The 52,999-nt window shown below is 61.8% G+C and carries 66 protein-coding genes and 2 pseudogenes (2 of these 68 cut by a window edge); 34 read left to right on the forward strand and 34 right to left on the reverse strand.

Translation table 11 applies throughout. The features are described 5' to 3' along the window. On the forward strand, positions 1–290 hold the 3' portion of the coding sequence (locus tag ACTJKE_RS25240; protein ID WP_058323203.1) for a hypothetical protein. The gene continues 58 nt to the left of window position 1, outside the view; only the last 290 of its 348 coding nucleotides appear in the window; its start codon lies off the left edge, out of view; its stop codon occupies positions 288–290. Between the two features lie 334 nt (positions 291–624). Here ACTJKE_RS25240 and ACTJKE_RS25245 read toward each other — a convergent pair whose 3' ends face one another. The 6 genes from ACTJKE_RS25245 to ACTJKE_RS25270 form a co-directional block, all read right to left on the reverse strand. Continuing rightward, positions 625–2,661 (reverse strand): vWA domain-containing protein, encoded by a 2,037-nt coding sequence (locus tag ACTJKE_RS25245; RefSeq protein ID WP_440692770.1) that lies wholly within the window; start codon positions 2,659–2,661, stop codon positions 625–627. Between the two features lie 2 nt (positions 2,662–2,663). Then, on the reverse strand, positions 2,664–3,191 hold the full coding sequence (locus tag ACTJKE_RS25250; RefSeq protein ID WP_057254155.1) for an RNA polymerase sigma factor: 528 nt from the start codon (positions 3,189–3,191) through the stop codon (positions 2,664–2,666). A 137-nt stretch (positions 3,192–3,328) separates the two neighbouring features. Beyond that, positions 3,329–4,078: a phosphodiester glycosidase family protein gene (locus ACTJKE_RS25255; protein ID WP_440692773.1), complete on the reverse strand. Its 750-nt coding sequence runs from the start codon at positions 4,076–4,078 to the stop codon at positions 3,329–3,331. Positions 4,079–4,162: 84 nt separating this feature from the next. Next, entirely contained in the window at positions 4,163–4,690 is a 528-nt protein-coding gene (locus ACTJKE_RS25260; RefSeq protein WP_440692775.1) for a hypothetical protein, read from the reverse strand. Positions 4,691–4,952: 262 nt separating this feature from the next. Continuing rightward, complete coding sequence (locus ACTJKE_RS25265) at positions 4,953–5,657, reverse strand: ferredoxin (protein WP_440692777.1); 705 nt, start codon at positions 5,655–5,657, stop codon at positions 4,953–4,955. Positions 5,658–5,764: 107 nt separating this feature from the next. Further along, positions 5,765–7,339 carry a trimethylamine methyltransferase family protein gene (locus ACTJKE_RS25270; protein ID WP_058323207.1) on the reverse strand — a complete coding sequence of 525 codons (1,575 nt, stop codon included), beginning with the start codon at positions 7,337–7,339 and terminating at the stop codon, positions 5,765–5,767. A gap of 334 nt (positions 7,340–7,673) precedes the next feature. On the opposite strand from ACTJKE_RS25270, the gene ACTJKE_RS25275 reads away from it, so the two are divergent. Then, a complete protein-coding gene (locus ACTJKE_RS25275) occupies positions 7,674–8,372 on the forward strand; it encodes a corrinoid protein (protein ID WP_057254147.1) in 699 nt (232 codons plus the stop codon). A gap of 120 nt (positions 8,373–8,492) precedes the next feature. Here ACTJKE_RS25275 and ACTJKE_RS25280 read toward each other — a convergent pair whose 3' ends face one another. Continuing rightward, positions 8,493–8,651 carry a hypothetical protein gene (locus ACTJKE_RS25280; RefSeq protein WP_057254143.1) on the reverse strand — a complete coding sequence of 53 codons (159 nt, stop codon included), beginning with the start codon at positions 8,649–8,651 and terminating at the stop codon, positions 8,493–8,495. Between the two features lie 39 nt (positions 8,652–8,690). Here ACTJKE_RS25280 and ACTJKE_RS25285 point away from each other — a divergent pair, with 39 nt between their 5' ends. Next, positions 8,691–9,311 (forward strand): DUF1638 domain-containing protein, encoded by a 621-nt coding sequence (locus tag ACTJKE_RS25285; RefSeq protein ID WP_112995564.1) that lies wholly within the window; start codon positions 8,691–8,693, stop codon positions 9,309–9,311. A gap of 31 nt (positions 9,312–9,342) precedes the next feature. Here the strand turns inward: ACTJKE_RS25285 and ACTJKE_RS25290 are convergent, their stop codons facing one another. Then, the gene (locus tag ACTJKE_RS25290) at positions 9,343–9,957 is read right to left on the reverse strand and encodes a LysE family translocator (RefSeq protein WP_113737630.1); all 615 of its coding nucleotides are present in this window, start codon (positions 9,955–9,957) and stop codon (positions 9,343–9,345) included. A gap of 357 nt (positions 9,958–10,314) precedes the next feature. On the opposite strand from ACTJKE_RS25290, the gene ACTJKE_RS25295 reads away from it, so the two are divergent. The 8 genes and pseudogenes from ACTJKE_RS25295 (at position 10,315) to ACTJKE_RS25330 (ending at position 14,652) form a co-directional block, all read left to right on the forward strand. Further along, positions 10,315–10,533: a hypothetical protein gene (locus tag ACTJKE_RS25295; RefSeq protein WP_112995562.1), complete on the forward strand. Its 219-nt coding sequence runs from the start codon at positions 10,315–10,317 to the stop codon at positions 10,531–10,533. Positions 10,534–10,651: 118 nt separating this feature from the next. After that, a complete protein-coding gene (locus tag ACTJKE_RS25300) occupies positions 10,652–10,969 on the forward strand; it encodes a hypothetical protein (protein ID WP_057254138.1) in 318 nt (105 codons plus the stop codon). Positions 10,970–11,033: 64 nt separating this feature from the next. Further along, positions 11,034–11,327 (forward strand): hypothetical protein, encoded by a 294-nt coding sequence (locus ACTJKE_RS25305; protein WP_112995560.1) that lies wholly within the window; start codon positions 11,034–11,036, stop codon positions 11,325–11,327. A 173-nt stretch (positions 11,328–11,500) separates the two neighbouring features. Beyond that, positions 11,501–12,004 (forward strand): YciE/YciF ferroxidase family protein, encoded by a 504-nt coding sequence (locus ACTJKE_RS25310; protein WP_057254133.1) that lies wholly within the window; start codon positions 11,501–11,503, stop codon positions 12,002–12,004. Between the two features lie 46 nt (positions 12,005–12,050). Continuing rightward, positions 12,051–12,427: pseudogene (locus ACTJKE_RS25315) on the forward strand (DUF1638 domain-containing protein); the annotation flags it as partial. A gap of 197 nt (positions 12,428–12,624) precedes the next feature. Further along, complete coding sequence (locus ACTJKE_RS25320) at positions 12,625–13,218, forward strand: hypothetical protein (RefSeq protein WP_440692781.1); 594 nt, start codon at positions 12,625–12,627, stop codon at positions 13,216–13,218. 141 nt (positions 13,219–13,359) lie between these two features. Beyond that, positions 13,360–14,349 (forward strand): CDF family Co(II)/Ni(II) efflux transporter DmeF, encoded by a 990-nt coding sequence (gene dmeF / locus ACTJKE_RS25325; RefSeq protein WP_440692783.1) that lies wholly within the window; start codon positions 13,360–13,362, stop codon positions 14,347–14,349. Positions 14,350–14,376: 27 nt separating this feature from the next. Further along, on the forward strand, positions 14,377–14,652 hold the full coding sequence (locus tag ACTJKE_RS25330; RefSeq protein ID WP_043619696.1) for a metal/formaldehyde-sensitive transcriptional repressor: 276 nt from the start codon (positions 14,377–14,379) through the stop codon (positions 14,650–14,652). Between the two features lie 258 nt (positions 14,653–14,910). Here ACTJKE_RS25330 and ACTJKE_RS25335 read toward each other — a convergent pair whose 3' ends face one another. Together ACTJKE_RS25335 and ACTJKE_RS25340 are read right to left on the reverse strand one after the other, a co-directional pair. After that, the gene (locus ACTJKE_RS25335; RefSeq protein ID WP_440692785.1) at positions 14,911–16,023 is read right to left on the reverse strand and encodes an AI-2E family transporter; all 1,113 of its coding nucleotides are present in this window, start codon (positions 16,021–16,023) and stop codon (positions 14,911–14,913) included. 357 nt (positions 16,024–16,380) lie between these two features. Further along, positions 16,381–16,752, reverse strand: a complete 372-nt coding sequence (locus ACTJKE_RS25340) for a COG4315 family predicted lipoprotein (RefSeq protein ID WP_057254125.1) — start codon at positions 16,750–16,752, stop codon at positions 16,381–16,383. Between the two features lie 137 nt (positions 16,753–16,889). Between ACTJKE_RS25340 and ACTJKE_RS25345 the strand changes: the two genes are divergently transcribed. Then, on the forward strand, positions 16,890–17,144 hold the full coding sequence (locus ACTJKE_RS25345) for a hypothetical protein (RefSeq protein ID WP_143032969.1): 255 nt from the start codon (positions 16,890–16,892) through the stop codon (positions 17,142–17,144). 12 nt (positions 17,145–17,156) lie between these two features. Here the strand turns inward: ACTJKE_RS25345 and ACTJKE_RS25350 are convergent, their stop codons facing one another. After that, positions 17,157–17,315 (reverse strand): hypothetical protein, encoded by a 159-nt coding sequence (locus ACTJKE_RS25350; RefSeq protein ID WP_440692788.1) that lies wholly within the window; start codon positions 17,313–17,315, stop codon positions 17,157–17,159. A gap of 550 nt (positions 17,316–17,865) precedes the next feature. Here ACTJKE_RS25350 and ACTJKE_RS25355 point away from each other — a divergent pair. The 4 genes from ACTJKE_RS25355 (at position 17,866) to ACTJKE_RS25370 (ending at position 19,885) form a co-directional block, all read left to right on the forward strand. Continuing rightward, a complete protein-coding gene (locus tag ACTJKE_RS25355) occupies positions 17,866–18,171 on the forward strand; it encodes a hypothetical protein (protein WP_440692790.1) in 306 nt (101 codons plus the stop codon). A gap of 45 nt (positions 18,172–18,216) precedes the next feature. After that, positions 18,217–18,339, forward strand: coding sequence for a hypothetical protein (locus ACTJKE_RS25360; RefSeq protein ID WP_093234627.1), 123 nt, complete (start codon positions 18,217–18,219; stop codon positions 18,337–18,339). 92 nt (positions 18,340–18,431) lie between these two features. Continuing rightward, complete coding sequence (locus ACTJKE_RS25365) at positions 18,432–18,695, forward strand: DUF1488 domain-containing protein (protein WP_057254121.1); 264 nt, start codon at positions 18,432–18,434, stop codon at positions 18,693–18,695. Between the two features lie 416 nt (positions 18,696–19,111). Continuing rightward, complete coding sequence (locus ACTJKE_RS25370) at positions 19,112–19,885, forward strand: pyrroline-5-carboxylate reductase (RefSeq protein ID WP_058323486.1); 774 nt, start codon at positions 19,112–19,114, stop codon at positions 19,883–19,885. Positions 19,886–19,901: 16 nt separating this feature from the next. Here ACTJKE_RS25370 and ACTJKE_RS25375 read toward each other — a convergent pair whose 3' ends face one another. Then, positions 19,902–20,327: a pyridoxamine 5'-phosphate oxidase family protein gene (locus tag ACTJKE_RS25375; protein ID WP_440692792.1), complete on the reverse strand. Its 426-nt coding sequence runs from the start codon at positions 20,325–20,327 to the stop codon at positions 19,902–19,904. A 203-nt stretch (positions 20,328–20,530) separates the two neighbouring features. On the opposite strand from ACTJKE_RS25375, the gene ACTJKE_RS25380 reads away from it, so the two are divergent. From ACTJKE_RS25380 to ACTJKE_RS25415, 8 genes are all read left to right on the forward strand, one after another. Next, positions 20,531–20,710 carry a hypothetical protein gene (locus ACTJKE_RS25380; RefSeq protein ID WP_058327025.1) on the forward strand — a complete coding sequence of 60 codons (180 nt, stop codon included), beginning with the start codon at positions 20,531–20,533 and terminating at the stop codon, positions 20,708–20,710. Between the two features lie 45 nt (positions 20,711–20,755). Further along, positions 20,756–21,559 carry a formyl transferase gene (locus ACTJKE_RS25385; protein ID WP_440692794.1) on the forward strand — a complete coding sequence of 268 codons (804 nt, stop codon included), beginning with the start codon at positions 20,756–20,758 and terminating at the stop codon, positions 21,557–21,559. Positions 21,560–21,898: 339 nt separating this feature from the next. Then, positions 21,899–22,201, forward strand: coding sequence for a virulence factor (locus tag ACTJKE_RS25390; protein ID WP_065376561.1), 303 nt, complete (start codon positions 21,899–21,901; stop codon positions 22,199–22,201). Then, the gene (locus ACTJKE_RS25395; protein ID WP_093234630.1) at positions 22,194–22,796 is read left to right on the forward strand and encodes a methylenetetrahydrofolate reductase C-terminal domain-containing protein; all 603 of its coding nucleotides are present in this window, start codon (positions 22,194–22,196) and stop codon (positions 22,794–22,796) included. The genes ACTJKE_RS25390 and ACTJKE_RS25395 overlap by 8 nt, the downstream gene beginning before the upstream one ends. Beyond that, on the forward strand, positions 22,793–23,884 hold the full coding sequence (locus ACTJKE_RS25400; protein WP_057254108.1) for a methylenetetrahydrofolate reductase: 1,092 nt from the start codon (positions 22,793–22,795) through the stop codon (positions 23,882–23,884). Before ACTJKE_RS25395 ends, ACTJKE_RS25400 begins: the two co-directional genes overlap by 4 nt. Before the next feature lie 98 nt (positions 23,885–23,982). Next, entirely contained in the window at positions 23,983–24,945 is a 963-nt protein-coding gene (locus ACTJKE_RS25405; protein WP_057254106.1) for a methyltetrahydrofolate cobalamin methyltransferase, read from the forward strand. Positions 24,946–25,086: 141 nt separating this feature from the next. Further along, a complete protein-coding gene (locus ACTJKE_RS25410) occupies positions 25,087–25,419 on the forward strand; it encodes a hypothetical protein (protein WP_057254103.1) in 333 nt (110 codons plus the stop codon). A gap of 154 nt (positions 25,420–25,573) precedes the next feature. Continuing rightward, positions 25,574–27,646, forward strand: coding sequence for an ASKHA domain-containing protein (locus tag ACTJKE_RS25415; RefSeq protein WP_440692797.1), 2,073 nt, complete (start codon positions 25,574–25,576; stop codon positions 27,644–27,646). Between the two features lie 32 nt (positions 27,647–27,678). Here the strand turns inward: ACTJKE_RS25415 and ACTJKE_RS25420 are convergent, their stop codons facing one another. Further along, positions 27,679–28,134 (reverse strand): hypothetical protein, encoded by a 456-nt coding sequence (locus ACTJKE_RS25420; RefSeq protein ID WP_245299211.1) that lies wholly within the window; start codon positions 28,132–28,134, stop codon positions 27,679–27,681. 148 nt (positions 28,135–28,282) lie between these two features. Here ACTJKE_RS25420 and ACTJKE_RS25425 point away from each other — a divergent pair, with 148 nt between their 5' ends. Together ACTJKE_RS25425 and ACTJKE_RS25430 are read left to right on the forward strand one after the other, a co-directional pair. Then, entirely contained in the window at positions 28,283–28,594 is a 312-nt protein-coding gene (locus tag ACTJKE_RS25425) for a hypothetical protein (protein ID WP_057254099.1), read from the forward strand. Between the two features lie 408 nt (positions 28,595–29,002). Continuing rightward, the gene (locus ACTJKE_RS25430) at positions 29,003–29,530 is read left to right on the forward strand and encodes a DUF6959 family protein (protein ID WP_440692799.1); all 528 of its coding nucleotides are present in this window, start codon (positions 29,003–29,005) and stop codon (positions 29,528–29,530) included. A 14-nt stretch (positions 29,531–29,544) separates the two neighbouring features. Here the strand turns inward: ACTJKE_RS25430 and ACTJKE_RS25435 are convergent. The 9 genes and pseudogenes from ACTJKE_RS25435 to ACTJKE_RS25475 form a co-directional block, all read right to left on the reverse strand. After that, positions 29,545–29,877, reverse strand: a pseudogene (locus ACTJKE_RS25435) (SRPBCC domain-containing protein); the annotation flags it as partial. An 83-nt stretch (positions 29,878–29,960) separates the two neighbouring features. Next, complete coding sequence (locus ACTJKE_RS25440) at positions 29,961–30,446, reverse strand: BA14K family protein (protein ID WP_082616076.1); 486 nt, start codon at positions 30,444–30,446, stop codon at positions 29,961–29,963. 375 nt (positions 30,447–30,821) lie between these two features. Continuing rightward, a complete protein-coding gene (locus ACTJKE_RS25445; protein ID WP_113737621.1) occupies positions 30,822–31,289 on the reverse strand; it encodes an SRPBCC family protein in 468 nt (155 codons plus the stop codon). 64 nt (positions 31,290–31,353) lie between these two features. Next, the gene (locus tag ACTJKE_RS25450; RefSeq protein WP_440692802.1) at positions 31,354–31,692 is read right to left on the reverse strand and encodes an ArsR/SmtB family transcription factor; all 339 of its coding nucleotides are present in this window, start codon (positions 31,690–31,692) and stop codon (positions 31,354–31,356) included. A gap of 112 nt (positions 31,693–31,804) precedes the next feature. Next, positions 31,805–32,662 (reverse strand): transporter substrate-binding domain-containing protein, encoded by an 858-nt coding sequence (locus ACTJKE_RS25455; protein WP_440692804.1) that lies wholly within the window; start codon positions 32,660–32,662, stop codon positions 31,805–31,807. Between the two features lie 72 nt (positions 32,663–32,734). Beyond that, on the reverse strand, positions 32,735–33,511 hold the full coding sequence (locus tag ACTJKE_RS25460) for an ABC transporter ATP-binding protein (protein ID WP_440692864.1): 777 nt from the start codon (positions 33,509–33,511) through the stop codon (positions 32,735–32,737). Between the two features lie 2 nt (positions 33,512–33,513). After that, positions 33,514–34,236, reverse strand: a complete 723-nt coding sequence (locus tag ACTJKE_RS25465) for an ABC transporter permease (RefSeq protein ID WP_440692806.1) — start codon at positions 34,234–34,236, stop codon at positions 33,514–33,516. Continuing rightward, positions 34,236–34,955: an ABC transporter permease gene (locus ACTJKE_RS25470; RefSeq protein ID WP_440692808.1), complete on the reverse strand. Its 720-nt coding sequence runs from the start codon at positions 34,953–34,955 to the stop codon at positions 34,236–34,238. Before ACTJKE_RS25470 ends, ACTJKE_RS25465 begins: the two co-directional genes overlap by 1 nt. Positions 34,956–34,988: 33 nt before the next feature. Then, positions 34,989–36,413, reverse strand: a complete 1,425-nt coding sequence (locus ACTJKE_RS25475) for a M20 family metallopeptidase (RefSeq protein ID WP_440692810.1) — start codon at positions 36,411–36,413, stop codon at positions 34,989–34,991. A 272-nt stretch (positions 36,414–36,685) separates the two neighbouring features. On the opposite strand from ACTJKE_RS25475, the gene ACTJKE_RS25480 reads away from it, so the two are divergent. Then, complete coding sequence (locus tag ACTJKE_RS25480) at positions 36,686–37,342, forward strand: GntR family transcriptional regulator (RefSeq protein WP_440692812.1); 657 nt, start codon at positions 36,686–36,688, stop codon at positions 37,340–37,342. A gap of 188 nt (positions 37,343–37,530) precedes the next feature. Next, positions 37,531–37,986 (forward strand): hypothetical protein, encoded by a 456-nt coding sequence (locus ACTJKE_RS25485; protein ID WP_440692814.1) that lies wholly within the window; start codon positions 37,531–37,533, stop codon positions 37,984–37,986. A 422-nt stretch (positions 37,987–38,408) separates the two neighbouring features. Here the strand turns inward: ACTJKE_RS25485 and ACTJKE_RS25490 are convergent, their stop codons facing one another. The 4 genes from ACTJKE_RS25490 to ACTJKE_RS25505 all read right to left on the reverse strand — a co-directional run bounded on the left by ACTJKE_RS25490 (position 38,409) and on the right by ACTJKE_RS25505 (position 41,168). Then, positions 38,409–38,645 (reverse strand): hypothetical protein, encoded by a 237-nt coding sequence (locus ACTJKE_RS25490; protein WP_082616074.1) that lies wholly within the window; start codon positions 38,643–38,645, stop codon positions 38,409–38,411. A 314-nt stretch (positions 38,646–38,959) separates the two neighbouring features. Continuing rightward, positions 38,960–39,391 carry a VOC family protein gene (locus ACTJKE_RS25495; RefSeq protein WP_058323471.1) on the reverse strand — a complete coding sequence of 144 codons (432 nt, stop codon included), beginning with the start codon at positions 39,389–39,391 and terminating at the stop codon, positions 38,960–38,962. 164 nt (positions 39,392–39,555) lie between these two features. Then, positions 39,556–40,203: a VIT1/CCC1 transporter family protein gene (locus ACTJKE_RS25500; RefSeq protein ID WP_058323470.1), complete on the reverse strand. Its 648-nt coding sequence runs from the start codon at positions 40,201–40,203 to the stop codon at positions 39,556–39,558. A 74-nt stretch (positions 40,204–40,277) separates the two neighbouring features. Further along, positions 40,278–41,168, reverse strand: coding sequence for a LysR substrate-binding domain-containing protein (locus ACTJKE_RS25505; RefSeq protein ID WP_057254074.1), 891 nt, complete (start codon positions 41,166–41,168; stop codon positions 40,278–40,280). Positions 41,169–41,280: 112 nt separating this feature from the next. Between ACTJKE_RS25505 and ACTJKE_RS25510 the strand changes: the two genes are divergently transcribed. Further along, on the forward strand, positions 41,281–41,559 hold the full coding sequence (locus tag ACTJKE_RS25510) for a hypothetical protein (RefSeq protein ID WP_440692817.1): 279 nt from the start codon (positions 41,281–41,283) through the stop codon (positions 41,557–41,559). A 99-nt stretch (positions 41,560–41,658) separates the two neighbouring features. Then, a complete protein-coding gene (locus tag ACTJKE_RS25515; RefSeq protein WP_057254070.1) occupies positions 41,659–41,862 on the forward strand; it encodes a hypothetical protein in 204 nt (67 codons plus the stop codon). 190 nt (positions 41,863–42,052) lie between these two features. Here ACTJKE_RS25515 and ACTJKE_RS25520 read toward each other — a convergent pair whose 3' ends face one another. Next, on the reverse strand, positions 42,053–42,265 hold the full coding sequence (locus ACTJKE_RS25520; protein WP_440692819.1) for a hypothetical protein: 213 nt from the start codon (positions 42,263–42,265) through the stop codon (positions 42,053–42,055). Between the two features lie 460 nt (positions 42,266–42,725). On the opposite strand from ACTJKE_RS25520, the gene ACTJKE_RS25525 reads away from it, so the two are divergent. Then, positions 42,726–43,730: a GlxA family transcriptional regulator gene (locus ACTJKE_RS25525; protein ID WP_057254457.1), complete on the forward strand. Its 1,005-nt coding sequence runs from the start codon at positions 42,726–42,728 to the stop codon at positions 43,728–43,730. A 150-nt stretch (positions 43,731–43,880) separates the two neighbouring features. Beyond that, a complete protein-coding gene (locus ACTJKE_RS25530; RefSeq protein ID WP_440692821.1) occupies positions 43,881–44,480 on the forward strand; it encodes a YdeI/OmpD-associated family protein in 600 nt (199 codons plus the stop codon). A gap of 30 nt (positions 44,481–44,510) precedes the next feature. Here ACTJKE_RS25530 and ACTJKE_RS25535 read toward each other — a convergent pair whose 3' ends face one another. The 6 genes from ACTJKE_RS25535 to ACTJKE_RS25560 form a co-directional block, all read right to left on the reverse strand. Continuing rightward, a complete protein-coding gene (locus ACTJKE_RS25535; RefSeq protein ID WP_440692823.1) occupies positions 44,511–44,924 on the reverse strand; it encodes a DUF805 domain-containing protein in 414 nt (137 codons plus the stop codon). A gap of 227 nt (positions 44,925–45,151) precedes the next feature. Beyond that, positions 45,152–45,628 carry a VOC family protein gene (locus ACTJKE_RS25540; RefSeq protein ID WP_113737613.1) on the reverse strand — a complete coding sequence of 159 codons (477 nt, stop codon included), beginning with the start codon at positions 45,626–45,628 and terminating at the stop codon, positions 45,152–45,154. Positions 45,629–45,751: 123 nt separating this feature from the next. Continuing rightward, on the reverse strand, positions 45,752–47,020 hold the full coding sequence (locus ACTJKE_RS25545) for a diguanylate cyclase (protein WP_440692825.1): 1,269 nt from the start codon (positions 47,018–47,020) through the stop codon (positions 45,752–45,754). Between the two features lie 306 nt (positions 47,021–47,326). Further along, complete coding sequence (locus ACTJKE_RS25550) at positions 47,327–48,172, reverse strand: response regulator (RefSeq protein WP_057254056.1); 846 nt, start codon at positions 48,170–48,172, stop codon at positions 47,327–47,329. Between the two features lie 184 nt (positions 48,173–48,356). Beyond that, positions 48,357–49,430 carry a cyclic nucleotide-gated ion channel gene (locus tag ACTJKE_RS25555; protein ID WP_057254054.1) on the reverse strand — a complete coding sequence of 358 codons (1,074 nt, stop codon included), beginning with the start codon at positions 49,428–49,430 and terminating at the stop codon, positions 48,357–48,359. Positions 49,431–49,571: 141 nt separating this feature from the next. After that, positions 49,572–49,982: a GFA family protein gene (locus ACTJKE_RS25560; RefSeq protein WP_440692827.1), complete on the reverse strand. Its 411-nt coding sequence runs from the start codon at positions 49,980–49,982 to the stop codon at positions 49,572–49,574. A 186-nt stretch (positions 49,983–50,168) separates the two neighbouring features. Here ACTJKE_RS25560 and ACTJKE_RS25565 point away from each other — a divergent pair, with 186 nt between their 5' ends. Further along, positions 50,169–50,585, forward strand: a complete 417-nt coding sequence (locus tag ACTJKE_RS25565; protein ID WP_440692829.1) for a nuclear transport factor 2 family protein — start codon at positions 50,169–50,171, stop codon at positions 50,583–50,585. Between the two features lie 157 nt (positions 50,586–50,742). Continuing rightward, positions 50,743–52,152, forward strand: a complete 1,410-nt coding sequence (locus tag ACTJKE_RS25570) for an adenylate/guanylate cyclase domain-containing protein (protein WP_058323463.1) — start codon at positions 50,743–50,745, stop codon at positions 52,150–52,152. 233 nt (positions 52,153–52,385) lie between these two features. Here ACTJKE_RS25570 and ACTJKE_RS25575 read toward each other — a convergent pair whose 3' ends face one another. Next, on the reverse strand, positions 52,386–52,999 hold the 3' portion of the coding sequence (locus ACTJKE_RS25575) for an MBL fold metallo-hydrolase (protein ID WP_440692831.1). The gene runs 148 nt beyond the window's last position; 614 of the gene's 762 nt are visible here — the last part of the coding sequence; its start codon lies beyond the right edge, outside the window; it ends in the stop codon at positions 52,386–52,388.

Consider the following 52,999-nt stretch of genomic DNA (forward strand, 5'->3'; position numbering starts at 1 on the left):
CTTTCGCCGAAGCGGACCAGTCCTTCCTGCGCCTGCTGATGGAAAACCCCGAGCAGGACGAGCGTCTGATGGATGGCCTTTATCGCCACCTCGACCTCGCCTCGGAGGCCAAGTTCCTGAACTCCCTGAAACTGGAAAAGCTCGGGCAATGGTTCGGCAACACGGCCCCAGCGCGCCTGCAGATGCGCCTGATGGAAGCCGGCCGCTCCAGCCAGCACGCCGCCTACCAGGCGTTCAAGGCCGGGCTTTCGAAGGCCGGCGGTCTGGACCGCGCTTTTCCGAAGGCGTGAAACGACAGCCCCTCCTCGATGTGAGCCCGACCGTCGTGGGGGGCGATAGTGCAAGCTCCAAACCTCTACGCCCTCATTCCTGTGCTTGTCACAGGAATGAGGGCGGATGAGGCCGCCAATCGCCCCTCACCCTAACCCCGCAGGCGGGGAGAGCGACGGCTACGTCTCCACTTGTCCTCGATCTCCAGGGCAAGGCGCGAATGGGCCGCTGTGGGTATGAGCGGGTGCCATGCGTTTCCTTCTCCCCGCAGGCGGGGAGAAGGTGGCGGCAGCCGGATGAGGGGCTTCCCTCACCGTGTGGATGAGGGGCGAGCCCACTCAAACCGAGCCACCTTCAATTGCGCGAACCACCGAGCCCCTTCGCCAGCCGCACCAGGTTGACGAACTCGCCGCGATAGCCGAACGGGTCGGCGCCCTTGGCAGCGGTGGCAAGGTCGATGACCGCGTCATAGGAATAGTCAGCGAGGGCCGTTACGCCCGCGAGCTTCTGCCCGAAGGCCGCAACCGCGACGGAGAAGCGAACGTCGTTGGGCGCCTCAGCGAGCGCCGGCACTGCATTGGCCTCGGTCACCGGCGTGGTGATCAGTTCGCTTTTGTCGCCGTCAGGCTTCTTGTAGCGGATCTTCAGGAAGGCGAGCTCGCCGCCATGCGGGCTTGCTTCCGGCGCCGGCTTCTGTGCCTCCGCATAGCGCAGGTCGTCGTTCAGCACCGCGGGGCTGCCCGTCGGCGTCACCTCGTAGATCGCCGTCACGCTATGGCCGGTGCCGATGTCACCGGCGTCCACCTTGTCGTTGTTGAAGTCTTCACGCTTCAAGGCGCGCGTCTCGTAGCCGATCAGCCGGTATTCGGCGATCGCCGCCGGGTTGAACTCCACCTGCAGCTTGACGTCCTTGGCGATCGGGAAGAGCGACGAGCCTGCCTCCTCCACTAGCGTCTTCTGCGCTTCGGCGAGCGTGTCGATATAGGCGGCCGTGCCGTTGCCGTTCTGGGCGATCGTCTGCATCAGCGCGTCGTTGTAGTTGCCGCGGCCGAAGCCGAGCACCGAGAGGAAGATGCCGCTCTTGCGCTTGTCTTCGATCAGCCGCTTCAGATCCTCGTCGCTCGACGGGCCGACGTTGAAATCGCCATCGGTCGCCAGCATGACGCGGTTGACCCCGCCCTTGACGAAGGCCTTTTCGGCGAGCGCATAGGCCGCATCGATACCTTCGGCGCCGGCGGTCGAACCACCCGGCTGCAATGTATCGATCGCGGCAAGGATCTTCGCCTTGTCCTTCACCGCGGTCGGCTCCAGCACCGTCCCGGCATTGCCGGCATAGGTGACGATCGACACCGTATCCTCGGGCTTCAATCTCTCGACCAGCAGCCGGAAGGCGCCTTTCAGGAGCGGCAGCTTGTCCGGCTCGTCCATGGAGCCGGAGACGTCGATCAGGAAAACGAGGTTTGCCTTCGGCGCTTGCGCTGGCACGACGTCGTAGCCCTTGATCGCCACATGCATCAGCCGTGTGCCGCCGTTCCACGGCGTCGGGGTCACCGTCACCGTCGCCTTGAACGGCTCGGCGGCGGTTTCCGGGCGCGGCCAATCATAGGGGAAGTAATTGAGCATCTCCTCGACGCGCACGGCCTCACGCTCCGGCATCTGCCCTTCCATCAGCGAGCGGCGCACGAAGGCGTAGGCTGCCGTGTCGACATCGACCGAGAAGGTCGAGACCGGGTCAGTCACAACACTTTTCACCGGATTGCTGTCGGCCTTGCCGAAGCGCTCGCGGTTTTCCGGCGGTGCGATCAGGCTCTCCTCCTGGGCGATCGGCGCAGGCTGATAAGTCATCTGCGGCTGCATGCCACCGACGGCCGACAGCGGGGCGGCGCTGTCGCGCGCAACGCCGTTGGCCATTGCATCCGCAGCGGGCGCTGCGGCCTCGCTCTCCACCGCTGCGCTGGCGGGCGCCTCCAGGGTTTTTGCCTCCCGCTGGCGCGCGAGTTCATCTGTGGCCGCCTTTTTGGCCGCCATCTGCGGCTCGGGCCTTTGCCTTTGCACTTCCTTCTTCGCCTCGTCCTTCAGCGCGATCTCCTGCGCGCTCTCGCCGAAAGGCGAACCGTTGCGCGTCAGTTCGAGCGTCAGAAAGGCTGCGGCGGGCACGACGAGCAGGGTGGCGAGTGCCGATCCGGCAAGCAGTTTCCGGTTCATGATAGGGCTCCATATCCGGTTGAAGATGGAGCTTTGACGAACCGGCTGGACCGATCCTTGGGTGGCAGTCGAATTTTCTTGCCGCTCGTCGAAGGCCTGCATGGCGGCAGTGAGCGCGCGGGCGCGCGCTTCCGCGGAAGCCTTCGGCGGGGTGAGCCCGGAGAGCTTTTCGAAATCGTCGCTCATCGTCACACGGCCTCCTTGCCGAGCAATGTCTTCAGTCGCTTGCGCGCCTCGTGCACATGCCAGGATATGGTTGCTTCCGAGCATCCGAGCACGTCGGCGGCAGCCGCATGGCTCAGCCCCTCGGCGTAAACGAGCAGCACCGCATCGCACTGCTTTTCCGGCAGGTCCCGCACCGCCGCCCACAGCGCCTCGCGCTGCTCCTCATCGGGATCCTCGGGCGGAGCGATCGTCGCCTGTTCGCTGGCATAGGCCTGCATGCGCCGGTCATCGCGCGCCTGCCGTCTCTTGTGATCGCGGGCGGCATTCAAAGTCAGCGTATAGAGCCAGGTGCGAAACCGGCTGGTGCCGCGAAAACCACGGATCGCGCCCCCTAAGCGCAGGCAGACATCCTGGGCGATATCCTCGGCATCCGACACATTGCCGGACCAGCGCCAGGCGACCGCATGGACAAAATCATAGTGTCGCTCGACCAGCTGGCCAAAAGCCTGCCGGTCTCCACTTACCGCCTTTTCGACGAGTTCAGCGTCCAAATCCGTGCCCGCCCTCACCTCATTTGAACCTTAGACGTTGCAGGCTGCCCGATCCTTGGGTGGAAGACATATTTTTTTCGAGCGGGATGAGGAAAAGTGCGTGCGGTTTTCCGCCCGCATCCCGCGTCCAGAGAAAATCAGCGGGGAAACTTCCCGACGACGGCGATCATCGGCCCCATCGGAAACAGCCGGTCGTGACGATTGATCTCGGGCGCGTAGACGCTGGAAATCGTGCCGTCGAGGAAAAGCGCATTGGGGCAATCAAGCGTGTCACGAAAGAGCGTCGCGAAATCGTGGAAACGCACCGGGCGTTTCGAGATGACGAAGACCACCTCGCCCTTGTCCGTCACGCCGACGCCGTTGCGGGTCTTGAAACTGGTGCTATCGGGCAGCAAGCGCGGATGCAGCTTTCCGTCGATCACCAGCATCGGCCCGGATTGCGTGGCGAAGCGCGGTGTGATCCCGGCATCACGATAGGCTTCCGCCGCCATCACCCCCGCCTTGCCGTCGTCGATGGAGAACACCCCATTCGGCAGCAGATGGAAATTGCCCCAGCCGGTATTGGTGTTGAGCGGCGCCTGCTCGCGCCCCTCCTCGATGTGCAGCCCGACCGGCGACAGGTCGTCGTGATACATGCCGCCGTTCATGGCGAAGGCCATGTATTCCTCGCGGTGGCGCAGTTCGAGCGACAGCGCCCGGAACGAGCGGAAGGGCACGCCCGCCTGGTCCTTGTTGTAGAGCCGGATGTCGCTTGTCGCCGGATTGAACGAACAGGCGAGATAGTCCTGTCCGAGATGGCTGACGTCGCGGCAGGCGCCAGCAGCAGGCCCGGCAAGGCCAGCCGACAGAACGGCACCGACGAGAAAAGGCTTTGGGGAAAGCGGCATGGCAAAAGGTCCAATCGAATCAGACGTCAAGCATGACGGAGATTGCGGCGGTTCTGGCGCAACGCCAACGACAAGCATCCGCCCTCAGCCGGCGGCGATCAGCCCCATGGCAATCACAAGTCCATAACTCCCGGCCGCAGCCGCCAGCCCGAAGATCACGCAAAGGCAGGCAAAGCCGCCGACACCTGCGAGCGCATAGGATTTGGGATCGCGGTTCAGCACATCCTGCGACAGCGAAAGCAGCAGGCGCTTTTCCCTGAGCGTCGTCGCGAGCTTCACCGCATGGCGCTTCGCTTCCTTCCGCACCTCGCCAAAATTGTTGCCGATGGCGAGGAAGGTCAGCAACAGGCCAAGGGCGCTGATGGTCAGTGCGAATTTCCGGAGTAGGTCGATGGCATCGGGAAGGAAACCGCCCGAAAACACCGAACGGTCCACCAGCGCATCGAAGCCGGTGATGCAGGCGGCAATGACGGCGGCATGGCCGGCGCCGATCGCCAGCAGGCGCTTGAAGGCTTCATCGAGGACCTGGCTGTTTGCGGCGTGGATGCTGTTAAGGCGAGAGATCTGCGCTTCCACCTCCTCACGCGAAAGGTGCGGAGGATAGTTACTCACGGATACGACTGGGCTACCTCTCATACGATGGACTCCAACGCCACGCCGTCCAGATCGGTGTAAATTCGATAATATTATCTTTCCAAGACATCTCCAATTTTAGTCATTTTGGAGATTTGCACCATCTTTGCAGACAAGGAGGTCAGCCGGGCGGCCGAGACCACAGCGATTTTGGGGCGCCGACCCCAGTCATAAAGGTGATCGATTCTCGTAAGTTAGAGCGTGATGCAGAGGAAAACTGCGGACCCACCGGGATCAAGCTTTAGAGGCTAAGCGCTGCCATATGGAAGCGAAGCTGTTCCTGACGATAGCGATAGTCACTCCCGACAGGACAGGCATCGCGCGAAAGACAGCCTGCCGACAGGCAACCCGCCCTGGCCGCTTCGCTGCGCAGATGCCCGCGGCAGAGGCTGACATCGAAGCGCTCTTCGACAAGCGCATTTGCTGGACAGGCTGACATGCAGGGCTTTGCGGCACAACGATCGCAAGGGTGCTGCGCCGCCCGCTCGCCGGTTTCGGGAAGCGGCCTGTCGAAAGCAAGGGCGCCACGATAACCGTGCCAGAGCCCGTAACGCGGATGGATGAGGATGCCGAGCGGCGAAGGTTGCAGGCCCTCTGCCCGCATCGCCCATTGCTGGAAGGGCTGCCACGGCGGATCGGATGGGAAATAGGCGGTCGCCCCGCAGGCTGCGGCAACCGGCCCTATCACCACCTTCGACCAGGTGTCGAGCGGATCGGCACCGCCACGATCCGGCAGGCCCTCCCGCCAGGCATTGAAGGCCTGCCACAGCGAGCTGCCGATATTGCCGATCAGCAGCACGCTTGCCGCCGGTCGCCCATCGGCCAGCAGCGGTGCTGCCTCTGCGGAAGAGAAGTTCAGCGTTCCGCGCAAAAAAAGTCCGTGCGGCGCCAGCGCCGCACGGACTATCTCGACAATCTTGTCCGCTGTCGCGGAAGGCGCCGTCATTTCGGTTTCGGCCCCTGGTGTTCGTAATGCGGGCGCCAGACCTCCTTCTGGATCATGTCGGCCACCTGCGCCGCGCCGCCTTGCTCCCTGGCTCGCTCGGGACCCTTTCAGGTGAAAGCGTCCGGCATCGAATTCTTGCGCTGGTCGATAAAGGCCTTGAGCTTTTCGTCGATCGCGGGATCGAGGTAAGGCGCTTCGTAGTGTTCCAGCCAGCTGCGGGCGAGCGCATTGGCGCGCTGCTCGATGCGCTTTTCGCCTTCCACTTCCCACTGCTCGAAGGAATTGTTGTCGGCGAGCGGCGAGCGATAGAACGCGGTCTGGAAGTTGGCCTGGGTATGGGCGCAGCCGAGATAATGGCTGCCGGGGCCTACTTCGCGGATTGCGTCGAGCGCCTGGGCTTCTTCGGAGAGATCGATGCCCTCGGCCATCTTCTGCATCATGCCGAGCTGGTCCTGGTCGATCATGAACTTCTCGTAGGACGAGACGAGACCGCCTTCGAGCCAGCCGGCCGCATGCAGCACGAAGTTGGTGCCGGCAAGCAGCGTCATGTTGAGCGTGCTGGCCGATTCGTGCGCTGCCTGTGCGTCCGGAACCTTGGAGCCGCAGAGCGAGCCGCCGGTACGGAACGGCAGCTTCAGGCGACGCGCGAGCTGGGCAGCACCGTAGGAAACCAGCGACGGCTCCGGCGTGCCGAAGGTCGGTGCGCCCGACTGCATCGAGATCGAGGCCGCGAACGTACCGAACAGAACCGGCGCGCCCTTGCGGATCAGCTGGGTGAAGGAGGCGCCGGCGAGAACTTCGGCAAGGATCTGCGTCAGCGTGCCGGCAACCGTCACCGGGCTCATGGCGCCCGACAGGATGAACGGCGAAAGGACGCAGGCCTGGTTGTGGCGGGCATAGACCTTCAGCGCGCCGACCATGGTCTCGTCGAAGACCATCGGCGAGTTGGCGTTGATCAGGTTCAGCGTGACGCAATTGTTTTCGACGAACTCATCGCCGAAGACGATCTTCGCCATGGCGATCGTGTCTTCCGCGCGCTCCGGCGCCGTGACCGAGCCCATGAAGGGTTTGTCGGAATATTTGATATGGCTGTAGACCATATCGAGATGGCGCTTGTTGACCGGGATATCGACCGGCTCGCAGACCGTGCCGCCCGACGAATGTATCGACGGCGCCATATAGGCGAGCTTCACGAAATTGCGGAAATCCTCGATCGTCGCATAGCGGCGGTTGCCCTCGAGATCGCGCACGAAGGGCGGGCCGTAAACCGGCGCGAAGATCGTCGCCTTGCCGCCGACCTGGGCGCTACGCTCCGGATTGCGGGCATGCCAGGTGAATTCTGAAGGCGCCGTCTTCAGGAGTTCGCGGCAGAGCCCCTTGGGAAAATGCACGCGCTGGCCGCGCACATCGGCACCGGCCTCTTTCCACAGTTCGAGCGCTTCCGCGTCGTCGCGGAACTCGATGCCGATTTCCTCCAGGATCGTGTCGGCATTGCGCTCGATGAGCTGCAGGCCTTCCTCGTCGAGGACCTCATATTCGCGAATCTTGCGTTGGATATAGGGCAGAGACGGTCCCGGACCGCCGCCGGTGCGCGACGCACGCCGTGCTGCCGCTCCCCGTCCCTCGCCACGCGAGCGGCGACCGCCGCCTTCACCCGCGCCCTGATCTGTCACGTCGCTCATTCGCTTTTCCTCTCCCGCGCATCACTTTTTGCGCCTTCAAGCATCAATTGGTCCTAATGCTACCAAGCATAGGGGGCCTTGCGGGTCTCAATGCGCCAAGGAGTGGCGCAACTCGAACACTCCGAGAAGCGACCACAGGACGCCAAAAACCGCGTGGCGCGAATATATTGTTTTTGTTAAGAATATGCAGGCGTCAAAAGAAGCTGCCCTCCCGTCGCTTTTTGTCATATGCGACGTCGCTTTCGAAAACAGATTTTTAGAAATCGAACGCTATGGATTGATGGACGCGCCCGGAATATTTGCGCGGCCGTGCCAGGAACCGAGGAACCCCAATATGGCAGACGATGAAATCATTCTCGAGGACCTTTCCGACGAAGAACTTGTGCAGCAGATGCACGACGACCTCTATGACGGTCTGAAGGAAGAAATCGAGGACGGGACCCACATCCTGCTCAAGCGCGGCTGGACGCCCTACGATGTCCTGACCCAGGCGCTGGTCGAAGGCATGCGCATCGTCGGCATCGACTTCCGCGACGGCATCCTGTTCGTGCCGGAAGTGCTTTTGTCGGCAAACGCCATGAAGGCCGGCATGACGATCCTGCGCCCGCTTCTCGCCGAAACCGGCGCGCCCAAGCTCGGCAAGATGGTGATCGGCACCGTTAAGGGCGACATTCACGACATCGGCAAGAACCTCGTCGGCATGATGATGGAAGGTGCCGGCTTCGACGTCGTCGACCTCGGCATCAACAACCCGGTCGAGAACTACCTCGAAGCGATCGAGCGCGAGCAGCCGGACATTCTCGGCATGTCGGCGCTTTTGACCACCACCATGCCCTATATGAAGGTCGTGATCGACACGCTGAAGGAAAAGGGACTGCGCGACGACTACGTCGTTCTCGTCGGCGGTGCGCCGCTGAACGAGGAATTCGGCAAGGCCGTCGGCGCCGACGCCTATTGCCGCGACGCGGCGATCGCCGTCGAAACCGCCAAGGACTTCATGAAGCGCAAGCACAACCGGCTGGCAGCTGGCTAAGCTCCGAAGGCCATGAAATGACGAAGCCGGCCGCAGGGGTGAAATCCGCGGCCGGCTTTCTTATGTCTGGCTGGTTCGGCGTGGGTGACGGAGGCCGTGCCCAGTCGTTCGCCGTCAGGCTTAGTTGACGGAGTGTGCCACCTTCTTGCCGGCCGACTGTGTCGCGTTGACCGTGTTTGCAGTATCCTGCCCGATGCCGCGGATGGTGTTGCCGCAGGCGGTGAGCGTTGACAGGGCGACGAGAACGGCGCCGACGGTTGCAAGGGTCTTTACTGTCATGGTCAGGTTCCTTCCCGCTTATAGCCACATGGAATCAAGATGGAAAAAATATCGTCGGCAATAGAACGTGCACAACCGAAAAAAGTTCACGTGATCGGTTGTGGCGCCATCGCGCGCGAAATCCTGGCGATCTGCGAGGCAAACGGGCTCGCCCATATCGACCTCAACTGTCTGCCCGCCATCTGGCACAACACGCCTGAAAAGATCACGCCGGGCATTCGTGACGCGATCGCCAAGGCGCGCGCCGAAGGCTTCGAGCGCATTTTCGTCGCCTATGCCGATTGCGGCACCGGCGGCCATCTCGACCGGCTCTGCGAGGAGGAAAAGGTCGAGCGCATCCCCGGCCCGCACTGTTATTCCTTCTTCGCCGGCAACGCGGATTTCGCCCGCCGTTGGGACGACGACATCACCGCCTTTTTCCTCACCGATTTCCTCGCCCGCCAGTTCGAAGCCTTCGTCATCGAACCGCTCGGCCTCGACCGGCATCCGGAACTGCGCGACATGTATTTCGGCCATTACCGCAAGCTGGTCTATCTCTCGCAGCAGGAGGACAAAGCCCTGCAGGAAAAGGCGAAGAAGGCAGCCGAAACGCTCGGGTTGGAATACGAATATCGCTTCACCGGTTACGGTGATCTGGCGACGTCGCTGATCAGGGCGTGATGGAACGGCGGCCGAAGTGGCCGCGGCAGATCTAGCTGCGCGCGGCGATCACGAGGCCGGTGGCAATCATGGCGCTGCCGGCCACCCGGTTCAGCGCCCGGACCGCCCGGGTGGTGCGGAACCACCGTGACGATGCCGCAGACAAGAGCGCATAGCCACCCATCGTGACAACATTGACCGCGAAAACGACGGCAAGCACCGTCCCGATCCCGAAGCGATCAAGGCTTTCGAGGTCGAGGATCAGCGGCATCAGGCTGGCATGAAAGAGGATCGCCTTCGGATTGCCGAAGCCGATGGCAGCGCCGAGCGCCAGCGAGCGCATCCATCTGCGCTCGCCCGATGCCACCTCCGCCTCAACCGTCGCAGCCGCGCGCCACATCCGATATCCGAGGAAAATCAGATAGCCGGCGCCAGCATATTTGATGGCAAGAAACAGCCAGCCGAACGTCTGTGCAATGACCGTGAGGCCAGCAAGCGCGACGCTTACGAGCACCATATCGCTGAGCGCGATACCGAGGCCACAGGCCAGCGCCGGGCCAACACCACGGCTGATACTGGTGGAAATGACCGCGAACATGGCAGGCCCCGGGGTGACCGCGGCCAGGAACAGTGCCAGAGCATAGGTGGAGATGACAGCAAGGGTCATGGCTAAGGCCTGGGGAAAATTCCACGATCCAAGCATATAGGCACAATCTCTCGATCTACACAAATAGACAAACACACAAACAATTTGGATACACGCATATACAATGACATGCGCAAGACAAACCGAAACAATCTTCAAGAGAAGAAACACTCGAAAACATATCTCGAGAAAAACCAGGTCTCACGATCTGTAACTATTCAATTTAAATCTCGTCTACTTCAGAATTTATTTTGGAACCATGTGCGCTCCACCTCGTTTAGCTACCAGATCATATCTCCACCCCTGACGCTTCCTCTGCCGCCTGACAATTGGCCGTCTTTGCGCCAAGCACCGATCCAACACGCGGGAGCGTCTCCAGTGACCAGGCATTTCAAGTATGACAAAGAGGCCCTGCTTCGTGGCTGGGACGCAGTCTACGATCTCGAAGAGTTCATTCTGGCCTATCGCCTGCCACCGCTTGCCGCGCGCGAAATCTTCGCAAAGGCCGGCCCCCGCCGGCTCGATCTGGCAAATGCGATGGACGCACGAGACATAACGGCGCCCCGGGACCAGTCGAGACACACTCAAGGTGCTTGAGTGAAGTTCGTTGCGCTGGCGCGACAACGCGTGCAGGGTGCTCCATCGACAGCGATTGAAGCGGGCGCTGTCGCAAACAGGCCTTTCCGTGCCTGCGCCCCAACCAAAGGAGGACGTAATGTCTTCCAGCAATCCAGAACACTATCTTGATTCAGACGACCTCAGCCTGTTGGTCGAGGTGCTTACCGTTGCCGGTTTCTACGGAACGACAGCGACGGCAGATCCGGCCGGACGGCTTGCCGCGGCACGCTTCCTGATGACTGCTCTCGAAAGCGGCATCGACACCAGTGCGACGCTCGCCGCAGCACTTGTAGAGCGTGCGGATGCCTCAAACGGCGAACATCAGACGCCGGCACAGTTGAAAGCTGAGGCGATTGACCGATGGGATGACGAAGGCGGCGCCGTTTCGGATGTCGTCGCCAAGCCTGCGGCCTGACCGCCGCTTGCGGCTAACCGATTGATCGCGTGCGCTATTCCGGCGCCGGTGAAGGGAGAATTCGATGTACACGCTGCCCAACCTGACGGGCCATAATCTCAGCCACCACGACATCGTGGTGGTCCGGAGGGTTTTTGAAGCGACCTGCTCGAAAATATGTATTCAGCGTCCCGGCGACCATGCCGACCGCCTGGCCAGATTCATTATGGATGAGTTTCGGTTCGGCAATACCGACGAGGCTTCGCTCCTTGAATGTGCCCTATGGCATGAAACACGGGGCATCTTGCCCGAGGCGAAGCGCGACTCGCTCGTTGACATGCGAACAGCATTGGCCCGAGAGAACCACGATCTCGGCTGAACACAGGCAACAGATTTGCGGTCGAGACGCTCAGTAGTCGCTCTACCCGTCCAACTGTAACCGCCATTCCAACCGTCCGATCTCCGCTATCTGGCCGCCGCTCACGGGCAGCCAGCACGGCCAGGCGCGTCGCCTGGAACATGACAGTGAGCCCTCGAACAACAGGAGCCATCATGGCCAAGGACATCAAGACACTGGACGTGCTTTTTCACGATACGTTGAAGGACGTCTACTTCGCCGAGAACAAGATCGTCGACACACTGCCGAAGATGCGCGATGCCGCCAAGAGCAAGCCGCTCAAGGACGCGTTTATCAAGCATCTCGCAGAGACAAAGGTCCATGTCGAGCGATTGGACGAAGTGTTCAAGATCATCGGCAAGAAGCCTGAGAAGAAGACCTGTGACGCGATCATGGGCATCACCAAGGAAGGCGCCTCGATCATGGAAGCGTATCAAGGCTCGCCCGCGCTCGACGCCGGACTGCTTGCAGCCGCACAGGCTGTCGAACACTACGAAATGTCACGCTATGGCACGCTGAGGACCTGGGCGCTGGAACTGGGCATGAAAGACGCCGCCAAGCTGCTTCAGACGACGCTCGACGAAGAGCAGGCGACGGACATTGCCCTGACCGCGATCGCCACCAAGGTCGTCAATCAGTCCGCCGAAAAAGCGGCCTGACACAAGCACCAGCCCGGCTTGATCCTTTATCGAGCCGGGCAAAGGCTGCGGTTCCGGCGGCCATCTCGACCCTCTCTGCGAATTGAAGAGGTCGAGCGCATCCCCGGCCCGCACCGTTATTCCTTCTTCGCCCGCAACAGGGATTTCGCCCGCCGCCGGGACGACGACATCACCGCCTTTTTCCTCACCGATTTCCTCGCCCGCCAGTTCGAAACCTTCGTCATCGAACCGCTCGGCCTGGACCGGCATCCGGAGCTGAGGGACATGTATTTCGGCCATTACCGCAAGCTGGTCTATCTCTCGCAGCAGGAGGATCTGGCCCTGTAGGAAAAGGCGAAGAAGGCGGCGGACTATCTCGGGCTTGAATACGAGTACCGCTTCACCGGCTATGGCGATCTCGCGACCTCGCTGATCAGGGCGTGAGTATGCGACTTGTCGCGCATGGCGCGCGGTGTCGCAGGTTGGGGCATCACACGCTGGCCCTGCTAGCGCGCATTTACTCTATCGGCTGATTGGGCGCTCCGACCGGCACACGCGCCACGATGGGCCTTCCCGCATAGGACAGAACGCTGCACAACCTGCTGGCTGCAACTCCACCGCTGACCACAGGATTGCCCGTCATGAGCGCACTGCTTTCCGCCGAACTCGCCTGGTACGCCACCGGCCGCTTCTACGAGGCGAACGACGGCACGTTGGCCGACTACGGCTATTTCCTGCACCTGCCTTTTCTTGATGCCCAGATGTTTGATGGAGAACCGGGCGAAACGACTGCCCATTTCACCTTCGCCGCCAAGCCTTTCAAGGCGCAAGCGGCAGCAAACGGTGTCCTGTCCCTCGGCCTCGACCCGGTCGGCGAATTTTCGCTTTATCTTCAGCGCAAGCCGGCTGGAACCTTCGATGACCCCACCTCCTTCGCCAAGGGAGAATGCATCGCCACGTTCCGGCGGACCAGCCTGGTGGTGGGGACGACGGTCTCCGACACCATCGCTGGGACGACGGCCGTGCTGTTCGGCACCAATGTGTTTTCGGCCCGCCTGGTCGCAAGCGCACCGTTCGATTTCGGCGGTCGCCGCCACGATTTCGCACACTATCTCGGCGCGGGCATCACGCAATTCGGCACATCCGCCGCCACGCAGATCGAGCCGACGCCGGCGGGCTACAAGCGGGTGCTGCCGTTCACGGGCTCGGCCATCGCCCTCGGTCGAGCCGGCTAGCGCCGATCACGGAGGCTGATGCCGCCCGGCGCCCATTGCCGCCGGTAACAACACTGTCTGACGGAGGCGGAAGCAGGAACCGAGCACTTTACGGCGAGCCTCATATAGGGTACCCCCCTATATAATATTGGAGCCGGCGGCATGAGCAATCACCAACACGACCATCATCACCACCACAGTCACCACGGGCATTCGCATGGCGAAGGACGCGTGCTCGCGGCGCGCCACGATCACGTCTTCCTCGGCGGCAATCACGAGCGCAACGAGCGGCGGACCTGGATCGTCATCGCGGTCACCGCAACGATGATGGTGATCGAGATCGCGGCCGGGCAGGTCTTTGGGTCGATGGCGCTCGTTGCCGATGGTTGGCACATGTCGACCCATGCGGCCGCGATGCTGATTGCCGCGCTTGCCTATCTCTATGCGCGCAAGCATTCGAACAATCGCCGTTTCACCTTCGGCACCGGAAAGCTTGGCGACCTCGCCGGTTTTTCCAGCGCCATCGTGCTGGCGCTCATCGCTCTGCTGATCGGCTGGGAGAGCCTGCGCCGCCTCAACGCTCCGGTGGCGATCGATTTTAGCGAGGCGATTCTCGTCGCCGTCGCCGGCCTCATCGTCAACCTCGTGTGCGCCTGGCTGCTGAAGGACGACCACGCCCATCACCATCATGATCACCACGGGTCGCATCATGGACACCATGGCGGGCAGGATCGAAACCTGCGCGCCGCCTATCTGCACGTCCTCGCCGATGCGCTGACCTCGGTTCTCGCAATTGTCGCGCTCGGTCTGGGCGCGATCTATGGCTGGCTGTGGCTTGATCCCGCCATGGGTATCGTCGGCGCAATCGTCATTGCGCGCTGGTCCTTCGGTCTCATCCGCGACACCGGAGCAACCTTGCTGGATTACCTTCCCGAAGGCGAAGACCTGCCCGAAGAAATCGGCGAGATCGTCGCCAAGGAAGATGCCGAGATTGTCGATCTGCACGTCTGGCAGCTCGGACCGGGTCACCACGGCGCGATCGTCTCGCTTGTCGCCGACAACCCGCGGGCACCGTCCTATTATCGGGAGAAGCTTGCCGCCATTCACGATTTGTCGCATGTCACCGTGGAGGTGGAACCACGGGCCGCATAGCGACGGCGCCCGAAACCGGAGTGACCGATGACCCATACCATCCGCGAGAAACAGAAGCTCATCAACCGGGTCCGGCGGCTCCGGGGCCAGATGGAGGCGGTCGAACGGATGCTCGAGGAAGAAAAGGGCTGCGCCGAGGTCATGCAGGTGATCGCCGGCATCCGCGGCGCGGTCAACGGCCTGATGGCGGAGGTTGTCGAGGACCACATCCACATGCATCTGGCCGCGGCCGACCTGTCGCAAAAGGACCGGGATGAAGCCGCGGCGGAACTGGTCGACGTGGTGCGCGCCTATATGAAATAGGCCGGGCGGAAAGGACACTGCCTCCGCCGCCGGAATTAGCGGCATCCCCCGCCAAGCTGCTTCAGGCGCGACGCTCGACGAAGAGCAGGCGACGGACATTGCCCTGACCGCGATCGCCATCGCCACCAAGGTCGTCAATCAGACCGCAAATGCTCACCTCGCCCTTTTCGTCTGAAGAATTGGACCGATGGGAAAATGAGGGTGGCGACATGGCGTTTGATCGCGCCGCAACATCTGGAACGTTCCATTGATCGGAGCTCAGTTCCTTGCCGTGGTTCTCGTATCCTCGGGCACGCCGGAAGGGGACGCTGTTTGCGCCCGTTCTTCGAGCTCGGCTGCGACCCACTCGAGAAACAAGTTGTAAGCGACCGCCAACAGGGTGGGTCCGAGAAAGAGCCCGATCAGCCCAAAGGCAAGCACTCCGCCGACGAGTCCAAACAAGCCGAGCAACACCGGCAGGTTGCTGTTTTGGTTGAGCAGATACGGCCGAAGAAAGTTGTCAATGCTGCTGACGAGCAGGAGCCCCCAGACGGCGACGAAGATCGCCCAGCCCATGGAACCTTGAAACAGCAACCAAAGCGCCACCGGTACCCAGAGAAACGGCGGGCCTCCCGGCACGAATGACAGCGCAAAGGTCAGGCCGCCCAACAATATCGGTTGGGGCACACCGGCGATCCAGAAACCGGTGCCGGCCAGCAAGCCCTGTGCAAGGGCAGTTCCGATCATGCCGTAGACGACACCCTTCACGGTCATACCGATGACCATCAGCAATCTCTTGGCGCGGGGACCGGCAACGCGCTCGCTGATCTGGCGCATGAAGCCGATCATGCGGCGACCATGCAGGAACAAAAAGAAGGTGATGAAGATGCTGAGCGCGAGCTCAAGCAGGACGGCCCCGAGGGCCGCTCCGCCTGCAAGCGCAATATCGGTGACGGGGCCTGTCAGTTTCTTGAGTTCAGCTATGAACGCTGGGGCGTCATGAGCGAGGTTCTCCCAGTAGGTCGCAACGCCTTCGCCAATGATCGGCAGGCCCTTGACCCAGTTGGGCGGCGCCGACGGCCCCTCTTCCAGGACGTGCGCAATCGCTTCGGCAACAGTCTTTATATCGTCCACGAGCGCGGTCACAAGGAACGCAAGGGGTGCTGCCAAGACAAAGACGACCAGCATCGTCATTATCGCCGCGGCAGCTGGGCGATATCCTCCGACGGCACGTTCGCATTGGCGGTAGAGCGGCCAGGTCGAGAAACAGATCACCGCAGCCCACAACAAAGCCGACAGGAAGGGCCAGAGGACCAGGGCGCAACCGATCACCAGCAGGGCAAGCGCGCCGGTACCGAGAACAGGCCCTATCCATCTGCGAGAATCTGACATTGCCCGATCCGCCTCCTCCAGGGGCACCTTTTCACAGACGACACACTCGCCGGATCGAGCAGACGACGAGCCTAGGCCGGCATCCGATGGACTGCCGGCGCAGGACGGATGGCTCAATACCAGCGACCGCGACCGTACCAGCCGCCGCCGCCGAGCAAGAGAACGATGAGAACGATGATGAGTAGTGTGGTGATATCCATTTGGGTCTCCTGGGAGTACCCTGGTTATCGTCGATCAAGATGATGGACGATGCTATTTTTTGCTGTACTCCAACGTAGGATGTAACGCGCCAGATGTGCCTTCGTTCCGGCGCCCAGAGGCGGGCGGCCATAAAGCCGCCCGCCGTCGTTTGGGGTGTTATTTGGCGCGGTGCCAGACGCCGTTGACGCCGTCACCCTTGACGTCGCCAGCCTTCGTGTCTTCGGCATAGGTGTAAAGCGGCTTTCCGTCGTAGGCCCACATCTGCTTGCCGGCGGTGTCCTTGACCAACGACCACTCGCCATCTGCCTTTGCATTCGCTGCGGCGTGGAAGGCCGGCCATTTCTTCAGGCAATCGGCGTCGCAGTTCGACTTGCCCTTGGTGTCCTTGTCGAACGTGTAGAGGGTCATGCCCGTATCCGTGGCCATGACCTTGCCCATCTTCGTGTCGACCATCTTGCCTGGTTCTGCGGCAAAGGCCGTCCATGACGTAGCGGCAGCCACGCCCAATGCGATCAGAAAGGTTTTCATGATTTTTTCCCATCGGGGATGCCGGCGGAATGCCAGTAGTGCCCCGAAGTCTAACACATGCAAACGTGTCGCTTCGATTGCGGTTCCATGAACGCGCGAAGTTGGAGGCGTCTATCGGCTCGGACAAGAGCGGAACCTTGACCGACAACGTCAACCGCCGTGGCGGCTGCCTTGGTGCGGCGGAACTAGCTCTCATCTTCCGGCGCGCGGGGCGGAACCTTTATCGTGCCCCTGCGTATGCCGTCTTTGAGATTGAGAATATCCAGAAGATCATCCGCTTCATCGCGCGGCAAGTTCGACAGCAGAGAGCCGTGAAGAACGACCGGCTGCCCGGTGAAGACATCGACCACCGCCCAGACATTGTTGGCTTCGACCTTGAGACCGTACCGTAGCGTTGCCATGGTTCAGACCAGTCCACAATCGGGGTTCACGACCTGGCCCTGATCCGCCAGATGCGGCATGGCTGAGCGACCATCGGCGTTGCCCTGAGGCGATCTGAAGGCCCAGACAAGGACAACCGACAGGGCAACCAGAAGCAGGCAGAAGACCAAACGGGAGCACATTGCGCCTCTCCTTCTTCGAATGAGATCATCGCGGCCGGGCGTCATCAGGCTTGAGTAAGGAAACGTGCAAGCGCCTTTTGCAAGGTGTCGGCAACCGTTCGGTTCAGGGCCCCTTCGATCGCAGTCTCCAATTCCAAACGATGAGCTTACCACATCCGCAATTGACGCGGGGCTTTATCGAGCGGACAACGGAAAACCGTGATGGAGTGACGGTTGATGAGTCCCGACATCCGGAGAAGCTCCGGCAAGCCCGCCAACAGGAGCGCGCATCCCCGCCAGCAGACACAACCGCCTCAATTGAAACTCAATCGACGCGCTATATTAAGCCAAGTAGATTTGGCCGATGTGGCTTTCGCGGTATCAGAACTTCGAACCGCCCCGATCTCCTAAATTTTCGACAGATACGCAAGCTTCGGTTCCAGTGCTTGGGCCAACGCTTCGTCTCGAAGCACATCTCGCTTCGGGACATCTGTTCGCCCGAGCCAAGCCATCTTTGAGCAGCTGTCCGGCCGACCGTGCCCAAGCACATTTTAAGAGGACTGAGACCATCATGAACACGCTAACGTTCACCAAACGCATCATCCGCAGTCCGCGCGACCAGTCGCCTGTCCACCGTTTTCACGTTGGCCAGCTCGTTCGCTCCAGAGGGGCGCTGACGAGGGAGTCAATTGTCGGAGAAACATATCGCATTACCGCGACGCTGCCGATCCGCGACAATGCGCTCCAGTACCGCATACGCAGCAACGGCGAATGCCATGAGCGGGTAACCGATGAAGGCAATCTCGAACTCGTCAATGCCGGCAACGACACGATCGCACGGGCCGAACGGGCGTTCAGAACTGCACACATCTTGTAAACACCAAGCCAAGCGGTCCGAACAGATCAGCCACAGGAGGCGATCATGAAGTACCACATACCGGCTCAGATCTATCTCTTCGACTATCGTGGTCTGCTTGCCTGGATTGCCCTTTCGCTGGCGATCGCCGTCGTCGTTACCACAATCCTCTTCGGGCGGATCTTGTGATGGCGCGGCGCGAAGATGAATGCACGTCTTCACGCGTCTACCCAGCCGACCCACCGCTGGCCAACTTGGCTTACCGCTAGAAGGATCACACCATGCCACTGAGCTTCCCAAACCAATCCCGAAGCTTCGATGGTGCGAGGAACGCCGTTCGCTTCCTTGGCCACGACGGCATGTTCGAAGTGCCCTTCTATGTCGAGGCGGCGGCTCTGGCCCGTGGCGCGCCCACCCGGACGACCGAGGCGGCCTGCCTCCAGGCATTCGACGCCGCACGCAACTCGATCTACGAAGTCGCAAGGGCAGCCTATGCCAACGGGCGCCGGACAATCTATATCCTCACAGCCGCGGACTTCCGCTAGATCTCGGCCGCTAGATCTCGGAAGGAAACCCGCGGCACCCGCTCGCGCCCAACACCCCTTGGTCTCACAGGATCGCCGCCCTGTTCGGCGACATCACTGTCCACGTCCCCTCTCCCCGCAGGCGGCGACAGGGTGTGGCAACCTCAACTCCGTTGTTGAAATGCGTCCCGCTACTGCATGTTTCCTTTAATCGTACCCGATTAAAGGACAAAAACATGCAGCAATTCAAAGTGCTACAGCGACCTTGGCGCGTCTGATAAGACGCGCGGCGCTGTAGCCTGTGGGCGACGCTGTCGCGACCGCTTGTCGCCAGCGCCTTTGGTATTATTGTTCCGCGAACCACAAACCAGGACCCGTGCATGCGGCACCCGGCAGTTTCACGGATCTGCTGAAATCACCAAGCGACAGGACTTCTCATGAAACTCGGCTTCATCGGCACCGGCGCACTTTCGTCTGCGATCGTCACCGGGCTCAAATCGCTTCCGGGCGAAACCACCCCGGTCGTGCTGTCGCCACGCAACGAAGAGATCGCGGCGGGCCTTGCCGCGCGGTTTCCCGATGTGCGGGTGGCGGCCGACAATCAGGCAGTCCTGGACGATTGCGACACGGTCATGCTTGCCGTCCGGCCACAGATCGCCCGCGAAGTGCTGCCGCTGTTGCGCTTCCGGCCGGATCACCATGTCGTCAGCCTGATCGCGACCTTCTCCTGCAATGAGATCGCCGCCATGGTCGGCCCGGTGAAGCGGGTGACCAAGGCATTGCCGATGCCGATGATCGCGATCCGCCAGGGGCCGACGATCATTTTCCCGCCGGATCCGGAAATGGCAGCGTTTTTCGGCAGGCTCGGCAAGGCGATCGAGGTTGAAAGCGAGAGCGAGTTCGATGTGCTGAGCGTGGCGACGGCCACCTATGCCAGCTACTTCAAATATCTCGAAACGATCCATGGCTGGCTGAAAGACAACGGCGTGGAGGACGCCAAGGGCCGCGACTATGTGGCCTCGCTGTTTGGGGCTTTGGGTCAGGCACCGGCAACGACACCGGATGCCAGCTTCGCGCATCTCGCCGAGGATTACGCGACACGCGGCGGCATCAACGAACAGGTGCTGCGAGAGCTGACGGAGCACGGGACGTTCGAGCGGTTCAAGGAAAGTCTCGGCGGTATTCACCGCCGCATCACCGCGGCTTCATGACGGCAAGGTCCAAACTTCAGAAGCCGAGCTCGATCACGTCGGGAGGAGTCTTGCTGTAATCGGAGTAGCGAATCCAGCGCGGTTCGACCCGGAACACCACGGCACCCTTCTCGACAAACTCTCTTTCGGCCGGAACGCTTTTCACATGCGCTTCCTGGTATCGCTCGAGATCATCGGCGGAGACCTTCGTCGCGTCGCCCTCATATTGAACGGTGATGTTGTTGTCCCAGCCGATGACGAGCGCGATGCGGCTCTGCTCCAAGAGGTTTGCGAACTTGCGGGTATGTTCGAACGTGTCGAACACGATTTCCAGGTCGTCTCGCACCGAGAAATCGATAGCCGCCGCTTCAGGCCTGCCATCCCGGCCGCAGGTCGCGATCACGGCCAAGGTGTGCTGCCTCAAGAAGTCGAGGATCATGCGTCTGGCTTGAATGTCGCCCATTGCTTCATCTTCCCGGATGGCTGGGTGCGTTGCCGGCGGAACGAATTCAGGCTTTCCTGCCAAGCTCAGCTTGACAAGGCGATGGAGGGAGTCAAGGTGATTTCATAGCCATCGGCAACCATGCGGCGAACCATCAGCAGCGCGGCGCCCTTGCCGTGAGGCTATGTTGAAGAAGATCGCCACGCCTGTCGGAGGAGACAGCAGTGAAATTCCTCGAATATCTGCCCTATGCGCTTGGATGTGCGGCCGGCCTGCTTCTGGCTCTGCTGATCGGTGCGGTCTGCAACCTGACGGAAGACGTAGCGCTGCTCGAGTCCGTGGCATTGGTCGTGCTCGGCGGCGGTGTGGCCGAATGGTACTGGAACCAGTTAAGCCGCCGGTAACGGGCGAGCCTGCATATCTTGGCCCTGTTCACGCATGGGGCCGCCATGACCGAAATCGCCAGTCCGAATCAAGCCGCAGGCAAGCGCCCCGGTCGCATCGTCGTGGTCACGGCGGGCGGTGAGAACCCGTGGATCATGATCAATGCGCTCGCCGCGCGCTTTTCCGACATCACCGTCATCGAGGAACAGCCGGAATCGAAAGCTGTGTTCCTGCGCCGCCGCGCCCGCAAGCTCGGCTGGCCGACGGCGCTGGGGCAGCTTGCCACCATGATCGCCTCGCGCTTCGGCAAGCGCTTCACCCGCCGCCGCGCGGAAGAAATCTTCGCCACCTACAAGGTCTCGGGAAAACTCGATTCGTCGATCCCGGTCAAATCCGTGACTTCGATCAACGACGCCGAAACTCTGGTGCACATCCGCGCGCTGGAACCCGGCGTCATCTTCCTCATCAGCTGCCGCATGCTGACGGCCGGGACCCTTGCCGCGATCCCCTGCCCGGTCATCAATTTCCATGCCGGTATCAACCCCACCTATCGCGGCCTGATGGGCGGCTACTGGGCGCTGGTCAGCGACGATGCGGAGAACTTCGGCGCGACCGTGCATCTGGTCGATGCCGGCGTCGACACCGGCGGTGTGCTCCACCAGTCACGCCAAAGGCCGAGCCAAAGCGACACGATGCACACCTATCCGCTGCTGCAGACGGCTGCTTCCACCGATATTGCGATCGCCGCAGTCACAGATGCGCTTGACGGAAATCTGCGGACTGTCGATGTCGCAGGTCCGTCACGACAATGGTTTCACCCGCCCATCTGGACCTGGCTGTGGAACGGGCTCACACGTCGTATCTGGTAAGCGGTGCAAAGGGTTATCGATCCTGTCGCATGCGCGCTAAAAGCCTGAAACTGTGGGCAATCCGCTCCGAACGGCATTGACACGCCCAGCCGCTCGACCGACGCTCGCGCGTCTCCTGAAGCGCGCTCGCGGCGGCTCGTCGCCCAGCGTCGTTTTTGGACATATCCGACGTCGTGGCGAGATGAGCCCGGACGCCTGTACATGCGCATTGTCGCACCTACAGCGCCGCGCGCCTTATCAGACGCGCAAAGGTCGCTGTAGCACTTTGAGTGCTGCATGTTTTTGATCTTTAATCGGCTCAGACTAAAGGAAACATGCAGGGGAGGAGAACGACACCCGATGGCAGATCGCATTATCGTCTACTGGCGCGACATTCCGGCCCAGGTCATCATCAAGAAGGGCCGCACGACGGCAAAACGCGAGCTGTCGCTGCGCTTCACCGAGGCGATCGACATGTGCGCCATGCGCACCGGTGCCGCCGAAACCGACGATTATCTCGCCGAATGGCGCAAGGCTGATCCGGTGCCGGTCTCCGACGAATTGGAAACGGAAGCGGATCAGGCCGCGGCCGAACTCGAAGCGGCCTATGACCGCGAGCGGCTCGTCGCACTGGTCAAGGCCGGAGGCCGCGACAATGGCTGATGCCAAACCTGCAGGCGAACCGAAGATCATGAAGGGCAACGCAGCACCTGGGGCAAAGGCTGCGACCGGCGCCTATACCCCGACCGGGGTTTCTCCGAGCCGCCGGTCGCGCCACAAATATACGGTTCGCCTCTGGGCCGTGCGCAACTCCCGTTTCCTCGAGTGGTTCTACAACCGCTTCGCCGATGTATTCCTGCTCTTGCATCCGCTCTGGAACGCCCTCGGCTACGGCCGGGTCGAGCGACCGATCACCTTCGTCGAGCGTCACGTCAAGGGTTTCCTCTTCGACTGTCGCATGTGCGGCCAGTGCGCGCTGTCTTCAACTGGCATGTCCTGCCCGATGAACTGTCCGAAGCAGCTGCGCAATGGCCCCTGCGGCGGCGTGCGCGCCAACGGCAATTGCGAGGTCGAGCCGGATATGCCCTGCGTCTGGGTGCAGGCCTGGAAGGGCTCGCAGAACATGGAGAAGGGCAATGCGATCATGAACGTGCAGAAGCCGGTCAACCAGTCGCTGCGCGAAACTTCGTCCTGGCTGCGCGTGACGGCGGAAGCCGCAGCGCAGCGTGAAGCGGCATCCAAGGAAGGCCAGGCATGAGCCCCGATATCAATCCCTTCGATCCCGGCGCGCCGCTTGAGCCCCTGCCCGGCCATTCCTCCCGCGGCCGTCTGGAGCGTGTTCTGCGTCGCGGCGAATTTGCCGTCACCGCCGAGCTCAACCCGCCCGACAGCGCCAACCCGCAGGACGTCTACGAACGCGCTGCGGTCTTCGACGGCTGGGTCGACGGCATCAACGCGGTGGATGCATCCGGCGCCAACTGCCACATGTCCTCGGTCGGCATCTGCGCGCTTTTGACCCGCATGGGCTATGCGCCGATCATGCAGATCGCCTGCCGCGACAAGAATCGCATCGCCATCCAGGGCGACGTGCTCGGCGCTTCGGCCATGGGCGTGCAGAACATCATGTGCCTGACCGGCGACGGCGTGCAGGCCGGCGACCAGCCGGGCGCAAAGCCGGTCTTCGACCTCGACTGCATGTCGCTGCTCGAAACCGTGCGCATCATGCGCGACAACTCGAAGTTCCTTTCCGGCCGCAAGCTGACGACGCCGCCGCAGGTGTTCCTCGGCGCCGCCATCAACCCCTTCGCCCCGCCTTACGATTTCCGCCCCTATCGTCTCGCCAAGAAGATCGAGGCCGGCGCGCAGTTCGTGCAGAGCCAGTACTGCTTCGACGTGCCGATGTTCCGCGAATACATGAAGAAGGTGCGCGACCTCGGCTTGCACGAGAAGTGCTATATCCTCGTCGGCGTCGGGCCGATGGCATCGGCCAAGACCGCCCGCTGGATCCGCTCCAACGTTCCGGGCATCCATATCCCCGACAGCGTCATTACCCGCCTGGAAGGCGCGCAGGACCAGAAGAAGGAAGGCAAGCAGCTCTGCATCGACATCATCAACGAGGTGAAGGAGATCGAAGGTGTCTCCGGCATCCACGTGATGGCCTATCGCCAGGAAGAATATGTCGCAGAGATCGTGCATGAATCGGGCGTGCTGAAGGGCCGCCGGCCCTGGAAGCACGAGACGCTGCCTGAGGATGCGCTCGTTGCCGAGCGGCTGGAGCATATTCGCGAAGGCAAGGAAGAAAACCAGCAGGAGATGGCCGAAGCCGCAGCCCATCATCCGCACTGACCAGACCGCAGACAAAACCGGCGCCTATCAGAAGGCGCCTATCATCGACTTCCTGGGCGTGATTACATAGCCCGACGCCAATTGACAAAGGACCCTGCATGACCCGGACCATCGTCGCTTCCGCCACCCGCGAGATCATCATCGGCTTCGACCAGCCGTTCTGCGTCATCGGCGAACGCATCAACCCGACCGGCCGCAAGAAACTCGCCGCCGAAATGATCGAGGGCAACTTCGACACGGTGATCAAGGATGCGCTGGAGCAGGTGGCAGCGGGCGCGACGATGCTCGACGTTAACGCCGGCGTCACCGCCGTCAACCCGAACGAGACCGAGCCGCCGCTGCTCGTCAAGACGCTCGAAATCGTCCAGGGCCTCGTCGATGTACCGCTGGCGATCGACAGCTCCGTCACCGCCGCGATCGAGGCGGCACTGCGCGTTGCCAAGGGCCGCCCGCTGGTCAATTCCGTCACCGGCGAAGAGGAGAAGCTCGAAGCGATTCTGCCGCTCGTCAAGAAATACGACGTACCGGTGGTGGCTATCTCCAACGATGAAACCGGAATCTCGATGGACCCGGACGTGCGCTTCGCCGTCGCCAAGAAGATCGTCGAGCGCGCCCTGGATCACGGCATCAAGCCGCACGACATCGTTGTCGATCCGCTGGTCATGCCGATCGGAGCCCTGGGCGACGCTGGCCGGCAGGTCTTCGCGCTCCTGCGGCGGCTCCGCGAGGAGCTCAAGGTCAACACCACCTGCGGCCTCTCCAACATCTCCTTCGGCCTGCCGCACCGCCACGGCATCAATGCCGGCTTCATCCCGATGGTCATCGGCGCCGGCATGACGTCGGCGATCATGAACCCCTGCCGCCCGCAGGAAATGGAAGCCGTGCGCGCCGCCAACGTTCTGAACGGCACCGATCCGAACTGCACCCACTGGATCAAGACCTATCGCGACCACAAGCCGGCCGAAGGCGGTCACGTCGTTGCGGCCGCACCGGCAGCCGCCAGCGGTGGACGCCGCGGCGGTCGCGCGGCCCGCACCGGCGGTGCGGCAGCGAGCGAGTAGGTTACGCCTTGGGAGGGGGAACGGCATGAGAAGCCATCCGCGTCTCGTCGCCGCCCTCCTCCCGTCGCATTCGCGGTGATACAAACGGGAGCGCTATAACACCGACTTCGGCACCCAACCTCGCAGCACAAGGGATCACCCATGACACGCCGCCTTCGACTCGATGCCGCGACCCTCTGGTTTGAAGCACCCTTCGTCATCGCCGTCCGGCTGCAGGAAATGCAGATGGCGGCGCTTACGGGCAAGTCCCACGACGTAACCGAGCTTCACCGCATGATCTCCGAGAAGATCGCGGCCTCAGCGGAAAGCGTCATGGCCGTGAACATGGCCCTTTGGAAAGCTGCCTTCGACAACACGCTGCGGCTGATGGCCGGCGGCACGGCCTCCGGCCACGGAACGGCGATTGCGTCCGCAGCGCTCAGGCCCTATGGCAAGCGGGTGCGCAGCAACGCCCGGCGTCTGTCGCGCAAGTAGCCTGACCGGCCGCCAAGCCTCACGCCTTAACTGTTTGAAACAGATGCTTCCATGTCGGGATTGGACAACTATCGGGCGGCGTTCCGGTGCAGTCTGAAACCGTTTAGCCGTGCTTCGCTCACCTGTTGAAGCGGACCTGACGAAAGACTAGAGCATGCGCATCGAAGGCACTTCCGAGATCGAGACCAACATGACCGAAGCCGCGCAAAAGGAACCTCTGGTGCTGTTCATGCCTTCGGGCAAACGCGGCCGCTTCCCGGTCGGCACCCCGGTTCTCGATGCCGCCCGCAAGCTCGGCGTCTATGTCGAAAGTGTGTGCGGCGGCCGCGCCACCTGCGGGCGCTGTCAGATCGTGGTGCAGGAAGGTAACTTCGCCAAGCACAAGATCGTTTCCTCCAACGAGCACATCTCGGAAAAGGGCGCCAAGGAAGATCGCTACGAAAAGATTCGCGGCCTGCCCGATGGCCGTCGGCTGTCCTGTTCCGCCCAGATCCTCGGCGACCTCGTCATCGACGTGCCGCAGGATACCGTCATCAACGCGCAGGTCGTGCGCAAGGCCGCGACCGATCGGGTGATCGAGCGCAATGCCGCCGTCCAGCTCTGCTATGTCGAGGTGGACGAGCCCGACATGCACAAGCCGCTCGGCGACCTCGACCGGCTGAAGGTGATGCTGGAAAAGGACTGGGGCTGGAAGGATCTCCTGATTGCCCCGCACCTGATCCCGCAGGTGCAGACCATTCTGCGCAAGGGCAACTGGGCCGTCACCGCCGCCATCCACCGCGACATGGATTCGTCCCGCCCCTTCATCGTCGGCCTGTGGCCGGGCCTGAAGAACGAGGCCTATGGCGTTGCCTGCGACATCGGCTCGACGACGATCGCGATGCATCTGGTGTCGCTGCTCTCGGGCCGCATCGTCGGCTCCTCGGGCGCTTCCAACCCGCAGATCCGCTTCGGCGAGGATCTGATGAGCCGCGTTTCCTATGTGATGATGAACCCGGACGGCCGGGAAGCCATGACCAAGGCGGTGCGCGAGGCGGTCAACGGCCTGATCGGCAAGGTCTGCGCCGAGGGCGAGGTCGACCGCCACGACATTCTCGACATGGTCTTCGTCGGCAACCCGATCATGCACCACCTGTTCCTCGGCATCGACCCGACCGAACTCGGTCAGGCGCCGTTTGCGCTCGCCGTCTCCGGCGCGCTGCAATATTGGGCGCACGAGATCGACATCGACGTCAACCGCGGCGCGCGGCTCTATATGCTGCCCTGCATCGCCGGCCACGTCGGCGCCGATGCGGCGGGTGCCACGCTCGCCGAAGGTCCCTATCGCCAGGACAAGATGATGCTGCTCGTCGATGTCGGCACCAATGCCGAGATCGTGCTCGGCAACAAGGACCGCGTCGTCGCCGCCTCGTCACCGACAGGCCCAGCCTTCGAGGGTGCTGAAATCTCCTCTGGCCAGCGCGCCGCCCCCGGCGCCATCGAGCGCGTGCGCATCGATCCCGAAACGCTGGAACCGCGCTTCCGCGTCATCGGCGTCGACAAATGGTCGGACGAGGACGGTTTTGCCGAAGCTGCGGCCAGCGTCGGCGTGACCGGCATCTGCGGCTCGGCGATCATCGAGATCGTCGCCGAGATGTACCTTTCCGGGATCATCTCGCAGGACGGCGTCGTCGACGGCGCGATGGCGGCAAAAAGCCCGCGCATCATCCCGAACGGCCGCACCTTCTCCTACCTGCTGCACGAGGGCGAGCAGCGCATCACGGTGACGCAGAACGACATCCGCGCCATCCAGCTCGCCAAGGCCGCCCTTTATGCCGGCATCAAGCTGTTGATGGAGAAGCTCGATATCGAGCATGTCGACACCATCCGCTTTGCCGGCGCCTTCGGCTCGTTCATCGACCCGAAATACGCGATGGTGCTGGGGCTCATTCCGGACTGCGACCTCGACGAGGTCAAGGCCGTCGGCAACGCCGCCGGCACCGGCGCGCTGATGGCGCTCTTGAACCGCGGCCACCGTCGCGAGATCGAGCAAACCGTCAGCAAAATCGAGAAGATAGAGACGGCACTTGAATCAAAGTTTCAGGAGCACTTCGTCAACGCCATGGCGATGCCGAACAAGGTCGACGCCTTCCCGAAGCTTTCTGCAGTCGTGACTTTGCCGGAGCGCAAGGTGACGGGCGATGATGGCGAGGGTGGCGGTCGTCGGCGGAGAAGAAGCCGGGAGTAGAGTGAGTCGGTTAAGCTGCCGTCTTCAGACCGTCATCTCAAGGCGCTCATCAGCGTCCTGGGCAGCGGCCCGCCTCGCTCGTCATGAAGCTCGAGCGAGACCGTCTCGAACAGAACCTCGATCGTTACGTCGTTAAAGGATATGAGCCAGAAACGCGGATTGAGGACTTTCCATTTGGCCGCTTCGTCACCGTCCACGACTTCATTGAACGCCCATGGACGGATTGGGTACCTGCACTCCGGCAGCCCATCGACATTCATCGGCGTAATCCGGAAATCGATAACGTCGCCGAACTTGAGAACGACATTACCGCCGCCAGCGCTCGGAGCAGCTTCATAACAGACAAAAGCGCTGAGCCCATCGTAGAGCACAGCGGGATTTGCGACAGTTCCCAACGCGGGAAAAGCCTCCTGCGGTATCGATATCTGCATGATTTGATTGTGGGCACTGTTTCTGTTGACGACGAGATGGTTCCGGTCAGCCGCCACTTTGTCAACTCTTCTGCCGTCTCGCACCGTCTGGAACGCTGCCTGACCTCTTCACCAGACGTGGACACTCGATATTTCGGCTTGCCTTAATTCCGGCGGCGGGCGACGGTCTGATGAATCGTATTCTTTGAACTGGCATCCAAAACCCATGAACGACAAGATTCTCGATACCCTGACCGGCATGTACTTCACCGTCGACGATCCCGATGGCACCTATGGCACCGGCCAGGTGGTCCGTCTCGCCGCCGAAGGCATCTATTTCATTCGCTACGACGGCAACGAGGTGGAGCTGCCGATGGAGCTCGTCTCGCTCGGCGAGATGCTGCAGACCACCGAAGAAGATTACAAGCTCTGGCGGTTCTTCGACACGATCGAGGAACGGGACAAGTGGATCGAATGGCTGGATGCGCCATCAAAGCCACGCGTCGTCACGCTGGTGCGGCCGACACCAACGAAGTAAGGCAGTATCCAACTGTCCTTTGCCGGGTCCAAAAGGGATACCTTGCCCACTGTCTTACCAACCAAAGGCACCCTCGAGGAAAGGCTGACCGGCAAAGTGCTGGTGGCCACCGACATTTCCTTGGACGCGACCACCTTGTTTTTCGAGGATGGCTCCCTGTTGACCGCTTGGACGGAAGTAAAATCGACGGTGTAGCCGTCTTCGGACCAGCTTCGATTCAATCGGTAACGGTTACCGACTAGAAGTTGGTCTTGGAGCTCGACGAGAGACGCGTGACGATCAGCCGAACCCCAAAATGGCCCGGAGTGCTTCCTTCTCGAAGACAGCGATGGGGCTCTCGTCGTCGACAACGGCGCAAGACAACGCGGCCGGCTTCCGCGCCAGCCGCTGCTCAGACGAGGATCAGGTATGGACTTCTTCGAGACAGGTGATCGACGATTCATTCTCGTCCGGGGCAGCGACGTTGAACGTGACGGCATGTATCTCGAGCTGCTGGACGAGGAAACTCAAAGAGCGGTGGCCGAGGTCTTTTACTCGGATGCCTCAGATGCAATGACCTTCACCGCCTATGACGAGGATCTTCCCCTCCGGGCGATAGAACGATTGATTGAACGGGGCAAGGAGCTGCTTGCTCCGACCTCGAGCTTGCGGGCTGCCGGTCGCACCGAGGAGACGGCGGAGCAACCATACGCAGCAAAGCTGCTGACCGAACCGACCAACTACGCTGTCGTTCAGTTGCCGAATCGGCAGTTTCCAGGCGTCGTATTCCAAGGTGACAGCCTGTACGGTTTCATCGTAGGCCTCGAATTCGCGGCCGCCGAGGCTGCCCCCCTCGAAAGGTCGGCGGCACTCGCAGATGTAATCGAGCGTCTAAACGCAATCCGCGCTTACTACGAAGCTGTCTTGAGCGGCGCCGGTATCCGGCGCCCGGACTGAGTGCAGGTTTCCTCTCACCCGGCCTTCACCGCAAACGCCCCGAGCAATCCCGCCCAACCGCCTTCGGAATCGAGCGAGGTGCGCGCCTCTTCCGCCTTGGCGTCGTAGTTCGCGAGGTCGCGATGCTCCAGCCGCACGGTCGTTCCGCCATCGGCCGTCGGTTCGAAAGTCACCTCCACCTCGGTCCGGAAATCCGGATCGAAGGCCCAGTCAGCATTGAGTTGCCAGGCAAAGAGGATGCGCTTCGGCGGCGCGCAGGCGAGCACCCTGCCCCAGTCCTTCTCCTCGCCGGATTGGCCAATCTCATACCAGCGGCCGCCGGCGGGCTCGACGACGACGGTTCTCTGGCGGCGGACGAAGGCGGCCACACGGCCGCATCGATGGCCATCAAGGCTTCGAACCCATGGCCACCGTCAAGCAGGCGTGCTGATCAGTAATACGGCGACACGCATTCCTGGCGCGGCCCGTAATAGGGCTGGAAAGTGTTGTCGTAGGCGTTGTACGAGCGGTAGCGGTCATAGCACCATTCGACATGCGCAGACGGCGCGTTGGAATAGACCCTGCGAGGTGGCTGCGCGATCGCGCCACCGATAACCACTCCTGCCCCGAATGCCGCCAGAGGATACCACCATCCGTCACTGTGCCGACGGTAACCGTCGCGACGGTAGCGGTAGCCCTCGTAGCCATTGTAATAGCCGTATCGTGGAGCCGCATTGTAACGGTTGCCGCCGTAACGGTAGCCGTTATACCCGCGTTTGTGCGGCGGTCCGCCGTAATGACCTGGCTTGTGGTGGATCAACTCGACAGGCTGGGAAACTGACTGCCCCACCGAAACGGGAGACATGGGCACGGCCTGCGCCGAGACCGCCGACAGTGCCGTAGCCGCGGCTACGAGTACTGCACCTATTCTTTTCATGGCATCGTCCAACTGTTGTTCGTCGGGTCATTTTCCGGCACCCGTCATGAACCTCGGATGAACGTGCGCAGCTTGGCGCAGCGTCGAACCTCAAAGCGGCGGGAGCCCATGACCAGATGAAGATCATCATTCCGTAGTGGGCCAACAAAAAAGGCCGGGGCGAAACCGCACCGACCTTCCTCATCATCGCTCTTACACCAGTGCCAGTACATCCGTGGTCAAAAGTCTAATGCGACGCGGCGATTGCGAGCGGCGAGAATTTTCAGCGCTCATAAGCAATACCGATGGCCGGGTGTATACGGGGCGATTGTGTTCGAAACAAGGTTGGAAGCGCGCCGCCCTCGATGCGACGCCAAACCAACCGGGCTCGACACTTCACCCCACCTTCGCCGCAAACGCTGCGAGCAGCCCTGCCCAGCCACCGTCGGAATCAAGCGAAGCACGGGCCACCTCCGCCTTCGCGCCGTAGTTGGCGAGGTCGCGATGTTCGAGCCGCACGGTGGTGCCGCCTTCCGGCGTGGGTTCGAAGGTCACCTCCACCTCGGTTGCGAAATCGGTATCGAAGGTCCATTCGGCATTGAGCTGCCAGGCGAAGAGGATCCGCTTCGGCGGCTCATAGGCGAGCACCCGCCCCCAGTCCTTTTCCTCGCCCGAGGTGCCCACCTCATACCAACGGCCGCCGGCGGCGGGCTCGACGATAACAGCCCTCTGGCCGCTCGCCGTCAGGCTGTGGGTCTTCAGCCACCAGTCGCCCATGCGCGCGACGAAGATCTCGAAGGCGCGCTCCGGTGGAGCGTTGACGGTTACGGATTTGCGCACAGGCGCCGGCTCGATCATATGCATATCCTTTCCTCCCGTTACTGGCGTGGTCGCGGCGGAGGCGTGTCGACGGTAGGACTTCCGTCCCCTATCGCTCCGGTTCCCTCGGCTCAGTTCCCGAAGCCTCGTCGCTGTCGGCCAGCGCCTTAAAGGCGGCTAGCTGACCCTCCCAGAAGCGGTCCAGCCATTGCCTGAGCGGCCCGAGGCCCGCCGGATCGATCGAATAGATGCGCCTCTGGCCCTGAGGCTCGTCGGTGACCAGCCCCGCCTCCTTCAGCACCTTCAGATGCTGGGAGATCGCCGGCTGCGAGACCGGCAGGGACCGGGCAACCTCGGCGACCGACGAGCGACCGGCCGCGAGTTTCTCGAAGATCGCCCGGCGCGTCGGGTCTGCGAGCGCAGTGAGCACTTTTCCTTCATAAGCCATGACTTATCATAAGGCGCTACTTATGAGAGTCAACCGCTAGCGCCGCCACGCAAAAGCGCCGCGCGTTCGGCGGAACACGCGGCGCTTGGGTTGAGAGCGGTGGCGGACCGCCTTATTGCGGCGTCAGGTCGAAGCCGAACCACTTTTCGGACAGGCGCTTGATGGTGCCATCGGCCTTGGCTGCGGCGATGGCGTCGTCGAACAGCGCCTTCAGCTCGGTATCGCTCTTGCGCAGACCGACGGAGCTGCCGGCGCCGAGGAAGCCGCCCTGGAAACGCGGGCCGACGATGACCATGTCGCTATTGGCCGGCTTTTCGACCGCGGTCTTCAGATAGCCCATCGATGCCATGACGAAATCGACGCGGCCGGCGACGAGATCGAGGTCGTGCTGCTCGGTCGTCTTGTACTCGCGCACCTCGACGACGTCCTTCAGGTATTCGTCGATGAAGCGCGCGGCGATCGAGGCGGTCTGGACGCCGACGGTCTTGCCTTCGACCAGCGGCTTCAATTCATCGACCGCCTTGCGCGCGCCGGCCTCGTTGGAGGCGAGCGAGAACAGTTCGCCCTTCATCGGCAGCGTTTCCAGATCGCCGCCCTTCAGCGTGGCAAAGGCCTGGCCGGTGCTGCCGTAGGACATCGAGAAGTCGATGACTTCCTTGCGCTTTTCGGTCGCCGACATGCCGGCCATGATCGCGTCGAACTTACCGGCGTTGAGCGCCGGGATCAGGCCGTCGAAGGACTGCGCGATGATGGTGCACTCGACCTTCATATGCTCGCAGAGATATTTGCTGAGCTCGATCTCGTAGCCGTCGAGCGTGCCGTCCGCCTTCGTCAGGTTATAGGGCGGAAAGGCGCCTTCGGTGGCGATCGTGATCTTGGTCCACTTCTTGTCTTCGGCCTGAGCCGGCATGGACATCAGCCCCGCGGCAACGGCAAGCGCCGAAGCCATGATTGCGGTCATCTTTTTCATTACAGCATTCCCCTTTTTGTGGATGTTGATTGGTTTGGTTGTTGGTAATCGGTCTGCAGCTCGCGGCAGATCTCAACTCTTGATGAACTGGCGGAAGCGTTCGGACTTCGAACGGGTGAAGACCTCGTGCGGCGGTCCCTCCTCCTCGATCGTTCCCTTGTGCACGAACACGACGCGGCTCGAGACGTCGCGGGCAAAGCCCATCTCATGGGTCACCACCAGCATGGTCCGCCCTTCCTCGGCGAGCCCCCGCATGACGCGCAGCACCTCGCCCACCAGTTCCGGGTCGAGCGCCGAGGTGGGTTCGTCGAACAGCATCGCCTTCGGGCGCATGGCAAGCGCGCGGGCGATCGCCGCGCGCTGCTGCTGGCCGCCGGAGAGATGCGAGGGATAGTGGTTGCGCTTGTCGGCGATGCCGACCTTGGCAAGCAGCGCTTCGGCTTCCTCGATCGCTTCCGCCCGCGGGCGCTTCAGCACATGCACCGGCGCCTCGATGAGGTTTTCAAGCACGGTCTTGTGGGACCAGAGGTTGAAGCTCTGGAACACCATGCCGAGTTCGGAGCGGATGCGGTCCACCTGCTTCTGATCGGCCGGACGGCTGCGTCCGTCGCTCAGCGTCTTCAGCCGGATCGCCTCGCCGGCAACCTCGATCGTTCCCGAATTCGGCACCTCCAACATGTTGATGCAGCGAAGCAGCGTCGACTTGCCCGAACCGGAGGATCCGAGAATGGAAATCACTTCGCCCTCGCGCGCGTCGAGCGACACGCCTTTCAGGACTTCGACGGGGCCGAAGCTCTTGTGAAGATCGTGCACGCGGATGGCAACCGGTGCGGTGACGGCGGCGGACATGTTCAATGGGCTTCTCCCTTGAGTTCGGCGGAGATCGCCAGCGGCGCGCGCAGTTGCGGGCTCAGCCTGTGTTCAGCGAAAGCGACGAGCCGGGTCAGCGCGAAATTGATGGCGAGATAGATGACCCCCGCGACGACGAAGACCTCGATCACCCGGTAGCTCTCCGAAATGAGCTTGGCGGCGACGCCGGTGATTTCCATCAGCGTGATGATCGAGGCGAGCGAGGTCGCCTTGACCATCGAGATCATCTCGTTGCCGTAGCCGGGCAGCGCCTGGCGAAGCGCCTGTGGCATGACGATACGGCGGAAGATCATGAAGCGACCCATGCCACAGGCCCGCGCCGCCTCGACCTGGCCGTGCGGCACCGAAAGCAGCCCGCCGCGGATGATCTCGCTGGCATAGGCGGCCGTGTTCAGCATCAGCGCCAGCACCGCGCACCAGTAGGGTTCACGGAGTATCGGCCAGAAAATGCTGTGGCGCACGGCCGGAAACTGGCTGAGACCGTAATAGATCAGGAAGATCTGCACGAGCAGCGGCGTTCCGCGAAACAGGAACACATAGACGCGGGCAAAGAGATCGAGCGCGAGAATGCCGGACAGACGCGATAGCGCCAGCCCCAGGGCCAGTACCGAGCCGAGCACGATCGACGTCGCGGCAAGCTCCAGCGTCAGCGGCAGGGCCGCCGCCAAGCTCCAGAAGGTTTCGAGGGCAAATTTGATATCCATCAGCCCCTCCTGACGCCGCGCGAGAACCGGCGCTCGGTGACCTGAAGAACGAGGCCCGAGACCGTGGAAATGGCGAGATAGATCATCGCCGCGATAAAGAAGAAATCGAACGGGCGGCTGGTCGATCCGGCGCCGATCTGTGCCTGGCGCAGCAGTTCGACGACGCCCGTAACCGAGACCAGCGCCGATTCCTTCAGCACCACCTGCCAGACATTGCCGAGCCCGGGCAGCGCATAACGCAGCGTCAGCGGCGCGGTGATGCGGCGGAACTTGAGGAGCCGTCCCATGCCGCAGGCGGTCGCCGCCTCCAGTTCGCCCGGATGGACGGCACGAAAGGCGCCGCGATAGACCTCGGTCTGCTGCGCGCCCGAGGTGATGCCGACCGCAAGCGCGCCGGCGATGAAGCCCGGGAAACTGACGAAACCCTCCGCTCCGAACAATTGGCCGACGGCGGTCACCACGGCGCTGCCGCCGAAATAGAAGAGGTAGATGACCAGCAGGTCGGGAATGCCGCGAAGGACGGTGGTGTAGGCCTCGGCGCAGCCTCGGATGAGCGGGCCGCCAGCAATCTTCGCCCAGGCACCGAAGGTGCCGATGACGCCGCCGATCGCAAAGCCTGCGATCGCGATCAGGATCGTCATCCACGCGCCGGCCGCAAGCGCCGGCCCCCAGCCGTCAGGCCCGAAGCTGATGATGTCAAGGAAACCGGGCTCAGTCATCGCAGCGCCTCCCTTCGCTTGTCGATCGATGACTTAACCATGGCTGCGCCCGGGGATCGGCGGGTCGACATCATCAGGGATGGGATTGACGAAGGGCGTGCCCTCGAGCCGCGCCGCATGGTCGGCCTTGGCGGCGGCAATCAGCGCCGGATCGAGGATCAGTTCGACCGCCGTGCTCGCCATCACCTTGGCAGCATGCTCCATGCCCTTGTGGGCGGCCGGAAGCTTGCCTTGCGCGACCAGCTGCCAGGAGTGGCCGGGCGTGCCGATCGCGTACGTTGCGCCGCGCATCTGCACCGTCGGCACCACCCAGCTGACCGTTCCGACATCGGTGGAGCCGACGAGGGTTCCGGCGCCGTTTTCCGGCGGGAAGATCGTGTCGCAGAGGGAAATGCCGCGGCGTAGCCTCAGGCCGAACCGCTCGAAGGCAGAGGCGATATCCTCGCCGGTAAAGGTCTCCTGGAATTTTGCCGCCATCCTGCGGTCGTCCTCATCGAACTCAGGCGGCCCCAGATGCTCGAGCTGGCGATGCATCAGCGCCTCGAGCGGCGTGTTGCCGATCAGGTTGGCGTCACCGCTGACGATCTCGTCCGTGACCGTCGTTCCCGTCATCAGCGCCGCACCCTTCGCCACGCTGCGGACGCGTTCGACGAGGTCAAGTAGCTCCGGCAGGCTGCGGGCGCGAACGAGATAGCGCGCCTTCGCGCGGGCCTGGACCACGTTGGGCGCATTGCCGCCCGTATCCGTCACCGCATAGTGGATCCGCGCCGACGACGGCATGTGCTCACGCAGATAGTTGACCCCGACATTCATCAGTTCAAGCGCATCCAGCGCACTGCGGCCGAGATGCGGTGCTGCCGACGCATGCGACGCCCGACCGCTGAAGCGGAAGTCGAGCTCGTTGCAGGCAAGCGAGATCGGGTTGTTGACACCGGCAAAGGGTGCCGGATGCCAGGAAATGGCGATGTCGACATCGTCGAACACGCCGGCACGCACCATGAAGCCCTTGGACGAGCCGCCCTCTTCCGCCGGACAGCCGTAATAGCGGACCCGGCCCTTGATGCCGTTGGCAGCGAGATAGTCCTTGACCGCGGTGGCCGCCATCATCGAACCGGCACCGAGCAGATTGTGGCCGCAGCCGTGGCCGTTGCCGCCTTCGGTGAGCGGCCGCTCCTCGGCAAGGCCGGCCTCCTGGCTCAATCCCGGCAGCGCATCGAACTCGCCGAGAATGGCGATGACCGGTCCGCCCTCGCCCGCCTCGCCCATGACCGCCGTCGGCATGCCGGCAATGCCACGCGACACGCGGAAACCCTCGGCCTCCAGGAGGCGCGCATGCTCGGCCGACGAGCGAAACTCCTCGTAGTTGGTTTCCGGCGTATCCCAGACCCGGTCGCTGAGCACGAAAAACCGCTCGCGCTTGGCTTCGAGGAGGTCCCAGACGGCATCGGCATTTTTCATCGTTTACTAACTTCCGCAACAATAGTAACCAGAATTGGCGCCAATTTATGATAACATTTTTGGATTCACAAGAGGGTCATGAAACATTTCCACCGATGTGCACAACAGCGAAAGACGGGCAAGGAAAGCCGTTCTGGCGCATTGAATTATCTAGGACAGCATCATAGTTTCTCCAAAAATGGAGCCAATTTCGCCGCAGCAGGCGACGTGAGCCACGCAGGCGACGTGAGGCGCGAGGAAGACCATGCGGCAAGAGAGAGTGTAAGGCAGGAATGAGCGACGATCTGACGGAAATGCTGGCCGCCGAGGAAAAGCCCGAGGAGAAGAAGGACGTCACCGACCTGTTGCTGCACGACATCCTGACCGGGACATTGCCGGCGGGCACCTGGCTCAAACAGATCGACCTGGAGCGCCGCTACGATTGCACCCGGCCGGAGGTGCGTCGGGCACTCGACCGGCTGTCGCAGCGCCGGCTGGTGCAGCACAATCCCAACCGCGGCTACCAGGTCTACGAACTTGACGACCAGCGCACGCGGGAGATCAGCGATATCCGCGTGATCCTGGAGACCGGCGTCGCCGACCGGATGATCGCCAACGTCACGCTAGCGGCCATTGCCGAACTGCGCGGGCTCGCCCGTCGGTTCGACGAAATGTCGTTCCGCGGCTCCATCATGGAGCACTACGACGCCAACCTCGCCTTTCACCGCGCGCTTCTGCTTCTTGCCGGCAATTCCGAGCTCGTCGACGTCGTCGCCGAAATCCGCCAGCGAACGGTATCGGCCCCGGTTTCGCAATGGCGCACGCGGGCCCGCATCGAGCAATCGGCGCGCGAGCACCACCTGATGGTCGATGCGCTGGAAGCCCGGGATCTGGCTGAACTGAAGCGCCTGATCGAAATCCACATCCGCCAGGCGCCGGTCAAGGCGTGAGACTTTGGCTGCGTGGCGCTTTGCCGGTCAGGCGGCTACGCAGGGCCTAAGACTGAGCCAAGAGGGGACGGCAACTTTGCACCACTTGCGGGCATGCCGAATTGCCGTTGTTTGACGGTTGGTGGAGAGCGACATAGCAAGGGAAATACCGGCTGCGCTGATTGCCGAGAAATCGCTGAGTTTTTGAGATGACGAAGACGCTGGCCGGCAGGACGATAGAGGAGTTTCGCAGATGCGCGTTCTACATGGATGGAGAGCTTCTGGCTGAACACGTCCTACTGTTTTTCAAAATCGAGGGCTCTTGGTACTCCATCTCGTTTTCCGATGGCGAAATGACGTTTCGACGACAACAGGAAGAGCCGCAACTGAGCGAACGTGATGGCTTTGACACGGATTTTTCCTACCCGGTTTTCACCGTCGATTCGCTCAGCAAATATGCAGGCAGAGAAGTACGTTCCACCTCGCTCTATATCGCTAAAATCCCTACCAGAGATCTTTTTGGGATTTATGTATCCTACGGCGACAACGGGTTCAGCTTTCTCGATGAAGCGAATGGCGATTATTGCTATCTTCAGGATGGTACTCTCGATACCACCGATGACAGCTTTGAACTGCTGAACCGGGATCTCTACCTGGAGATCTGAGGCGACTATTAATGTCCGCTTCGGGCCGATAAGGTCCTTGGGAACGCACGACCGTGAGGGGTAGTTCAAGCCCCTCAATCTGACGCATGACCGGCGCCGACGACTCCATGAATTGGAGCGCCGGCTTGGCCTAGCGAAGCGCCTCAGGCGAAAGCTACCCTCCAAGCGCGATCGTAACCGCCACCAGTACCGCGCCGATCGCGGACATGGCGAAAGCCGCCTTCAGGTCGCAGCCCGTGACGGCCTTGTGCCTGGGATCGTGGTAAGCGCCCTCACCCTCAAAAGCAGCACCTCGGTTTCCTTGGGTGAGGATACGCGGCGCGTCGTCCGGTAGGTTATCGAGAAACCTCTCGCGGGCGCGGGGCAGCGAGGGTGATCAGGTCAGCCGTCATACTGGCCCCGTTTGACGTCATGCGAAGGCTTCACGAAGCCGCGAATTTCACCGTCACTCCGCGCTGCCGAAAGTATGCCTGCATCAGCTTCCTGCCGGAACGATTGTTCTGCACGAGCCTGGCCGGGTCGAATACGGCTTCTTTCAAACCCTCCCGCGCCAACGCTGCCTTGAGGGTCGCAATATGCATGTCAATGTCGGCATTGTCCGCCTGGAGCGATTCATAAATGCGGTTTGTTGCATCTGCTACGGTCGGTTCGCTCACTATTATACTCCTGTTGCTGCGTGGCTGGCGGTAGCCACATTCGTCGGCTTGACCCTATTGTGAAGAAAAATGCCCACGTCAATGGGTGACGATGGATTGGAGCATCGCGTCCGTTTTCGATAATGCGGCACCGGAAGCAGACCAGGAACTACAGCGCCGCGCGTCTTATCAGACGCGCAAAGGTCGCTGTAGCACTTTGAAGTGCTGCATGTTTTTGTCCTTTAACCGGCTACGATTAAAGGAAACATGCAGTAGCTCCCTTCGATCGAGACGGCACGGCCGCTTCTCGCCAGAGATGGCGATCTGCTCGGCCCGTTTCAGGCCTGCTCAAGCTCAAGAATGTTCCCCTCGGGATCGCGTGCATAGACGATGAGATACGGCTTATCCTTCATCCCAAAGTCCGTGATGTCGCCAATCTGGCTTCCACCTGCCTGAATGATCTCTGACAGTACGGCGCGAATATCGCCCATCTGGAATGACAGGTGCCCAAGGCCAGGCTCGTTCACCCTTGGCTGGCCCCGATCATGCATGACCTTGTGCTCATGAATTTCCAGGAAAGGGCGGTCGAGTGCGGGGAATTTGAGCCAGATCGAGTAGATCTCGGAGTTCTCAATCCCATTGCCTCTCGACACTTTTTCTCCGGACAACATCCTGGGTTCGCGAAGGGGCTCGCATTTCAAGACGTTCATGTAAAACGCGGCGAGCGCATCCGCGTCGCGGGCGACCAAGTTGATGTGTGCGAGCTTCATGCGGCTATCCTGGTGAGGAGGCAATCGTACAGATTGGTCGGGAAAGCAGAAGGGGCTGCGGTCGGCCGACTGTGGTCCTTGGGCACGCTGGGCACGCACACCCACGGAGTATAGGACTCCATGAATTGGAACGCCGGTTGCGATTGACCGGAGCGCGGCGAAAGCTAACCGCCAAACAGGATCGTCACCGCCACCAGTACCGCGCCGATCGCCGTCATCGCAAAGGCCATCGGCCAGGGGCTGCGTCCCATATATTGCCCAAGCCGCGCACCGACAATGAAGAGCATGGCGAGCGCAATACCGTTCGAAACGCGCATCGCCAGCGCGACATTGCCAATCAACAGGAAGGGAATGCTGGGCGGCAGCGTCGAGGTGACGACGAGCAGGAAGATGGCGAAGGCCGCCTTCAGGTCATGCCCCGTTACCGCCCTGTGTCTGGGATCGGCGGCAAGCGCCCTCACCCTGAGAAGCAGCGCCTCGGTCTCCTTTGGCGAGGACACGCGGCGCACGTCATCCGGGAGGCTTTCGAGAAACATTTCGCGGGCGCGGGCAAGCGGCTCGCGCCGGAGGGCGTCAAGGAAGCCGCGGCGGCGCACCCGCTCGACAGCCGTCGTCAGCACATACATGACGCCATCGACGATACCCCAGGCGATGTTGCAGCCGAGGGCGGCGACGAGCACGGCATTGACCCCACCCTCGCCGCCCGTAACCGTGCTCATCGTTCCCGTGAAGGAAAGCGCCATCAGCAGCCCGAAGATGATCTCCGAGAGGCGATCGATCGGATCGAGAACGGGACGCGTTTGGTCGCTCAAGGTAGTTCGTCCCGCGAGAAGAACCGAAGGGTGGAAGACAGGGGGCGGAAGGCGGCGAACCGCATGCGACCTCCCTATTGCATCTGCAGGTCGGCGAAAGCGTCACGCACATGATCGGCAACGGCCAGTACCGGTGCCGGCGCGTCAGTAATCACCTGCAGGCCGATATTGTAGTGGCCGAGATCCGGCAGGCCGTCGCGCTCGCCAAGCTGCACCATCTCGCCCTGGACGAGGTAGCGCGGCAGCGGCGCGATCGCGAGGCCGGCGAGAACGGCAGCACGCTGGCCGGTCGTATAGGCGCTCAAGAAAGCAATGCGGAACTTGCGGCCGGCGCGTGACAGCTTCTCCACCGCATCGGCCCGCCAGACACAGCCATCCTCCCACATCGATACCGGCAGCGGATCCTTCAGATGCGCGTTGCCGCACTTGGCGCCGGCCCAGACCAGCTTCTCCTGCATCAGGATTTCGCCGTTTCTCGGCGTTCCCTCGGTGAGGCTGTTGAAGATGGCTATGTCGAGCCGGTGCTCGTCGACCTTCTTGCGCATGGCGTTGCTCATGCCGATCGACACGTCGATCGTCACGTTCGGATAGGACTCCGCAAAACGCTTCAGCACTTCGGGCAGGATGCGCTCGCCGACATCCTCCGGCGCACCGACACGCACGACGCCATTCATGTCCGGCAGCAGGAAGCGCGACACCGTTTCATTGTTGAGCGACAGCAGCCGGCGGGCAAAGCCGAGCAGCATTTCCCCTTTCGGCGTCAGCGTCACCGAGCGCGCGTCACGCAGGAAGAGCGTGCTGCCGAGCATTTCCTCGAGCTTCTTGATCTGCATCGAGACCGCAGACGGCGTGCGGTAGACGGTTTCGGCGGCGGTGGTGAAATTGCCGGTCTCGGCGATGGCGACAAAGGTCTTCAGCACGTCCATTTCAAGAAGCGGAAGCGCGTGGCGCATCATCATGTTCATGGCGGCATCCTCGATCAGAAAAACTGAAAGATAAGTTCACTTCATTTCGTTTGATTGAACATCAGCAATGACCGATAGTCAAGCTCAAGGACGACGAAGGAAGGAGAAGCCCATGTCCGCCGCCGCGCTTGTTATCGCCGCTTCGAAGAATTCCCTGTGTAACAGCCCCGCGTCGCAGGTAGTGGTACAGATTCAGGATCGAAGGAGCAACGACATGGTCCTCAACACCCTTACCCAAGTGATCGCCGTACTCGACGGCGTTGTCCGGCAGAGACGCGAAAAGCAGATCGCACGAAATCGGGTGGAAGCCCGGCGCGAACTGGCAAAACTGCCGAAGAGAGTCCGCGACGACGTGATGTTTGCGGACCCGCTAATCAATCACCAAGTTTGATGGAAAGCATCAAACATATTCGTTGGAATGATAGATCAGGTTGCGCCATATATACGATTATGGTCGCGACCTGCTGAGACACTCAGAAGGAGCCATGAAATGTCCAACATTCAGTTTTCATCGGCCTCGGAACGGGCATCCTCCCACTCGTCCCTTCCGGGTCTCTTCAACCTGCGCGTCCGCGCCTGGGCAGCGTGGAAGCGTCACCGCCAGGAACGGGCGCTGGAAAATCTGTCCTATGACACCCTGAAGGACATCGGCTTCCCGTCGGTGGACGATGCGGTGCATAAGACCGAACAATGAATGACGGCTTGACCTGCCTCGGCGGGTCGAGCAGCCGGATAAAGAACAAAGGGCGTCGCCGAAAAGGCGGTGCCCTTTTTCTTTGCGCGGATGGTTCCCCGCCATGCCGAACCTACCGCGCCCTTATTCTGATCTCAGGCAACGGGAGCACGGCACGGCAAAGGCGCGCCTCGAAAAACGCGCGCGAGACTTAAGTCAGCAGTTGCATGATCATCGACGGCCGCCAGACAAAGCACCCTGCAACGAACCCCACGAACCCGAGCGCCAACGCTCCCACGATGCCGTGGCCTACCCACCCACTGTAGGCACCGATGGCGGTCGTTGTCGTGATGATCAAAACGGCCCAAAGAACCTTCATCAGCCAGACAACGCGATGCACAGCTGTTGGTGGATCCTGACGCATGCAAAAATCGCCTTTCCGATGTGTTGGGCGCTTTGTATGTAGTTTGGAACACGCATACCGCAAACCAAACGTGCGCATCCAACCCGCCTTGCACCCTTGCCGCGAATGCATTGGGACCCGGTAGCCTTGCGCCGTGAGGCAGTACGAGCGTCACTTGTCTTTTACCGACACCCGCCGCAGCCGCCGAAAACGTCGCAATCGGCAAACACAACCCTGGAGCGCGCTTTGTGATTGTTGCGTATCTCTGGCAGTTCTTGTCAGATAACGTCAACTGTGCTGGAAAAACCGTCGCTTTCCTTACAAAAGCCTGAAAGACCGGTGGAACCGCCTTTTGCCGTGCAATGTCGCAATGCGAAATCTCTTTGCGGTCGCTGCTTTCCATGCCAATGTCGCAAACAGACAAGCCGAAGAGTATCTTCCAAGCGACGAATATACGCCATCGCCAAGCATGGGAAGCCTCATGAACAAGCCACTGACCAAAAAGCGTTCTCTCGTCTTCTTCCTGGTGCCGAACTTTTCCATGCTGCCCTTTTCGGCGGCGATCGAAACGCTCCGCATCGCCAACCGCATGCTCGGCTACGAGGCCTATACCTGGCGCCTCGCTTCGTCCGACGGCGAAAAGGTCCTGTCGTCGAGCGGGATCGCGCTCGAGGTCAACTCGTCGCTCGCCGACGAGCGCAAGTTTCTCGGCGGCGAGAACCGCCCATCGATGGTGCTGGTCTGTTCCGGCATCTATGTCGAGGATTTCAACAACAAGTCGGTCAACGCCTGGCTGCGCGAGGTCTATAACCGCGGCGTCGCCGTCGGCAGCCTCTGTACCGGCGCCCATGTGCTGGCGTCTGCCGGCCTTTTGACGGGCAAGCGCTGCGCCATCCACTGGGAAAACCTTCCGGGCTTTTCCGAAAGCTTCCCGCAGGTCGACGTCTATGCCGACCTCTACGAGATCGACAGCAACATCTACACCTGCGCCGGCGGCACCGCCTCGCTCGACATGATGCTGAACCTGATCGACCAGGATTTCGGCGAGAACCTCGTCAACCGCGTCTGCGAACAGGCGCTGACCGACCGTGTGCGCGGGCCCCATGACCGCCAGCGCCTGCCGCTGCGCGCCCGTCTCGGCGTGCAGAACGCCAAGGTGCTGTCGATCATCGAGCTGATGGAGGCAAATCTCGCCGAGCCGCTGTCGCTGCTCGAAATCGCCGAAGGCGCCGATCTCTCGCGCCGCCAGATCGAACGGCTTTTCCGCCAGGAAATGGGCCGGTCGCCGGCCCGCTACTACCTGGAGATCCGCCTCGACCGCGCCCGGCACCTGCTCATCCAATCGTCGATGCCGGTCGTCGAAGTGGCTGTGGCCTGCGGCTTCGTCTCCGCCTCGCATTTCTCCAAGTGTTATCGCGAACTCTACAACCGCTCGCCGCAGCAAGAGCGCGCCGACCGCAAGCTGACGCTGCAAATGGCGCGGTAAAGACCGACATAAAGACCAGTCGAAGGGCGGAGCGATCCGCCCTTTTTCGTTTTGCCTGTGACACGTTTGGCTTGCGTCGTCGCGCCGCTTGCACGCTCCTTCTTTTTGGGTTGAATGGCTGGCGTTTCCGAACAAGAGGCAATGCTTCCTATGGCCCCCGTCGAAATCGATCCCGCCAAGGTCCATGAGTTCAAGGACTTTCAGAGCTTCTACGACTGGCTCGGCACCCATCATCAGACCGAAGACGAAGTCTGGATCAAGACGCACAAGGTGAACTCCGGCCTCCCCTCGATCACGCCGAAGGAGGCAATTGACGTGGTGCTCTGCTGGGGGTGGATCGACGGCGTGCGCAAGGGGCTGGACGACAAGAGCTTTCTGCAGCGCTACTCGCCGCGCGGCAAGAAGAGCATCTGGAGCAAGATCAACGTCGACAACGTCGCCCGGCTGATCAAGGAAGGCCGTATGACCGAGTTTGGCCTGCGCCAGGTGGAAGCCGCAAAGGCGGATCGCCGCTGGGATCGGGCCTATGCCAGCGGCAAGGACATGCAAATCCCCGACGACCTGCAGGCGGCGATCGATGCCGTGCCCGAGGCGAAAGAAATGCTGGCAACACTCAGCGCCCAGAACCGCTTCGCGCTCGCCTTCCGCACCCACAACATGAAGACCGAGGCCGGTCGCAAAAAGAAGATCGAGGCCTTCGTCGAGATGCTGAAGCGCGGCGAGACGATCTACCCGCAGGGGCGGAAATAGTCTGGCCTCACCGCACCTGCCAACTTCACGCTATGGTTGGGCGCGCCCGAACCGCTGGCTCGGCTCTTCGGCGCCTGTGACGGCCGGCGGACCGAAGCGATTGTCGCCCTCTTCTCCCGCAAGGAAGCCCAGCATCACAAGGCCCAGGAGCGGCCCGACGACCGGGACAAACAGCGCAAGGTTCCACCATCCGGAACGACCGTGGTCGTGCCAGCGCTTGGTGTTGACGGTGAAACTGAAATAGAGGTTTGCGATGAGGATGATGAAGACAAGCAAATGCATGAGGCTGAAGCCCGCCGCATAGTTATCGACGCCCGAAAGCGCCAACAGCGCCGCTCCGGCGAACATTGCCGCCGCCGTCGCAATCCAGACAACGATCTGCGCCAACCACCAGGTCTGGCGTCCGATACGACCATCAAAACTCGTAAAAGTCTGCGAATTCACGTCGTCCCCTCCCCATCGGCTTCTCCGCATCCAGGCGCGCCTCCGCGCTGGCCTGCCCTTCCCCTCATATAGAAGATTCGCTAATAAACGCGTAGATGTCATGGCGACAGAAAGCGCTTCATGGTTGCGTAAACAAGTCGCCTCGGAGCTGCCCTCAGGAAGCCGTTGCAGACGCCTCGCTCTCCGCTCCCTCCACTCAAGGACCAGCCCCACAAACGGGCCAGACCCTAACCGTGAAACGCCCGCTCCAGTTCGGCGATGTCGAGCTTGATCATGCCGAGCATCGCCTCCGTCGCGCGTTTGGCGCGCTCGCGGTCGGAGTGGGCGACCATGTCGCCAAGAACGCGCGGCGCGATCTGCCAGCAGAGCCCCCAGCGGTCGCGGATCCAGCCGCATTGTTCGGGCTCGCCGCCATTGTCGAGGATTGCGGACCACAGCCGGTCGATCTCCTCCTGGCTGTCGCACTGGATCATGATCGAGAAGGCATGGTTGAACGGGTCGAGCGGCCCGGCTTCGAGCGCCATGAACTGCTGATTGCCAAGCATGAACTCGATGACCTGAACGCTGCCGGGCGGTCCGCTCGGGCTTTCCGCCGGCAAGGTGGTGATGCGGGTGATCGCCGAGTTGGGAACGAGGGAAATATAGAAGTCGACCGCCTCGCGCGCCTCCTTCGCAAACCAGAGATTTGAAACAACATTCGTCATCTGTCGGCTCCTCTTCGTACCGCTGATCATGTGCGGGTAACCGAAGGACGTTCGACTTCGTTCCGAGTCGACACGTGACGCATCTTTTTTTCTAAAGGCAGGCCTGCGGCTCGGCCAGAGACTTCACGACGCCAGCGCGTCCAGCAGTGCCAATTCCGAGATCACCCGGTTCCGGCCGGCATGTTTGGCCATATAGAGAAACTGATCGGCGGCGTGCAGGTAGTTTTCGAAGGATTCGGGGCTCTCGATGGTGGCAAGGCCGATCGAGACGGTGATCGTCAGTTCCTCGTCGTCGGCGACGATCCGCGATTTCGCCAGCTCCAGCCTGAGCGCATCGCAGAAGGCGAAGGCGCGGCGCACATCGCAGCCGTTGAAGAGGATGCCGAACTCCTCGCCGCCGAGGCGGGCAAGCAGGTGCTCCTCGCCCACCAGCACCGCCAGGCGCTTGGCCACGTGTCTCAGCACGATATCGCCGATCTCGTGGCCGTAGGTGTCGTTGAGCCGCTTGAAATGGTCGATATCGAGTATGGCGATCGCCGTCGGCTCGCCGCGCCTCAGGCACTGCTCCACCAGGCGCGGGCCTGCAAGAAAGAAATGGCGGCGGTTGTAGAGATCGGTGAGATAGTCGCTGGCCGCCTGCCGCTGCAGCGTCTGCAGGCGCTTCTGGATGCTGGCGGCTTGTGCGATGCGGCCGTTGAATTCCGCTTCGAGGAACGGTTTCTGGATGAAGTCGGTACCGCCTGCTTCGAGAAAGCGGGCGCCCGCCCTTCGGTCGCCGCTGTCGGAAAGCCCGATCACCGGCAGCGCGCCATCGCCCTGCCGGCGTTCCACTTCGGCAAGAAGTGCTGCCCCGGTCATGTCGGCGAGATCGAGATCGGTGACGACCAGATCGACCGCCTCGCCGCTGTCGAGCACCTGCAGCGCATCGGCAGCGGACGCGACCTCGCAGACGGAAATCCGCTGCTTTCTCAGAATGCCGGCAAGCTCGCTGCGCGAGGCGGCATCGGAATCGGCAAGCAGCACCGTCGTCTTGCCATTGGTCAGCGCACGGTCGACGGCGCCGATCAGGAGGTTGATCGATTCAGGCTGATGCTTGATGACGCAATCGAGCACGCCGCGCCCGAGGATCTCTTCGCGCGTTTGGTCGTTGAAGGCTGCGGTGAAGACGACGGCCGGCACCTGATGGGCAAGAACGAATTCGAGCGCCTCGCAATTGGGCGCGTCCGGCAGGTTGAGGTCGAGCACGGCGAGCGAGAAGCTTTCCGGCGCCTGCTCCAGCGTTTCCCTGAGCGCCGCAAGCGAGCTGCAATGGGTGACGCGGATGCCGTGGACGGACTCGAGCCCGTATTTCAGCGCCGTCGCGAACATCCGGGAATCTTCGACAAGGAGCATGCGCTTGTCGCTGTGCTTTTGCACAGAATTCAGCCGGCCTGGCGTGCGGCGCAATCTCACGTCCCTGCAACCCCTCTCGAGCCGCAGGCGTGCTTCCCTTGAAGGGGGTGACGCTGGCTCCGAATATATGAATAGACCTGCCACTGACCGCACCGACCCACTGGCCGGCGTGGTCCGGTGTGACCGGGCTCCCCGCTCCTGCTGGGGCGGATTGAAGACCGATCGGATTGCAATTTCGTTAATGGAGCAACCTGCGCGCGGGATTTCGCGCAGATTGCCACAAAATTTTGGGGATTATTTCTCGTATCAGGCCGAAGCTTGCGCCGGAACCCTAACCTTTTCGCTGAGGGTGCGGATCTTGGTCAGCGTGTCCAGGTTCTGGTTGACGCGGCAGTAGAATTCCTCATTGACGAAGGGGCGGACGATGAAGTCGTTGCCGCCCGCTTTCAGGAAACGCGCCGACAGGAGCCGGTTGGTGGAGGACGAGACGCCGATGATGCGCAGCTGATGCGGCCCGTAGGAACCGCGGATGCGCCGCGTCAGCTCGAATCCGTCGATATCGGGCATGTTGTAGTCGGTGATGACGAGGCCGATATCGGGATTGCTCTTGAGAAGTTCGAGCGCGGCTGCGCCGCTGTCGGCCGAGCTGGTGCGGAAATTGTAGCGCTTCAGCTGTGTCGTCAGAAGTGCGCGCGCCGTCGGGCTGTCGTCGACGATCAGCACGTGGTGCTTGTGGTTGGTGAGGAAGCGGCAGACCGATTCCGCCAACATGTCGACGGCAAAGACGCTATCCTTGATAACGTAGTCGACGATCTCCTTGGCGAGGATCTTTTCGCGCGTCGACTCCTGGAACGAGCCGGTAAAGACGACGGTCGGCACGCTCATGTCGATCAGATAGTTGAGCGCCTCGCCGTTCTCCGCCCCCGGCAGGTTGATGTTGGAGATGGCGAGCGACGCCGGAAAAGTCGCGTTTTCGACCGCGAACTGCAAATCGTCATAGTCGCGGCAGACGATGACATCGATGTCGAACAGCTCTTTCAGCCGCTTCGAAACCATCGACGAGAAGAGGTTGGAGTCCTCGGCAAGCACGATACGGTGCTGGGCAAGGGATTCGCCGGAATAATACATTCCGGAAATGCCAAAAAACGACATTGAACGCCTATGTAAAAGAGTGTCCCCCTACAGCGCCCAAGCGTTCTTCGTGCCCGCAAAGTCACTGTAACTTGCAGCCGTCATGCTAGAGGAGAAAGGCTTTCTCTCGTGTTAATGAGCAACCGACGAAATGACGAGGTCGCGTGCCGGCATGACACGAGGGCCGCCGGATCCCACCATCCCGTCAATCCCTGGACGTCCCGCCACGCCGCGCCTCCGCCGTCTTGCGGATGACTTCGGCGATCTCCGGATTGCTGCTCGACAGCATCTGGAAATCCTCCGCATAGAGCGACAGCAGCGAGACCTCCGTGGCTGCGCTGACGGTCGCCGAGCGCGGCTCGCCCGTGATCAGCGCCATTTCGCCGAAGAAGCTCCCGGGGCCGAGTTCGATCGGTGTCGGCGAAGGGGTCGTAATGCTGACGCGGCCCTCGACGATAAAGAACATCTGGTCGCCCGCCTCGCCCTTGCGGCAGATGATGGCACCCGCCGGGACCACCCGCGGGCGCAGTGCCCGCACGATCTCGACGAAGGCGGCCGAGCCGAGCTTCTGGAACAACGGCACGGCCGCAACCAGCTGCCAGTTGCGCACAAAATCCTGGCGGCGCACCTCCTCGAAAAAGCCGGTGGCAAGAATGCCGGCCCACAGCGCGAAGATGCCAATGCCGCACATCATGACGAGGCCCGCCAGCACCCGACCGGCAAAGCTCATCGGAATCTCGTCGCCATAGCCCGTGGTCGAAAGTGTCACCACCGCCCACCACATGGCCTGGGGAATGCTGCCGAACTTGTCGGGCTGGATATCGCGCTCGATGAGATAGGCAAAAAGCGATGCGCCGAAGAGAACGATGCCGAAGACCGAGGTGACACCGACGAGATTGGGTGCCGCCCGCGCCACCACCCGGCCAAGCAGGCGGAAGAAGGTGAAATGACGCAGCGGCTTCAACAGCCAGATACCGCAATAAAGGCTCTGGTCACGCGGGCCAGCGAGAAGAAATCCGGCAAGCGGAACCACGACGGCAAGCAGATCGATGATGAGTTCGGGCGTCCGCCCGCGATCGTCCTTCGCCCGCTGCCGGATCACCGTATCGGCCAGTTGCAGAACATAGATGGCCCAGATGCCGGCAAGCACAAGCTCCAGCGACAGCTTGGCCGTCAGGCCAATATCCCGCGCCGTCAGCGCCGCGACCGTAATAAGCCCCGCCGCCGCCAAAAGCCCGTTGAGCGGCGCGGAGATTTTCAGGAAAGGCCGTGCCGACATTCACTCCCCCAGCGACCCGCGCTCTCAGGCGATACCTCGGCCCGACATGCCAGCAGCGCAGTAACGCTTTGATCTTAAGCACAATTCCATCGATGAATCGACGCTTAATTAAGGGATGGCAGATTGACGGTGACGCGCGCTCTAGTAGCGCGTGTCGACCGGCCCTTCGTCGGCTGCCCGTTCGCGATCCTGCTGATACTGCTCGGCTCCCTCGACGGGCCTGAGCCATGGCTCGCGCCGCTTGATCCAGAGCTCGTAGCTCGGCTTAAGCGAGGTCGGCGCGTCGGACAGGATACCGAGCTTGACCTCCGCCTCACGCACATCGACCGAAAAAACCCGCGACCCGCAACCGGGACAGAAACAGCGCCCCTGAAACTCCGACGTGTCGCCGGTACGTTCAAATTGATCCGCGGGCCAGATGCCATAGAAGGTGAAGGCCGAACCGCTTTCCTTCCGGCAATCCATGCAATGGCAGATACCGACGCGCAGAGGTTCGCCACGAAGCGATACTTGCACCTGGCCGCAGAGGCATTTTCCCGAGAAGATCCTCATGTGTCTCATCCTGCTTCGCAACTGCTGGATCCGGAAAACGACAGAGGCGGGTGTTGGGTTCCCGCGGGGCGGTTCGGCTTCGATGTCACGCGGCCGCGCAACAGGGCCGCTGTGCGGCGAGGTCTGTCTGGTCGGAACCTTTGGCCGTCCCATGGCTTCTGCAAATGCAAACGGAGGAATCAAACCATGGCACATGCCGACGAACAGGAGATCATCGATCTCGAACAGGAATTCTGGCGAACCATTCTGGAGAAGGATACCGAGGCGTCCGTGGCCATGCTGCCCGAACGGTCGATCGTCGTGGGGGCGCAAGGGGCGGCCATTCTTACCCGCGATGACTATCGCAGGATGGCCGACCAGGCCGAAGGATCCTGGAAGCTCAACGCGTTTCGCCTCGACGACGTCAGCGTCATCTTTCCGCGCGAGGACGTCGCCGTCATCGCCTACACGGTGACGGAAGAGATGGAAGTCGAGGGAGAGCCTTTGACGATAAAGGCGGCCGACGCCACCACCTGGATCCGCAAGGACGGTGGATGGCTGGCCTCCCTTCATACGGAATCGGCGCTCGGCGATCCTTTCGGCCGCGACCGCAAGGCGGCGTAGAGCACGCAATCGACCCGTGAGCGGCGAGGCCTATTTCAGCCTCGTCGCCAAGGCGGATTAAAGTGGCGGGAAAGCCGGTCAGGGCCAATCTCCGGCACGCGAACCCACACCGACAAACTGGCTGCCCCGCCGGTTCTTTTCGGTGTAGGATGCAATCATGAGTGACGCTCAGCCTCTCTTCGACATGCTGCGCCAAAACGTGCAGCCTGACATCGCCGGCGTATTGGAGCGATTTGTCCGGGAAGCGCCGGACCGCAAGCTCTGCCGCGTCAATGCGCTCGCCTTTGCCGCCGAGCATCGGCTCGACGAAGAAAAGGTCATCGCCGCCTTCCTGCATGCCTCACGCCTCGGGCTCTTCGAGCTGTCGTGGAATGTGCTCTGCCCCGGCTGCGGCGGTGTGCTTGACAGCAATACCTCGCTGAAGACCGTGCAGAGCGACACCTATACCTGCTCGCTCTGCGCCGCCGGCTATGAGCCGACGCTCGACGAGATGGTGGAAGTGACCTTCACCGTTAACCCGCGGGTACGCCACATCGAGGCCCACAACCCGCACGAGCTGCCGCCGCTCGAATATTTCCGCCAGATCTACTGGGGCTCCGGCATAGATTTGCCGGAGGACGACTACGAGGCCCAGGTCGACGATTTCATGATCGAGGCGCTCGAACTGCCGCCCGGCGAAAAGGCGGTGATCTCGCTGCAGATGCCGGCGGAATTCATCATCGTCTTCGAGCCGGTGACCCATGCCGCGCAATTCATTGACGTCAAGGGCGAGCCGACCAAGGAACGGCGGACGCTGTCGCTCGTCTTCGATCGCGGCCATCGCCACGACGAGGCGTTGACCATGCAGCCGGGTCCGCTGCGCATCCAGGTGGAAAACCATACGGATGTGCGCACCCTGCCCTCGGTCTGTATCGCCAATGACACCCTGCACGATATTCTCGGCCGTCGGCGCCCGTTCCTCACCGCCAAGCGGCTGCTGTCCAACCAGACCTTCCGCGATATCTACCGCACCGACACGATCGACGTAGACCAGCGGCTGAAGATCACCAGCCTCACCTTCCTCTTCTCGGATCTGCGCGGCTCGACCGAGCTTTACGAACGGGTCGGCGATCTCGCAGCCTTCGATCTGGTGAAGACCCATTTCAGCGCCGTCAACGAGATCGTTGCCGCCGAGGCCGGCGCCGTGGTCAAGACGATCGGCGACGCGGTCATGGCAACCTTCCCGACGCCGGATCGCGCGGTTGCCGCGGCCATGCGCATGCGCGAGGCGATGCGACAGCTCAACGAGGACCGGGGCTCCGAGGATCTGCTGTTGAAGATCGGCATCCACGAGGGGCCGTGCATCGCCGTCAACCTCAACGAGCGCCAGGATTATTTCGGCCAGACGGTCAATATCGCCTCGCGCGTCCAGCATCTCGCGAGTTCGCGCGAGATCTTCGCCACCAGCTCCGTGCTCGACGACCCGCGCACCTCCGGCCTGCTCAGCGACCGCGGCCTCAATCCGCAGTCGCACAATGTCGCTCTGCGCGGCATCACCAACGAGATCAGTATCTTCTCGATCCCGTAAGCGCGGCCGGCCTTCTGGATCGCCGCAATTCCGGACGGAAAACCGTTTCACACTTTTCCTGGAATTGCTTGGAACCTCCGCAATTCCGGACGGAAAACCGTTTCACACTTTTCCTGGAATTGCTTGGAATCGCCGCAACTCCGGACGGAAAACCGTTTCACACTTTTCCTGGAATTGCTTGGAATCGCCGCAGTTCCGGACGGAAAACCGCTTTGCACTTTTCCTGGAATTGCTCAGACCACCGGCGGTATCAGCGTCAGCACGTCGCCGTCATCAGGGATCACCAGCTTCGTCAAGGGGATGCCATGGGCATCGGCTGCTACCCGCAGCTCGCTTCGGCTGACCGTCGCGTGATCCAGCGCCTCCATGTGCGTTGCAATGACGGTGCTGTTTTTCGCCGTCTCGCAGACCTTGATCGTCTGTTCGGCATCCATGACGATGAGATCGCCATTCCACTTCGCGCCGCAGGAATGGGTGACGATGATGTCAGGCTTCGTTTCGCGGATCGTCTTCTCGATCGCCGGATAGAAGACCGTGTCGCCTGCCCAGTAGACCGTCGGCTCGCCCTTCGCCTCAAGGCTGAAGCCGATGACAGGCCCCATGTCCTGGACGACCGGACCGAGCCCATGGCTGCCGTCACGCCGGGTCAGCGTCAGCCCCTGCCAGCTGGCCTTGTCGGAAAGCGGCGTCACGTCGCGAAAGCCGGCGGCGCGGATCGCCTCCTCGTCGCCCGGCTGGCAGAGGATCGGCAGCCCCTTCGGCACCCGCTCCTTGGCGGTGTCGTCGAAGTGATCCTCATGCAGATGCGAGATGATGACGAGTTCGACACCGGCCAGGATGGTGTCGA

This window comes from Ensifer sp. 22521 (assembly GCF_052044795.1).
GTDB lineage: Bacteria > Pseudomonadota > Alphaproteobacteria > Rhizobiales > Rhizobiaceae > Ensifer.

Coding starts and splice junctions, on each gene's coding strand:
- ACTJKE_RS25445 (WP_113737621.1), bottom strand. CDS start 31,289: ATGCATATGATCGAGCCGGCGCCTGTGCGCAAATCCGTAACCGTCAAC.
- ACTJKE_RS25245 (WP_440692770.1), bottom strand. CDS start 2,661: ATGAGCGACGATTTCGAAAAGCTCTCCGGGCTCACCCCGCCGAAGGCT.
- ACTJKE_RS25545 (WP_440692825.1), bottom strand. CDS start 47,020: ATGCTCCTTGTCGAAGATTCCCGGATGTTCGCGACGGCGCTGAAATAC.
- ACTJKE_RS25525 (WP_057254457.1), top strand. CDS start 42,726: ATGAACAAGCCACTGACCAAAAAGCGTTCTCTCGTCTTCTTCCTGGTG.
- ACTJKE_RS25395 (WP_093234630.1), top strand. CDS start 22,194: ATGGCTGATGCCAAACCTGCAGGCGAACCGAAGATCATGAAGGGCAAC.
- ACTJKE_RS25440 (WP_082616076.1), bottom strand. CDS start 30,446: ATGAAAAGAATAGGTGCAGTACTCGTAGCCGCGGCTACGGCACTGTCG.
- ACTJKE_RS25375 (WP_440692792.1), bottom strand. CDS start 20,327: ATGGGCGACATTCAAGCCAGACGCATGATCCTCGACTTCTTGAGGCAG.
- ACTJKE_RS25520 (WP_440692819.1), bottom strand. CDS start 42,265: ATGCGTCAGGATCCACCAACAGCTGTGCATCGCGTTGTCTGGCTGATG.
- ACTJKE_RS25300 (WP_057254138.1), top strand. CDS start 10,652: ATGTCTTCCAGCAATCCAGAACACTATCTTGATTCAGACGACCTCAGC.
- ACTJKE_RS25320 (WP_440692781.1), top strand. CDS start 12,625: ATGAGCGCACTGCTTTCCGCCGAACTCGCCTGGTACGCCACCGGCCGC.
- ACTJKE_RS25465 (WP_440692806.1), bottom strand. CDS start 34,236: ATGGATATCAAATTTGCCCTCGAAACCTTCTGGAGCTTGGCGGCGGCC.
- ACTJKE_RS25570 (WP_058323463.1), top strand. CDS start 50,743: ATGAGTGACGCTCAGCCTCTCTTCGACATGCTGCGCCAAAACGTGCAG.
- ACTJKE_RS25475 (WP_440692810.1), bottom strand. CDS start 36,413: ATGAAAAATGCCGATGCCGTCTGGGACCTCCTCGAAGCCAAGCGCGAG.
- ACTJKE_RS25480 (WP_440692812.1), top strand. CDS start 36,686: ATGAGCGACGATCTGACGGAAATGCTGGCCGCCGAGGAAAAGCCCGAG.
- ACTJKE_RS25470 (WP_440692808.1), bottom strand. CDS start 34,955: ATGACTGAGCCCGGTTTCCTTGACATCATCAGCTTCGGGCCTGACGGC.
- ACTJKE_RS25495 (WP_058323471.1), bottom strand. CDS start 39,391: ATGAAGCTCGCACACATCAACTTGGTCGCCCGCGACGCGGATGCGCTC.
- ACTJKE_RS25280 (WP_057254143.1), bottom strand. CDS start 8,651: ATGACAGTAAAGACCCTTGCAACCGTCGGCGCCGTTCTCGTCGCCCTG.
- ACTJKE_RS25350 (WP_440692788.1), bottom strand. CDS start 17,315: ATGTGCTCCCGTTTGGTCTTCTGCCTGCTTCTGGTTGCCCTGTCGGTT.
- ACTJKE_RS25285 (WP_112995564.1), top strand. CDS start 8,691: ATGGAAAAAATATCGTCGGCAATAGAACGTGCACAACCGAAAAAAGTT.
- ACTJKE_RS25455 (WP_440692804.1), bottom strand. CDS start 32,662: ATGAAAAAGATGACCGCAATCATGGCTTCGGCGCTTGCCGTTGCCGCG.
- ACTJKE_RS25310 (WP_057254133.1), top strand. CDS start 11,501: ATGGCCAAGGACATCAAGACACTGGACGTGCTTTTTCACGATACGTTG.
- ACTJKE_RS25560 (WP_440692827.1), bottom strand. CDS start 49,982: ATGAGGATCTTCTCGGGAAAATGCCTCTGCGGCCAGGTGCAAGTATCG.
- ACTJKE_RS25405 (WP_057254106.1), top strand. CDS start 23,983: ATGACCCGGACCATCGTCGCTTCCGCCACCCGCGAGATCATCATCGGC.
- ACTJKE_RS25365 (WP_057254121.1), top strand. CDS start 18,432: ATGCCACTGAGCTTCCCAAACCAATCCCGAAGCTTCGATGGTGCGAGG.
- ACTJKE_RS25415 (WP_440692797.1), top strand. CDS start 25,574: ATGCGCATCGAAGGCACTTCCGAGATCGAGACCAACATGACCGAAGCC.
- ACTJKE_RS25290 (WP_113737630.1), bottom strand. CDS start 9,957: ATGACCCTTGCTGTCATCTCCACCTATGCTCTGGCACTGTTCCTGGCC.
- ACTJKE_RS25400 (WP_057254108.1), top strand. CDS start 22,793: ATGAGCCCCGATATCAATCCCTTCGATCCCGGCGCGCCGCTTGAGCCC.
- ACTJKE_RS25305 (WP_112995560.1), top strand. CDS start 11,034: ATGTACACGCTGCCCAACCTGACGGGCCATAATCTCAGCCACCACGAC.
- ACTJKE_RS25565 (WP_440692829.1), top strand. CDS start 50,169: ATGGCACATGCCGACGAACAGGAGATCATCGATCTCGAACAGGAATTC.
- ACTJKE_RS25370 (WP_058323486.1), top strand. CDS start 19,112: ATGAAACTCGGCTTCATCGGCACCGGCGCACTTTCGTCTGCGATCGTC.
- ACTJKE_RS25425 (WP_057254099.1), top strand. CDS start 28,283: ATGAACGACAAGATTCTCGATACCCTGACCGGCATGTACTTCACCGTC.
- ACTJKE_RS25330 (WP_043619696.1), top strand. CDS start 14,377: ATGACCCATACCATCCGCGAGAAACAGAAGCTCATCAACCGGGTCCGG.
- ACTJKE_RS25335 (WP_440692785.1), bottom strand. CDS start 16,023: ATGTCAGATTCTCGCAGATGGATAGGGCCTGTTCTCGGTACCGGCGCG.
- ACTJKE_RS25360 (WP_093234627.1), top strand. CDS start 18,217: ATGAAGTACCACATACCGGCTCAGATCTATCTCTTCGACTATCGTGGT.
- ACTJKE_RS25340 (WP_057254125.1), bottom strand. CDS start 16,752: ATGAAAACCTTTCTGATCGCATTGGGCGTGGCTGCCGCTACGTCATGG.
- ACTJKE_RS25410 (WP_057254103.1), top strand. CDS start 25,087: ATGACACGCCGCCTTCGACTCGATGCCGCGACCCTCTGGTTTGAAGCA.
- ACTJKE_RS25355 (WP_440692790.1), top strand. CDS start 17,866: ATGAACACGCTAACGTTCACCAAACGCATCATCCGCAGTCCGCGCGAC.
- ACTJKE_RS25270 (WP_058323207.1), bottom strand. CDS start 7,339: ATGAGCGACGTGACAGATCAGGGCGCGGGTGAAGGCGGCGGTCGCCGC.
- ACTJKE_RS25385 (WP_440692794.1), top strand. CDS start 20,756: ATGACCGAAATCGCCAGTCCGAATCAAGCCGCAGGCAAGCGCCCCGGT.
- ACTJKE_RS25485 (WP_440692814.1), top strand. CDS start 37,531: ATGACGAAGACGCTGGCCGGCAGGACGATAGAGGAGTTTCGCAGATGC.
- ACTJKE_RS25255 (WP_440692773.1), bottom strand. CDS start 4,078: ATGCCGCTTTCCCCAAAGCCTTTTCTCGTCGGTGCCGTTCTGTCGGCT.
- ACTJKE_RS25530 (WP_440692821.1), top strand. CDS start 43,881: ATGGCCCCCGTCGAAATCGATCCCGCCAAGGTCCATGAGTTCAAGGAC.
- ACTJKE_RS25515 (WP_057254070.1), top strand. CDS start 41,659: ATGTCCAACATTCAGTTTTCATCGGCCTCGGAACGGGCATCCTCCCAC.
- ACTJKE_RS25460 (WP_440692864.1), bottom strand. CDS start 33,511: ATGTCCGCCGCCGTCACCGCACCGGTTGCCATCCGCGTGCACGATCTT.
- ACTJKE_RS25555 (WP_057254054.1), bottom strand. CDS start 49,430: ATGTCGGCACGGCCTTTCCTGAAAATCTCCGCGCCGCTCAACGGGCTT.
- ACTJKE_RS25540 (WP_113737613.1), bottom strand. CDS start 45,628: ATGACGAATGTTGTTTCAAATCTCTGGTTTGCGAAGGAGGCGCGCGAG.
- ACTJKE_RS25550 (WP_057254056.1), bottom strand. CDS start 48,172: ATGTCGTTTTTTGGCATTTCCGGAATGTATTATTCCGGCGAATCCCTT.
- ACTJKE_RS25275 (WP_057254147.1), top strand. CDS start 7,674: ATGGCAGACGATGAAATCATTCTCGAGGACCTTTCCGACGAAGAACTT.
- dmeF (WP_440692783.1), top strand. CDS start 13,360: ATGAGCAATCACCAACACGACCATCATCACCACCACAGTCACCACGGG.
- ACTJKE_RS25430 (WP_440692799.1), top strand. CDS start 29,003: ATGGACTTCTTCGAGACAGGTGATCGACGATTCATTCTCGTCCGGGGC.
- ACTJKE_RS25510 (WP_440692817.1), top strand. CDS start 41,281: ATGTCCGCCGCCGCGCTTGTTATCGCCGCTTCGAAGAATTCCCTGTGT.
- ACTJKE_RS25450 (WP_440692802.1), bottom strand. CDS start 31,692: ATGGCTTATGAAGGAAAAGTGCTCACTGCGCTCGCAGACCCGACGCGC.
- ACTJKE_RS25390 (WP_065376561.1), top strand. CDS start 21,899: ATGGCAGATCGCATTATCGTCTACTGGCGCGACATTCCGGCCCAGGTC.
- ACTJKE_RS25265 (WP_440692777.1), bottom strand. CDS start 5,657: ATGACGGCGCCTTCCGCGACAGCGGACAAGATTGTCGAGATAGTCCGT.
- ACTJKE_RS25505 (WP_057254074.1), bottom strand. CDS start 41,168: ATGAACATGATGATGCGCCACGCGCTTCCGCTTCTTGAAATGGACGTG.